66 protein-coding genes and 1 tRNA gene (2 of these 67 running past the window's edge) are annotated in these 56,914 nt (G+C 48.0%); 2 read left to right on the top strand and 65 right to left on the bottom strand.

The features are described 5' to 3' along the window. The 12 genes from dinG to FB479_RS11860 form a co-directional block, all read right to left on the bottom strand. Window positions 1–2,551: the 5' portion of an ATP-dependent DNA helicase DinG gene (gene dinG / locus FB479_RS11915; RefSeq protein ID WP_142065238.1), read on the bottom strand. 353 nt of this gene lie to the left of the window's left edge; 2,551 of the gene's 2,904 nt are visible here — the first part of the coding sequence; it begins with the start codon at window positions 2,549–2,551; its stop codon lies beyond the left edge, outside the window. A gap of 90 nt (window positions 2,552–2,641) precedes the next feature. Next, the gene (locus tag FB479_RS11910) at window positions 2,642–4,096 is read right to left on the bottom strand and encodes a tetratricopeptide repeat protein (protein WP_142065235.1); all 1,455 of its coding nucleotides are present in this window, start codon (window positions 4,094–4,096) and stop codon (window positions 2,642–2,644) included. Between the two features lie 82 nt (window positions 4,097–4,178). Continuing rightward, window positions 4,179–4,562, bottom strand: coding sequence for an aspartate 1-decarboxylase (panD, locus tag FB479_RS11905; protein ID WP_007723146.1), 384 nt, complete (start codon window positions 4,560–4,562; stop codon window positions 4,179–4,181). Window positions 4,563–4,582: 20 nt separating this feature from the next. Further along, the gene (panC, locus tag FB479_RS11900; RefSeq protein WP_142065233.1) at window positions 4,583–5,449 is read right to left on the bottom strand and encodes a pantoate--beta-alanine ligase; all 867 of its coding nucleotides are present in this window, start codon (window positions 5,447–5,449) and stop codon (window positions 4,583–4,585) included. Then, the gene (gene panB, locus FB479_RS11895; protein ID WP_106653054.1) at window positions 5,446–6,309 is read right to left on the bottom strand and encodes a 3-methyl-2-oxobutanoate hydroxymethyltransferase; all 864 of its coding nucleotides are present in this window, start codon (window positions 6,307–6,309) and stop codon (window positions 5,446–5,448) included. Before panB ends, panC begins: the two co-directional genes overlap by 4 nt. Before the next feature lie 261 nt (window positions 6,310–6,570). Further along, window positions 6,571–7,554, bottom strand: coding sequence for a biotin--[acetyl-CoA-carboxylase] ligase (locus tag FB479_RS11890; protein WP_142065231.1), 984 nt, complete (start codon window positions 7,552–7,554; stop codon window positions 6,571–6,573). Continuing rightward, the gene (locus FB479_RS11885) at window positions 7,544–8,767 is read right to left on the bottom strand and encodes a CCA tRNA nucleotidyltransferase (protein ID WP_142065229.1); all 1,224 of its coding nucleotides are present in this window, start codon (window positions 8,765–8,767) and stop codon (window positions 7,544–7,546) included. Before FB479_RS11885 ends, FB479_RS11890 begins: the two co-directional genes overlap by 11 nt. Before the next feature lie 129 nt (window positions 8,768–8,896). Next, window positions 8,897–10,039, bottom strand: a complete 1,143-nt coding sequence (gene bshA / locus FB479_RS11880; protein WP_142065227.1) for an N-acetyl-alpha-D-glucosaminyl L-malate synthase BshA — start codon at window positions 10,037–10,039, stop codon at window positions 8,897–8,899. A gap of 16 nt (window positions 10,040–10,055) precedes the next feature. Next, window positions 10,056–10,751, bottom strand: a complete 696-nt coding sequence (gene bshB1, locus FB479_RS11875) for a bacillithiol biosynthesis deacetylase BshB1 (protein ID WP_106653050.1) — start codon at window positions 10,749–10,751, stop codon at window positions 10,056–10,058. Next, the gene (locus FB479_RS11870; protein ID WP_047069014.1) at window positions 10,748–11,158 is read right to left on the bottom strand and encodes a methylglyoxal synthase; all 411 of its coding nucleotides are present in this window, start codon (window positions 11,156–11,158) and stop codon (window positions 10,748–10,750) included. The genes bshB1 and FB479_RS11870 overlap by 4 nt, the downstream gene beginning before the upstream one ends. A 50-nt stretch (window positions 11,159–11,208) precedes the next feature. Further along, window positions 11,209–11,961 carry a 4-hydroxy-tetrahydrodipicolinate reductase gene (gene dapB / locus FB479_RS11865; protein WP_142065225.1) on the bottom strand — a complete coding sequence of 251 codons (753 nt, stop codon included), beginning with the start codon at window positions 11,959–11,961 and terminating at the stop codon, window positions 11,209–11,211. Then, the gene (locus FB479_RS11860) at window positions 11,954–12,301 is read right to left on the bottom strand and encodes a nucleotide pyrophosphohydrolase (protein WP_016740047.1); all 348 of its coding nucleotides are present in this window, start codon (window positions 12,299–12,301) and stop codon (window positions 11,954–11,956) included. Before FB479_RS11860 ends, dapB begins: the two co-directional genes overlap by 8 nt. A gap of 216 nt (window positions 12,302–12,517) precedes the next feature. Here FB479_RS11860 and FB479_RS11855 point away from each other — a divergent pair, with 216 nt between their 5' ends. Next, entirely contained in the window at window positions 12,518–13,375 is an 858-nt protein-coding gene (locus FB479_RS11855) for a YitT family protein (RefSeq protein WP_106653048.1), read from the top strand. Between the two features lie 57 nt (window positions 13,376–13,432). Here the strand turns inward: FB479_RS11855 and FB479_RS11850 are convergent, their stop codons facing one another. The 44 genes from FB479_RS11850 to FB479_RS11640 all read right to left on the bottom strand — a co-directional run bounded on the left by FB479_RS11850 (window position 13,433) and on the right by FB479_RS11640 (window position 49,026). Continuing rightward, the gene (locus FB479_RS11850; protein ID WP_106653047.1) at window positions 13,433–14,248 is read right to left on the bottom strand and encodes a sporulation protein YpjB; all 816 of its coding nucleotides are present in this window, start codon (window positions 14,246–14,248) and stop codon (window positions 13,433–13,435) included. A 48-nt stretch (window positions 14,249–14,296) separates the two neighbouring features. Next, entirely contained in the window at window positions 14,297–14,896 is a 600-nt protein-coding gene (locus tag FB479_RS11845) for a DUF1405 domain-containing protein (protein WP_017248137.1), read from the bottom strand. Between the two features lie 76 nt (window positions 14,897–14,972). Next, window positions 14,973–15,764 (bottom strand): menaquinol-cytochrome c reductase cytochrome b/c subunit, encoded by a 792-nt coding sequence (locus FB479_RS11840; protein WP_106653046.1) that lies wholly within the window; start codon window positions 15,762–15,764, stop codon window positions 14,973–14,975. A gap of 28 nt (window positions 15,765–15,792) precedes the next feature. Next, window positions 15,793–16,464: a menaquinol-cytochrome c reductase cytochrome b subunit gene (qcrB, locus tag FB479_RS11835; RefSeq protein WP_106653045.1), complete on the bottom strand. Its 672-nt coding sequence runs from the start codon at window positions 16,462–16,464 to the stop codon at window positions 15,793–15,795. Window position 16,465: 1 nt separating this feature from the next. Then, window positions 16,466–16,984, bottom strand: coding sequence for a Rieske (2Fe-2S) protein (locus tag FB479_RS11830; protein WP_106653044.1), 519 nt, complete (start codon window positions 16,982–16,984; stop codon window positions 16,466–16,468). A gap of 252 nt (window positions 16,985–17,236) precedes the next feature. Then, a complete protein-coding gene (locus tag FB479_RS11825) occupies window positions 17,237–17,659 on the bottom strand; it encodes a DUF2487 family protein (RefSeq protein WP_142065223.1) in 423 nt (140 codons plus the stop codon). An 89-nt stretch (window positions 17,660–17,748) separates the two neighbouring features. After that, a complete protein-coding gene (locus FB479_RS11820; RefSeq protein WP_106653042.1) occupies window positions 17,749–17,964 on the bottom strand; it encodes an IDEAL domain-containing protein in 216 nt (71 codons plus the stop codon). A 9-nt stretch (window positions 17,965–17,973) separates the two neighbouring features. Further along, on the bottom strand, window positions 17,974–19,092 hold the full coding sequence (locus FB479_RS11815; protein ID WP_106653041.1) for a hypothetical protein: 1,119 nt from the start codon (window positions 19,090–19,092) through the stop codon (window positions 17,974–17,976). A gap of 106 nt (window positions 19,093–19,198) precedes the next feature. Further along, window positions 19,199–20,143, bottom strand: coding sequence for a tetratricopeptide repeat protein (locus tag FB479_RS11810; RefSeq protein WP_142065221.1), 945 nt, complete (start codon window positions 20,141–20,143; stop codon window positions 19,199–19,201). A gap of 128 nt (window positions 20,144–20,271) precedes the next feature. Further along, window positions 20,272–20,922, bottom strand: coding sequence for a zf-HC2 domain-containing protein (locus FB479_RS11805; protein WP_088907242.1), 651 nt, complete (start codon window positions 20,920–20,922; stop codon window positions 20,272–20,274). Beyond that, window positions 20,919–21,509 carry an RNA polymerase sigma factor gene (locus FB479_RS11800; protein WP_007716581.1) on the bottom strand — a complete coding sequence of 197 codons (591 nt, stop codon included), beginning with the start codon at window positions 21,507–21,509 and terminating at the stop codon, window positions 20,919–20,921. The genes FB479_RS11805 and FB479_RS11800 overlap by 4 nt, the downstream gene beginning before the upstream one ends. Before the next feature lie 148 nt (window positions 21,510–21,657). Then, window positions 21,658–22,779, bottom strand: a complete 1,122-nt coding sequence (locus FB479_RS11795) for an amidohydrolase family protein (RefSeq protein ID WP_142065219.1) — start codon at window positions 22,777–22,779, stop codon at window positions 21,658–21,660. A gap of 318 nt (window positions 22,780–23,097) precedes the next feature. Next, window positions 23,098–24,381, bottom strand: coding sequence for a 3-phosphoshikimate 1-carboxyvinyltransferase (gene aroA, locus FB479_RS11790; RefSeq protein WP_142065217.1), 1,284 nt, complete (start codon window positions 24,379–24,381; stop codon window positions 23,098–23,100). A gap of 91 nt (window positions 24,382–24,472) precedes the next feature. After that, window positions 24,473–25,576 (bottom strand): prephenate dehydrogenase, encoded by a 1,104-nt coding sequence (locus tag FB479_RS11785; RefSeq protein WP_142065684.1) that lies wholly within the window; start codon window positions 25,574–25,576, stop codon window positions 24,473–24,475. Between the two features lie 69 nt (window positions 25,577–25,645). Next, window positions 25,646–26,740 (bottom strand): histidinol-phosphate transaminase, encoded by a 1,095-nt coding sequence (gene hisC, locus FB479_RS11780; protein ID WP_106653037.1) that lies wholly within the window; start codon window positions 26,738–26,740, stop codon window positions 25,646–25,648. Between the two features lie 29 nt (window positions 26,741–26,769). Continuing rightward, a complete protein-coding gene (gene trpA, locus FB479_RS11775; RefSeq protein WP_142065215.1) occupies window positions 26,770–27,588 on the bottom strand; it encodes a tryptophan synthase subunit alpha in 819 nt (272 codons plus the stop codon). A 2-nt stretch (window positions 27,589–27,590) separates the two neighbouring features. Next, entirely contained in the window at window positions 27,591–28,811 is a 1,221-nt protein-coding gene (trpB, locus tag FB479_RS11770; protein ID WP_106653035.1) for a tryptophan synthase subunit beta, read from the bottom strand. Continuing rightward, a complete protein-coding gene (locus FB479_RS11765) occupies window positions 28,774–29,442 on the bottom strand; it encodes a phosphoribosylanthranilate isomerase (protein WP_142065213.1) in 669 nt (222 codons plus the stop codon). The genes trpB and FB479_RS11765 overlap by 38 nt, the downstream gene beginning before the upstream one ends. Then, window positions 29,439–30,239, bottom strand: coding sequence for an indole-3-glycerol phosphate synthase TrpC (gene trpC / locus FB479_RS11760; RefSeq protein ID WP_142065211.1), 801 nt, complete (start codon window positions 30,237–30,239; stop codon window positions 29,439–29,441). Before trpC ends, FB479_RS11765 begins: the two co-directional genes overlap by 4 nt. Beyond that, window positions 30,229–31,254, bottom strand: coding sequence for an anthranilate phosphoribosyltransferase (gene trpD / locus FB479_RS11755; RefSeq protein ID WP_142065209.1), 1,026 nt, complete (start codon window positions 31,252–31,254; stop codon window positions 30,229–30,231). Before trpD ends, trpC begins: the two co-directional genes overlap by 11 nt. Next, on the bottom strand, window positions 31,248–32,762 hold the full coding sequence (gene trpE, locus FB479_RS11750) for an anthranilate synthase component I (protein ID WP_142065207.1): 1,515 nt from the start codon (window positions 32,760–32,762) through the stop codon (window positions 31,248–31,250). Before trpE ends, trpD begins: the two co-directional genes overlap by 7 nt. 287 nt (window positions 32,763–33,049) lie before the next feature. Continuing rightward, window positions 33,050–33,427, bottom strand: coding sequence for a chorismate mutase (gene aroH, locus FB479_RS11745; RefSeq protein ID WP_047068990.1), 378 nt, complete (start codon window positions 33,425–33,427; stop codon window positions 33,050–33,052). 2 nt (window positions 33,428–33,429) lie between these two features. Continuing rightward, window positions 33,430–34,530, bottom strand: a complete 1,101-nt coding sequence (gene aroB, locus FB479_RS11740) for a 3-dehydroquinate synthase (protein WP_142065205.1) — start codon at window positions 34,528–34,530, stop codon at window positions 33,430–33,432. Beyond that, entirely contained in the window at window positions 34,530–35,693 is a 1,164-nt protein-coding gene (gene aroC / locus FB479_RS11735; RefSeq protein ID WP_047068988.1) for a chorismate synthase, read from the bottom strand. Before aroC ends, aroB begins: the two co-directional genes overlap by 1 nt. A gap of 228 nt (window positions 35,694–35,921) precedes the next feature. After that, window positions 35,922–36,080 carry a hypothetical protein gene (locus FB479_RS30480; protein ID WP_007716564.1) on the bottom strand — a complete coding sequence of 53 codons (159 nt, stop codon included), beginning with the start codon at window positions 36,078–36,080 and terminating at the stop codon, window positions 35,922–35,924. 76 nt (window positions 36,081–36,156) lie between these two features. Continuing rightward, window positions 36,157–36,930 carry a CheR family methyltransferase gene (locus FB479_RS11730; protein WP_048032639.1) on the bottom strand — a complete coding sequence of 258 codons (774 nt, stop codon included), beginning with the start codon at window positions 36,928–36,930 and terminating at the stop codon, window positions 36,157–36,159. Window positions 36,931–37,058: 128 nt separating this feature from the next. Further along, the gene (gene ndk / locus FB479_RS11725; protein WP_007716560.1) at window positions 37,059–37,502 is read right to left on the bottom strand and encodes a nucleoside-diphosphate kinase; all 444 of its coding nucleotides are present in this window, start codon (window positions 37,500–37,502) and stop codon (window positions 37,059–37,061) included. Between the two features lie 104 nt (window positions 37,503–37,606). Continuing rightward, window positions 37,607–38,572: a polyprenyl synthetase family protein gene (locus FB479_RS11720; RefSeq protein ID WP_142065203.1), complete on the bottom strand. Its 966-nt coding sequence runs from the start codon at window positions 38,570–38,572 to the stop codon at window positions 37,607–37,609. A gap of 9 nt (window positions 38,573–38,581) precedes the next feature. Further along, window positions 38,582–39,445 carry a menaquinone biosynthesis protein gene (locus FB479_RS11715; protein WP_106653028.1) on the bottom strand — a complete coding sequence of 288 codons (864 nt, stop codon included), beginning with the start codon at window positions 39,443–39,445 and terminating at the stop codon, window positions 38,582–38,584. 4 nt (window positions 39,446–39,449) lie between these two features. Next, window positions 39,450–40,046 (bottom strand): UbiX family flavin prenyltransferase, encoded by a 597-nt coding sequence (locus FB479_RS11710; protein ID WP_017248115.1) that lies wholly within the window; start codon window positions 40,044–40,046, stop codon window positions 39,450–39,452. Next, window positions 40,043–40,912: a UbiA-like polyprenyltransferase gene (locus FB479_RS11705; protein WP_142065201.1), complete on the bottom strand. Its 870-nt coding sequence runs from the start codon at window positions 40,910–40,912 to the stop codon at window positions 40,043–40,045. Before FB479_RS11705 ends, FB479_RS11710 begins: the two co-directional genes overlap by 4 nt. Window positions 40,913–40,959: 47 nt before the next feature. Continuing rightward, window positions 40,960–41,679, bottom strand: a complete 720-nt coding sequence (locus FB479_RS11700; RefSeq protein WP_017248113.1) for a demethylmenaquinone methyltransferase — start codon at window positions 41,677–41,679, stop codon at window positions 40,960–40,962. A gap of 4 nt (window positions 41,680–41,683) precedes the next feature. Then, window positions 41,684–42,520 carry a heptaprenyl diphosphate synthase component 1 gene (locus tag FB479_RS11695; protein ID WP_142065199.1) on the bottom strand — a complete coding sequence of 279 codons (837 nt, stop codon included), beginning with the start codon at window positions 42,518–42,520 and terminating at the stop codon, window positions 41,684–41,686. A 125-nt stretch (window positions 42,521–42,645) separates the two neighbouring features. Beyond that, window positions 42,646–43,161 carry a hypothetical protein gene (locus FB479_RS11690; protein ID WP_142065197.1) on the bottom strand — a complete coding sequence of 172 codons (516 nt, stop codon included), beginning with the start codon at window positions 43,159–43,161 and terminating at the stop codon, window positions 42,646–42,648. Between the two features lie 77 nt (window positions 43,162–43,238). Then, window positions 43,239–43,469: a trp RNA-binding attenuation protein MtrB gene (gene mtrB / locus FB479_RS11685; protein ID WP_047068979.1), complete on the bottom strand. Its 231-nt coding sequence runs from the start codon at window positions 43,467–43,469 to the stop codon at window positions 43,239–43,241. A 37-nt stretch (window positions 43,470–43,506) separates the two neighbouring features. Beyond that, complete coding sequence (locus tag FB479_RS11680) at window positions 43,507–44,217, bottom strand: lytic transglycosylase domain-containing protein (protein ID WP_142065195.1); 711 nt, start codon at window positions 44,215–44,217, stop codon at window positions 43,507–43,509. A 111-nt stretch (window positions 44,218–44,328) separates the two neighbouring features. Continuing rightward, window positions 44,329–44,405: transfer RNA gene (locus FB479_RS11675), tRNA-Pro, on the bottom strand. A 66-nt stretch (window positions 44,406–44,471) separates the two neighbouring features. Continuing rightward, on the bottom strand, window positions 44,472–45,038 hold the full coding sequence (gene folE / locus FB479_RS11670; protein WP_174769427.1) for a GTP cyclohydrolase I FolE: 567 nt from the start codon (window positions 45,036–45,038) through the stop codon (window positions 44,472–44,474). A 236-nt stretch (window positions 45,039–45,274) separates the two neighbouring features. After that, a complete protein-coding gene (locus tag FB479_RS11665; RefSeq protein ID WP_005831316.1) occupies window positions 45,275–45,547 on the bottom strand; it encodes an HU family DNA-binding protein in 273 nt (90 codons plus the stop codon). Between the two features lie 237 nt (window positions 45,548–45,784). Then, window positions 45,785–47,263, bottom strand: a complete 1,479-nt coding sequence (gene spoIVA / locus FB479_RS11660; RefSeq protein ID WP_039960052.1) for a stage IV sporulation protein A — start codon at window positions 47,261–47,263, stop codon at window positions 45,785–45,787. 180 nt (window positions 47,264–47,443) lie between these two features. After that, entirely contained in the window at window positions 47,444–48,172 is a 729-nt protein-coding gene (locus FB479_RS11655) for a hypothetical protein (protein WP_142065193.1), read from the bottom strand. Window positions 48,173–48,188: 16 nt separating this feature from the next. Then, window positions 48,189–48,536: a 2Fe-2S iron-sulfur cluster-binding protein gene (locus FB479_RS11650; RefSeq protein WP_106653021.1), complete on the bottom strand. Its 348-nt coding sequence runs from the start codon at window positions 48,534–48,536 to the stop codon at window positions 48,189–48,191. 16 nt (window positions 48,537–48,552) lie between these two features. Continuing rightward, on the bottom strand, window positions 48,553–48,849 hold the full coding sequence (locus FB479_RS11645; protein WP_142065190.1) for a 2Fe-2S iron-sulfur cluster-binding protein: 297 nt from the start codon (window positions 48,847–48,849) through the stop codon (window positions 48,553–48,555). 12 nt (window positions 48,850–48,861) lie between these two features. Beyond that, a complete protein-coding gene (locus FB479_RS11640; protein WP_255438389.1) occupies window positions 48,862–49,026 on the bottom strand; it encodes a DUF2768 family protein in 165 nt (54 codons plus the stop codon). Between the two features lie 158 nt (window positions 49,027–49,184). Here FB479_RS11640 and FB479_RS11635 point away from each other — a divergent pair, with 158 nt between their 5' ends. Then, window positions 49,185–49,658, top strand: coding sequence for a hypothetical protein (locus FB479_RS11635; RefSeq protein WP_106653018.1), 474 nt, complete (start codon window positions 49,185–49,187; stop codon window positions 49,656–49,658). A gap of 120 nt (window positions 49,659–49,778) precedes the next feature. Here FB479_RS11635 and FB479_RS11630 read toward each other — a convergent pair whose 3' ends face one another. The 9 genes from FB479_RS11630 to rpsA form a co-directional block, all read right to left on the bottom strand. After that, window positions 49,779–50,045, bottom strand: a complete 267-nt coding sequence (locus FB479_RS11630) for a stage VI sporulation protein F (RefSeq protein ID WP_106653017.1) — start codon at window positions 50,043–50,045, stop codon at window positions 49,779–49,781. 78 nt (window positions 50,046–50,123) lie between these two features. After that, on the bottom strand, window positions 50,124–51,176 hold the full coding sequence (locus tag FB479_RS11625) for an NAD(P)H-dependent glycerol-3-phosphate dehydrogenase (RefSeq protein ID WP_106653016.1): 1,053 nt from the start codon (window positions 51,174–51,176) through the stop codon (window positions 50,124–50,126). A 13-nt stretch (window positions 51,177–51,189) separates the two neighbouring features. Further along, window positions 51,190–51,792 (bottom strand): glycerol-3-phosphate 1-O-acyltransferase PlsY, encoded by a 603-nt coding sequence (gene plsY, locus FB479_RS11620; RefSeq protein ID WP_106653015.1) that lies wholly within the window; start codon window positions 51,790–51,792, stop codon window positions 51,190–51,192. A gap of 15 nt (window positions 51,793–51,807) precedes the next feature. Beyond that, on the bottom strand, window positions 51,808–53,121 hold the full coding sequence (gene der / locus FB479_RS11615; protein WP_047069483.1) for a ribosome biogenesis GTPase Der: 1,314 nt from the start codon (window positions 53,119–53,121) through the stop codon (window positions 51,808–51,810). A gap of 53 nt (window positions 53,122–53,174) precedes the next feature. Then, entirely contained in the window at window positions 53,175–53,357 is a 183-nt protein-coding gene (locus FB479_RS11610) for a capping complex subunit for YIEGIA (RefSeq protein ID WP_106653014.1), read from the bottom strand. Between the two features lie 3 nt (window positions 53,358–53,360). Continuing rightward, window positions 53,361–54,266, bottom strand: a complete 906-nt coding sequence (locus FB479_RS11605) for a YIEGIA family protein (protein ID WP_142065187.1) — start codon at window positions 54,264–54,266, stop codon at window positions 53,361–53,363. 7 nt (window positions 54,267–54,273) lie between these two features. After that, window positions 54,274–54,909, bottom strand: a complete 636-nt coding sequence (locus tag FB479_RS11600; RefSeq protein ID WP_106653012.1) for a YphA family membrane protein — start codon at window positions 54,907–54,909, stop codon at window positions 54,274–54,276. Between the two features lie 85 nt (window positions 54,910–54,994). After that, a complete protein-coding gene (gene fni, locus FB479_RS11595) occupies window positions 54,995–56,047 on the bottom strand; it encodes a type 2 isopentenyl-diphosphate Delta-isomerase (RefSeq protein ID WP_142065184.1) in 1,053 nt (350 codons plus the stop codon). Between the two features lie 75 nt (window positions 56,048–56,122). Beyond that, on the bottom strand, window positions 56,123–56,914 hold the 3' portion of the coding sequence (gene rpsA, locus FB479_RS11590) for a 30S ribosomal protein S1 (protein ID WP_088907210.1). The gene runs 381 nt beyond the window's last position; 792 of the gene's 1,173 nt are visible here — the last part of the coding sequence; its start codon lies beyond the right edge, outside the window; the stop codon is at window positions 56,123–56,125.

Here is a 56,914-nt window from a genome sequence, read left to right as displayed (position 1 = left end):
TATCGACACCTTCCCAGAAGCTGCTCGTCCCAAGCAGAACACTTCTCTCCATGCTTCGGAACAGACGCACCAGCTTGCTCCGATTGTTACTATCAATCCCGTGACCGAATAACGTATACGGTTCTGGGGCCTCCGTAAGCCGTTCCTTCATCGCTTGGTAAACAAGTCGAAGCATCGAATGGGAGGTAAACAGGATCAGCGTCCTTCCTTTCGAAGCCAGTACGACATCAACGCACCCTTGAATGACCGCCTCCAAATACGTGTGGTCACTCTCTTTGCCTGGTGCGGGGAAATCAGATGGAATCAACAGCAACCCCTGCTCTTCATAATGAAACGGCGATGGCAGTGACAAGGTACGCACTCGTTCCTCGGGCAGTTGGTCGAGACCAAACTGGCTTTTGATGTAGGAGAAGCTGTTTTTGACCGTCAGAGTGGCTGATGTCAAGATCAGACTCCGCTTCTGCGCGAAAAGCGGTTCTGCCAGTGAGTCGGCAACCTTCAAAAGTGCTGCTGACAATTGAACCTGCTTACGAGCTGTACGGGACTCTACCTCCATCCAATAAACATACTCAGCATCCTGCTCAAGTAAAAAGAAGTGAAGCAGCTCCACGGCGTTTTGCCAGTCTTTGATGAGACCGAATAAATCTGTCAATAGACTGCGTACGGCAAAAGGAGGCTTTTCCTCTTGCGGAGTGGTTCGCAAAAGCTGCTCGATGCCTGCTGCGTATGCGGTCATCCCTTCAATCAGCTTTTTGGTTACTTTGCGTATCTTCTCGTGTTTGCCTACAAAGGATTCGATCCGATAACGTACCGTCTCACGTCCGGCGTCCGTCGTCTCCTCCGCACGATCTGATGCCCATGCATACAAGAGCTGTGTCCATTGCTGCGCTTTCTCACGCAAGGCAGCGGACTGTTTTCTTAGCTCCAGAAGCTTTGAGGCTACATCTTCTTGTACTGCAGGCATCCAGCTTTGCAGCTCTTCTGCGAAGCGGGCAATTGCCCCACTCTCTTCCACCGATGCACGATCTAACAAGAAAAGAAGCTGCGTGGTTGAAAACTGCTTGCCTAAATGCTGTGTCGCCGCATCCTCCAAATGATGGGCCTCATCGACGATGGCAACTTCATACGATGGGAGGATTCTGTTTTCCGCTTGCAAGTCGCTGATAAAAAGGGCGTGATTGACGATGAGTACATCGACATCGCGAGCCCGTTCCTTCGCCTGAAAATAGTAGCAGCGACTAAACCAGGGACAAGCCCGATTCAAACAAGAGCTCGTATCACTTTTTACCTGTTGCCACAGCAGTTGGCCACTCGGAGGCATGCTCAGCTCTTCCACGTCACCGGTAACGGTTTGCGTGAGCCATGTCAGCATCTGTCCTTTGACCAAGCGCATTTCTTGGCTGCTTCCTTCTACAGGCTCGTCCACGGCTTGTTCAAATTTACGCAAGCATAAGTAGTTTCCTCTGCCTTTCAGCGTCGAAGCAGTAAAAGAAAACGGCAACGACTCCTGCAAGGTAGCGATTTCCTTATGGAATAGCTGTTCCTGCAATTGAATGGTATTAGTACTGACCACCAGCTGCTGCTGATTGTGATGAGCCCAAATGATCCCCGGCAAGAGATAGGCTAATGATTTTCCCGTACCTGTCCCTGCCTCTACCAATAAATGGGCACCATCCTCCATTGCCTCATAGACGGCATGCATCATCGCTTCCTGAGCATCCCGACGTTGATACCCCGACATTTTCGCCTGCATGTGCCCGTTTTCGCCCAAAACATCCTCGAGCTGATCAGCAAACGCTTTGGTTACTGTCGCATCGACATGAGGACGCTTCAGAGACGCTGCTAATTTTTCTTCGCGCTTCCGTAGGGCCAATTGGCGGTAAATATCCCACATGTCTGAGGAATCCGTTTTGGTTGGCGTTCCATCCAGCTCTGGCAGCTCTATGAGCTTTTCCATCTCGATCTGACGTAAAAGAACTTCGATATCAGAGCGAAACGAAGAGACAAGCATTTGCAGGCGCTGGATCGTCACGAGCGGCAGTCTCTTTAAAATATCCAGCAAGTGGAGAAACAGCTGCGCCGTTGCAAGTGCATCGCTGTCTGCTTGATGGGGATTATCGTGCTCGATTTCCAGCTCAGACGCCAGTTCTCCGAGTCTGTAGCTATTTTGCATCGGCAAAAGAACGCGGGATAGCTCCACCGTATCAAGCACGTAGCCGTCAAACGCATAATAGCCCTGGCTCAGCAGGGCTTCTTGTAAAAATTGGAGATCAAAGCTTGCATTATGTGCAACAAAAGCTCGTCCGTCCAATAAACGCAAGAAATCTGGAAACACTTCTTCCAAGGAAGGAGCATCTGCAACCATCTCATTGGTAATCCCTGTTAATTGGGTAATAAATGGGGGAATATCCTGGCCCGGATGAATCAGGGTGGAAAAACTCTCGGTAATCTGCCCGTCATCGATTGCGACGGCACCAATCTGAATGATGCTGTCACCTTGGCGCGGATGGCTTCCCGTCGTCTCAAAATCTACAACTAGTAATCGATTCAAACGTTGTCACCTCGTAACCTGGGCGGAACATTCAATCCGCACCCATTCACATTCGGCAACGATGGGAAATATTCCTGCTCTCCCGTACATTTAAGGCTGTACGAGCTCAGTCTGCATTTCTGATTGACCGAGCTTGCTTGCACACAATTGCATATAGATGGGGATTTCCCATAACTGTTCTGCGAATGGCAATGCCCGTTGAAAATATTGTTCAGCTAGGCGCCAATTTTCTTCCACAACCGCGATTCTTCCCAGATGAAAATACCCTAACGAACGTACATATGGCTCAGCGTCTTCCAGGAAATACTTTGCCAACCGTTTTGCTTCTTGTGTATCCCCCAGCTTTTCGTATGCGGAAATCATCCCGGATTGTCCGAGGCGATTGTCTCTGTTTTTCTCCAGCATAATCCGAAACGCTTTGATCGCTTCCTCTACCCTTCCGTCAAACAACAGCATCCATCCATAACTAAAAAGAAAGTCGTCATTTTCGGGTGCAAGACTGATCGCTTTTTTGACGAGCGTCAATGCGCGTTTCGTACCCGCAATGAGCCAAGTATTCCAGGCCAAGCCATGCCATGTCCACCCATCTTTTGGGGAACGCTCCGTCAAAAAGTGATAGCAAATTTGTGCCCGGTGGTAATTGCCCACTGTTTCGTATAAAGAGGCCATTTCCTGAAGAGTATCGCTGTCCAAATCGCGTGTCGGCAGCTGCAAGCCTTTCGGCGGGCTCCATTCCACTGTCTGGTCCATCGTATGCAGTAATTTGGCAGCACGCAGCCATAGCATCTGCGCTTCCCAATCGTGCTCGTTTTTTTCTAGATACGGTTCCAATTCGTCCAAAGCTTCCTGTGCATCGCCATCTCTTAAATAGCAGAGCGCGAGGTTGTATTTGGCTTCTTCCTGTTCTGGCTTGATCTCGAGAGACGTCTTAAAAGCTTGCGCCGCTTCTAGCCATTGCTCCTCTTCCGCAAGTATGCACCCGATGGCATTAAAGCTGATAGCGACAATCGTGGGTGAGCTTGCTGTCCTGCCGAGAAGACGGAACTCCCGAAAGGCTAATTCTTTCTCCTCACACAAAAGGAGACTGTAGGCGTAGTACAGGCGTCCACTTTCCCAGTCTGGCGATTTTTGGACTAATTCTCCAAAACACTTTTTCGCGTCTTGGAACATGCGCAAATGATAAAAGCCTTCCCCACGACGAAATATCGGCTCGTATGGATTCGTTTCCGGTGAATGATCTTTCTTTTTTCCGTCTGTTGTTTTTTTCGTTTCAACGGCCTTTGGTGATTCTGTGTTCACCTTTGAGTGATCCGGCTTTTTCTCTTCCGCTGGAAGCTGTCCTTCCATTTCCTTGATGCTACGAATCGCATTCGATAATTTTTCTTCGAATTGCAGCCACAGGTCTACGACTGTATCACTTACTTGGCGCAATTGAAACAATTGTTCCGCGAGCTGAAGACGTTCTTGTTCAGAAGCCCCCTGCCACTTCTCTTCAATCGTCTGTGCTTTGTTCCGAAGCGTATGAAACCAGTCCTCGATTTTCACAAGAAAAGCCACCCCCTATGAGGCATGAGTACTTTCATTGTCTCACAAGGCAGGTGGCTCTATGCAGCAACAGACAGATCGCTTACAGAATCGTCGCGTGTACTTCTTCTGCGATCAATTCTTTGATCTGATTTTTTTCATCCATGATGGCGACACGTGGCTTATAAGTTCTTGCCTCTTCATCCGTCATCATCGCATAGGCAATAATAATGACGATATCGCCCTCTTGTACGAGACGTGCAGCTGCTCCGTTCAAGCAAATAACGCCACTGCCTGGAGCACCTTCGATTACATATGTTTCCAGACGCGCTCCGTTGTTGTTATTGACGATTTGTACTTTTTCATTTGGCAAAATATCCAGTGCATCCAACAAATTTTTATCGATGGTAATACTGCCAACATAGTTCAAGTTTGCTTCAGTTACCGTTGCGCGATGGATTTTTGCTTTCATCATGGTACGGAACACTAAGAATTCCTCCCTTTTCTCTACTTGATTGATGTAATCGTATTGTCGATCAGGCGTGTTTTGCCAAAACGAACAGCTAACGCGATGATGATCGTCTGACCAGCGGTTTCCTGCTCAATTGGTGCAAGCGCCGGATAGCTTAAAATTTCCACATAATCAATATCAGCCAGCGGCTTCTCGGAAATCATTTGCGTGATACGATCCTTGATTTCAGAAAGAGCCATGCCCTCACCCAGCCATTCATCTGCTTGCTTCAGGCTCTGTGATAGCACGAGTGCTTGTGCTCGCTCATCCGCTGACAAGTAGACATTCCGAGAGCTCATCGCCAGTCCATCCGCTTCGCGTACGATCGGGCATGGAACGATTTGCACCGGCATCGACAAGTCATGAACCATTTGCGTCACAACAGCTACCTGCTGGGCATCCTTTTGTCCAAAAAAAGCGTAATCGGGCTGGACAATTTGAAACAATTTATTGACGACGGTCGATACGCCATCAAAATGACCCGGACGCGAAGCTCCGCACAATGGAGTCGTCACATTTGCCACTGAAATATTGGTCAGCATCGGTGTCGGATACATCTCGCTGACTTCCGGAGTAAACAGGAGGTCCACTCCCGCTTCTTCCGCCATTTTACTATCCCGTTCGATATCACGCGGATAGCGTTCAAAGTCCTCATTCGGTCCGAATTGTAGCGGGTTTACGAAAATGCTCATCACAACCAAATCGCATACTTCACGGGCAGCTTTCACCAAGCTGAGATGTCCTTCATGCAGAAAGCCCATGGTCGGTACCATCCCGATCGTTTTGCCTTGTCGATGTGCTTCTTTTATATGAACGCGCATCTCTGCAATGGTGGAGACTTGCTGCATCATTGTTTGCATCATGACTGCTTCACTCCTTCCCCGTACAATTCCTTGATGGTTTCTTCCGAAGCATGGAAGACATGCTCTGGCCCTGGGAAGCTTCTTGCTTCGACTTCTTTGTTATAAGTCTCAACTGCTTCACGGATTGTTTCACCGATGTTTGCGTAGCGCTTCACGAATTTCGGTGTGATATCCGATGCGTAGCCGACCATATCATGGAACACCAGCACTTGCCCATCACAAGTCGCACCCGCTCCGATTCCAATCACAGCGATGTCCAGCTTGTCTGCAATCATGCCAGCGACCTCTTCCGGAACACATTCCAGAACAATAGCGAATGCACCCGCTTCTTGAATAGCAAGAGCTTCGTCCAGCAATTTTTTAGCTGCCTCCAGATCTCTTCCTTGTACTTTGTAACCGCCTAATTGATGTACCGATTGAGGGGTAAGTCCGATATGTCCAACGACAGGGATGCCTGCTTGTACACAGCGTGTAATGATTGGGGCGAGTTCACGGCCCCCTTCCATTTTGACCGCCTTGGCCAGCCCTTCTTGCATTAGTCTGCCCGCGTTTTTCACCGCTTCCTCAACTGTCCCGTGATAGCTGAGGAAAGGTAGGTCCGCCACGACAAATGCACGCTTGGCCCCTCTCGTTACTGCTTTCGTATGATGTAGCATGTCCTCCATCGTAACAGGGATAGTGGAGTCATAACCGAGTACGACCATTCCCAAGGAATCACCGACCAGAATCATATCAGCGCCTGCTTCATCCACTAATTTGGCTGACGGATAGTCATAGGCGGTCACCATGGTAATCGGGGTTCGCGTTTCTTTTTTCTTGCGGATACTCGAAGTCGTAATAGGTCTGTCGTTTGTTGCCATTTTTCATTTCTCCTCTTTCGCTTCAAGCCCGTGGATCGTGTGAGGAATAAAAAAACCTTCTCGCGTCAATCGGGAGAAGGTTGTCCATGTCAAAAAGACATTTTGCGTTTAGCGGATTCCTTCTGTCTCGGTCCACACAGGCTCTGAGCAGATTTTTGTCCTTACACGTATTGCTTTTAGATTACACGATCTATACAAAAATACTCCGGGAGTACCGTTCACGTAGTGATACAGCCTCCAAATTGGAGTATAGCAAATGATTTAATCATTTGCACGATAATTGACATCAGCCGAATAAACTTTGTGAATCTGTCCAGTCTGATCCTCGACCTTGAGTACGCCTTCCTCATCCAAGCCAACGGCTCGACCTTCCAGCTGTTGTGAAATCGTCTGGAGGCTCACCCATTTGCCAATGGTGTACGAATGATCCTCCCACTCTTGTTTTACACGCTCAAAGCCAGCTTGCAAATAGTGGTCGTACTCTTCTTCAAAGATTCGGCAGAGACGTTGGATAAACGAAACGCGCTTGAGTGGCTCGCCAGATTCAATACGAAGTGAAGTCGCAATCTGTGCCAGTTCTGACGGGAAATCAGACTCGACACTGTTGGCATTGAGCCCTATTCCGATGACTAAATAATTGACCCGATCAGATTCAGCATTGAGTTCTGTCAAAATCCCGCATACTTTTTTGTCTCCGATAAAAATATCGTTCGGCCATTTGATTTTGACAGGCAACCCAGTCTCTTCCCGGATCGTTTTCGCTACTGCAACTGCCGTTAACAACGTCATCTGAGGTGTCTTCGGTAACGGAATCGCAGGACGGATGATCAAGCTCATCCAAATCCCCGTTCCTTTCGGAGAATGCCATGGTCGTCCGAGTCTGCCTTTCCCGCCTGTTTGCAGCTCTGCCAGCACAATCGTACCTTCTACTGCCCCTTTTGCCGCAGCCTCGTGTGCGAGTGGCTGTGTAGATACCACCTCATCGTAAGCGATGACATTTTGTCCGATCCGATCCGTTTCCAGTCCAGCCATGATTTCTGCTGCTGACAAGCGATCAGGGGCAACCAGCAGGCGATACCCCGATTTGCGTACCGCCTCTACCTCGTAGCCATCTCGGCGCAGCTCTTCGATATGTTTCCAGACTGCCGTCCTTGAGCAACCGCATGTTTGGCTTAATTCTTCACCAGAGATGAAACTGCCCGGCTGGTCACGGAATGCTTGAAGGATGACTTGCTTAATGTTCATCTTGTGCAACCTCTTTCTTTGCAACTTCGACGAGTGCTTCTGGTGTATTTGGTAAACCGTGCAGAGCCGTTTGTCTAAGCAACGATTCCAAGACGCGGACAATCCACTCGCCTGGCTTTTTCTGTAGGGCTACTTGCAGGTCAAGCCCCGTGATCGCCAAATCCTTGATGGTTCTGACAGGCATGTTTTCGTATTGATCGAGGAGTACTTGCATCGAAAACGATTGCCTCTCGTTCCACCAACACGCTTGCAATAAAAGGAAGAACTCGTTGCACGTGTCCCAGCCGACTTCAAGCAGCAGTGGCCCCCACTCGATCGATTGAGGGATATCCCATTGCGGCTGTAATCGCGTCAGGAGTTCAACCAAGCAAAAAATTGCTTCTGTTTCGCGTTTGGACATTTTGAGGAATTGGCATACTTCACGCGATTGCACAGGTGAATAATTCGCCGCAAACAGCAGCAACGCCCACTTTTGAGTCATACTTTGCAAATGATGCAGCCGCCAAACATGCTCATTTGAGAGGACGAACAGCTTTTCTACATCAGGCGCATAAGCCATGAGCCTCGTTTCATTCAACAACTGACAACCTACCTCTGGGGCTCTGCTATCGAGCGTTTTATTCAGCTCTTCCCTAATGCGCTCCACAGCAATATGAGCTAACAAAGGCGCAGTCTGTTTCATGGCAAGCATGGTTTGGTCTTCAATAGCAAAACCTAACTGGGAAGCAAATCGCACTCCTCGTAAAAGCCGAAGGGCATCCTCCTGAAATCTCTCTAGCGGAATGCCTACAGCCCGAACCAGCCGATGCTCCATATCCTCTCGTCCACCGAACGGGTCGTGCAATACTTGATGACGATCCATCGCCATTGCATTCATCGTAAAATCTCGTCGCTCCAGATCGAGCCGAAGTTCTGAAACGAACTGAACTTCAGCGGGTCGACGGTAATCTTCATATTTTCCTTCCGTCCGAAACGTGGTTACTTCGAACATCTGCCCCTCGACTTTTACAGACACAGTACCGTGTTTCAGACCAGTCGGGACATGATCGGGAAACAATCGGATGACGTCGCCGGGATGGGCATTCGTACATATATCTATATCATGAACAGGTCGTTGTAAAAGCCAGTCGCGGACGCAACCACCCACGTAGTAAGCTTCGAAGCCGTGTTCCTCCAATCTGTCGAGAACACGCTTTGCCAATTCTATCGCCAATCCAATTCCCCCCCTTTCTGGTTTGCTCCGCCTGATCTACACAAGGAGGCGTTTTTTATGAGAGTTTTGTATGGATTGTTCATTTTTATATCCAAGGTACATCAGCTAGCCAAAAGCTCGATCTTACGTTCAAAAGCTTAGTTTTTCTTCGGGTTTGCTTGCCAATAGGTTGGCGTAAAGTGCTTCATACTGAGAGGCAATCGTTTCGTGACAAAACGTCTTGCAGGATCGCTCAATGCTATTCGCGGAGAATTCGCGGTATAGCTCTTCGTTTTGCAAGAGACGTATCGTTTCTTTCGCCATGCCTTCCACATCCCCAATTGGACGCAAGAAGCCGTTCACACCATCCAGGACGACTTCGGGCAAGCCTCCTGCCACTGTAGCGACGACAGGCACACCGCAAGCCATTGCTTCCAATGCGACGAGTCCGAAGCTTTCCTTTTCTGATGGAAGCAGCATGATGTCTGCCATCGACAATACCTCCGCGACGTCCTCCTGCTTGCCGAGGAAGCAAACATCGTCGTTCAGACCGAGCTCAGCGATCATCTTGCGGACCAGGCCCATTTCGGGACCTTCACCAATGAGGATCAGTCTGGAAGGCATTTCTTCACGTACGCGCGAAAATATTTCAATCACATCCGGCACTCGTTTGACAGGACGGAAATTAGATATGTGCATAAGAATTTTTTCACCATTCGGTGCAAATACCTTTTTCAGCTTCGTAACCTCTTTCGGGTAGTAACGTCGCTTGTCTACGAAGTTGTACACAGGGATAATCTCTTTTTCAGTATGCAGCAGCTCTTTCGTCTGTCTGATCAAATCATTGGATACCGCTGTGACCAAATCACTTCGCTCAATGCCGAATCGGATCATGTCACTCAAATTCGAGTCGTAACCCAAAACAGTAATATCCGTCCCGTGCAAGGTGGTTACAATTTTCAAATGATCGCCTACCATTTGCTTGGCGAGGAACGCACACAACGCATGTGGCACAGCATAATGCACATGTAATAAGTCCAAGTTTTCATTTTTCGCCACTTGCGCCATTCGGTTCGCCAAGGTCAGATCATAGGGTGGATATTTAAAAACATCATAGTTGTTCACTTCTACTTCATGATAAAAAATGTTCGGGTGAAACGCGCCTAAGCGAAATGGCATTCCACCTGTGATGAAATGGACTTGATGTCCTCGCTCGGCTAATAGCTTGCCCAGCTCTGTGGCTACAACCCCCGATCCGCCCAATGACGGATAGCAAGTAATCCCGATCTTCATACAGTGTCACTCCTTTTCACAAGCTCTTTAATACATACGGAGCTGCACTGACAAATCCTTCTGCGTAGGCTACACCAGCCTGCTGACCAAACAGTCGCTCTCGATACTCGACAGACTCTAGATACCCGTTGGTAAGCGGTGTTTGAACGCTGCCTTCTTCCAGCTCAAACTGACTGCGGTAGCAGCGCAGCGCCTCCATTTTTTGCGGATAGACAGCGGTGATATCCACGACAACCTGAGGCGTGACAGTGGAATTGATAAAATAGTAAAGGAATTGCGAAGGTCGATAGGCAGGCAAAGAAGGCTCCGGCAAATACTTGCGGATGCCTGCATTAAACACCGCCTCTCGAACGATCCGACTTACGCTCTCGTGATCTGGATGACGATCCGCGTAATAAGGCGCAAGCACAATGGCTGGACGAGTTTCGCGGATGAGCTTTACAACACGTTCAATCGCACTTTCTCTGACTGCTTCCAAGCCGCGATCAGGCAAACCGAAATTATAGCGAGCAGCTACTCCCATCACTTGGTCAGCTGCAGCCGCTTCTTGCTGCCTTCTTTCCACTGTTCCATTCGAAGACAACTCGGCGTATGTCAAGTCGAGAATCCCAACGCGCTTCCCCTCTTTGGCTGCCAAGATTAGACTGCCTGCCGCGCCGATCTCGACATCGTCAGGATGAGCGCCGATCGCCAAAATATCGAGTGAACTCATGCTTCATTCTCCTTATGCACCACTTCGCGCCAATCCAGTTGTCCCAGCTCCAAAGCCTTCAGCATGATTTCTGCCGAACCGAGATTGGTGGCAAACGGTATCTTGTGCACATCACACAGTCGAAGCAGTGCGATAATATCAGGCTCATGTGGTTGAGAGGTAAGCGGATCACGCAAAAAGATAATCAAGTCCATCTCATTGCGGGCGATCATCGCACCGATTTGTTGATCGCCTCCTAATGGCCCTGACAGAAACCGGGTTAGGGACAGCGACGTAGCTTCCATGATTCGGGACCCAGTTGTTCCTGTGGCATACAGGTCATGTTTTGCCAAAATGGATTCATAGGCCATCGCTAGTTGCACAATCTGTTCTTTCATTCGATCATGGGCAATCAATGCAATTTTCAAGAAAACCTCTCCCTTTATGGCTGGGTATCGTGTGTATGTTAATCAATCGTTTAATCAATCAGATGTTCCAATCCGTAAATCAATCCGTTCATATTCATTACGGCTTTAATGGCCATATTTACCCCTGGCATGAATGATTCCCGGTTAATCGAATCATGGCGAATGGACAGCGTTTGGCCTGTTGCCCCAAACAAAACCTCTTGATGAGCAACCATGCCTGGCAGACGGACACTGTGAATCCGGAAGCCTTCATACTCTGCTCCGCGAGCGCCTGGAATTGTTTCTACTTCTTCAGGATGCCCTTGCTTGAGCTCTTCCCGAACAGCCGCGATCATCTCCGCGGTCTTCAAAGCAGTTCCGCTTGGCGCATCCAGCTTGCGGTCATGATGCAACTCGATAATTTCCACATGTGGCATATATTTTGCTGCCATTGCGGAAAACTTCATACATAGAATCGCGCCGATCGCAAAATTCGGGGCAATAATGGCACCCAGTCCCGCTTCTTTATAGCGCTCAGTCATTTCTTGCAGCTGCTCTGTTGTCAGTCCCGTTGTTCCGACGACCGGTCTCACACCACGAGCCAGACAGAGCTCCATATGACGATACACCGTATGCGGTGTCGTAAAGTCTACCAGAACATCCGGCTTCATTTCGTCCAATTGTTGATTGATTTCCTCTTCGCTCACCCGCGTGTCCAGATTGCCTGTAAAGACGAGCGCGGTATCCTGCGCCAGCATTTTCACTACTTCTTGCCCCATTCGACCATTTGCACCTGCAACTGCTACACGAATTTGTTTAGTCATGCTGCTCGTTCTCCTCTATTCTTGTCCAGCGATCTTTATCGCGAGTATTAAACTTGTGCATAATACGATCAAATGCTTCCTGCAAATCGATTCCGAGTGAGTTTGCGAAACAAATCACGATGAAGAGTACGTCACCCAGCTCTTCCTCTACTGTTTTTTCGCCTTCGTCCTTTTTCTTCGGTTTTTCTCCATAAAAATGGTTAATCTCTCTGGCTAATTCTCCTACTTCTTCTGTCATTCTAGCCAGCATCGATAGCGGAGAAAAATAGCCTTCTTTAAATTGCGATATGTATTGATCAACTTCTTGCTGCATCTCTTGCATAGTCTTTTGCCGTTCCATCCGCCCACTCCTTTTTTCACAGTCTTCTCTCTTTCACCTATCGTACTAAAAAAGGCTTCGTTTGCCAAATCACAATACTTCGTCTTTCCAGCATATGGACAATCAAACGAGCGTTCATTTATAATGGCTTTCGGATAGCCCTCAGGTAACCCAAGTATTACCTGCACATCATGTCCGGGGGGAAGCCTTTTCCTGGTCCGGCGAACAGGAGGAAATATGAAAATTCGTCTTGACAGTATCATTGCCATTATCATCGGTTCTGCCATTATGGGATTCGGTATTAACGCGTTCAACATTCCCAATCATCTAGCTGAGGGCGGTATCACTGGTATCAGTATTTTGATCAAGCTGTTAGTTCCTGTTGTGGATCAGGGAATCGTCTTCTTTGTCCTGAACGTACCGTTATTTTTCTTGGGCTGGAAAATTCTTGGACGAACTTCTTTTTTCTACACGATTTTGGGAACGGTTTCTCTCTCCGTCTTTTTATCCGTATTTGATGGTGTTCTTCCGTTGCCAATGAAAGATCGCTTGCTTGCTTCCCTGTATGCCGGGGTAGCTGTTGGTGTCGGTTTAGGGATTATTTTCCGTTACGGCGGGACGACCGGCGGTGTGGACATCATTGCCAGACTCCTTCAGAAATACATGGGTATCAGTATGGGGAGGACGTTGTTTTTCGGAGACATTTTGGTCATTGGGGCGTCCCTTGTCTATTTGAATCTGGAAAGCGCTATGTATACCCTTGTTGTCGTCTTTATCGCAGCACGAGTCATCGACTTTTTCCAGGATGGCGCCTATGCAGGAAAAGCTTTAACGATCATCTCCAACGAAGCAGATAGCATCGCCAAGCAAATTCTCGATGTAGGTCGTGGTGTGACACTCTTAGCCGGTAAAGGTGCGTACTCTGGCGAGGAAAAGAAAGTCATCTATGTCGTTGTCAGCCGAAACGAAGTCATGCGTTTTAAAACCATTGTGCAAGAAATTGATCCGCATGCTTTTGTCATCGTTAATGATGTACATGAAGTTCTCGGAGAAGGGTTCACCCTTGATGAAAATAAGAAACCGCTTCACGACTAGCACGAAGCAGCACAGAAAAACCCTTGCCTTTTTGACAGGCAAGGGTTTTTGCATCTATTAGGTCGAACGGATTTCTCCGTCATATTTCTTCCACGCCACATAAGACAAGGCCATAATCAATGCTATCGAGATCGAGGCGAGAATAACAATAGGTGAATCTGGCCGCATCATTAAACGAGCAAACGTACTCTTCTCTTCGCCCACAAAAGCCACTTGAAAAGAGCTGTTCAATTCTCGCAATGCCTCTCGAACCAGCTGCCAATCTACTTGGGTGTTTCGCATCTCTTTGGATATAATATCGTACGCAACCGTAATCGAGGACATTTGCTCCTCTGGAAGCTGAATGCTCATCCCCGGCTTAATGGCCAAAAATAATCGGTAGTTCTCATCGAACTGTTCGCGAAACTGGCTGAAATTCCGCTCAACAGCCGATAGCTGCAAATTTTGGACCTGTGTTACGAGAGAAGAATAGTAGCTGCGCCACATCGGCTGGTGATCATGCGTCAATGCGTCTATGGCAATTCGGACACGCGTGGCATGCCACAGCAATTGCTGTTCACTTGCATTTGCGGAAGCAAAGCTTTGCTTGGCTGCCAGTATGGACTGGGTCACTGCATTCAGACTCTCAATTCGTATCGGATTGGGCAAATGCTGATTTGGGAATCGTTCTGCTAGCTGTACGATGCGCTGCTCTGCCCCTTCAAGATCTCCCTTTTTTGCATACGTGAGTAACTCATGCGCAATTTGATCTAATGCTGCCAACTGCTTTTGTTCTATCGGTTGATTCAGCTTCGAGTACAAATTATGAATGGGCCACGACAAGAACAACCCGATCATGAGAAAGAATAATAAAAACCGGATGTTTTTCTTCAACGCAAATAACCTCCTTCCCTAGTACAGCCTATGGAAAGGAGGACAAGATTAGACCTTATTTGTCGTATACTTCATATTCACCCACCAGATCACCGAGATCGAGATCAGACTGAGAAGAACCGTAAACAAACCGACGAAGCCCTCATACGGATCCAGCACACTCGGCAGCCACGGATGGATGTCCATGACGTAATCGAGAAAATCATTATTCAGTGTCCACAGCGCAGCGATTCCCACCGGCAGAAGACTTAGCTTGTAAAAACGCGCATACAAAACAGATTCCACAGCCATGCCGGTGTGGGAAATGATCAGCATCACGTCTGTCCAACGCACTTCATTGCCCATCATCCAACCAGCCACGATAATGCAGACGGCCCAGACACCGTACTTAAAATTGGTGATGCCAGCCAAAGCTTCCAGTACAGGAATGTGGCGACCCAACAAATAGGTAAGGAGTACAAGCGAAAAAAGTCCGCTACCTGTCGGGCTGTCAGGGACAAAAGGTATCAAGTATGCTGGTGTCTCAGCCAATTGGTTACCATACCAGATGAATCCATATATGGTTCCCAAAAAGTTGACGACGAACAGCGTCCAAAGAAACCACCTTTTGCCCAAAGATTGCCGAAACCACTCCCATATCCAGATCATGTATAATCGTCTCCCGCTGTGTACGCCGCTAACGAAAAAGCTGACCGCATTACCAGCCAGCTTTTCCCCTATTAGCTTATTTCAAGCCAGCCATGTATTCAGCTAGCTTTGCGATTTCTGCATCATCTTTGATCAAACCGGCTGGCATTGCGCCTTTACCGTTCTTGATGACATCAGTAATCTTGGCTGCATCCAAAGTTGCACCGATTTTTTGGAGGTTAGGACCCATGCCACCCTCCATGTTTTTACCATGGCATCCCATACAGCTTGTTTGCGCTTTCCAAAGCGCATCCGCTGTAAAGCTGGTATCAGCAGGAGCAGGTGCAGTTGCACTAGATCCCTCTTTGCCACCAGTTCCTTTACCTTTATCTGGGTGAGCCAGATGATATTCATGGTTTGCCGCCCAAGTCAGGTAGAAAATGCCAACGAGTGCAGTCAGCATCAAGCCTGTAGCAACTGGACGCTTGCTAGGACGACGCTCTTTGCTGGTATCCAACCAAGGCGCCAACATCAGTGCACCAAATGCGATACCTGGAACGACAACGGTACCGAGTACGACCCAATCCCCTGCTGCCCAAGGATATTTCAGCATTTGATACAGGAACAAGAAGTACCAGTCTGGCAACGGAATGAATGACGTATCATTCGGGTTTGCTTTGTCAGTTAACGGCGACGGATGTGAAACCGTTAACACAAGGAAACCAACCAAGCAAACGGCTGCCACCATCCACTCTTTCAACAGGAAGTTTGGCCAAAACGGCTCGTTTTTCCCTGGAAAGTCGGAGTAGGATGGAGAAATGTTTGGGATACGCTTCGCCGATACTCGGGAATCTCCGACGAAGGTAGCATCTTTATCTTGTTTTGCCATGCTATTTCCTCCTTTTTTCGAAGACCGATTATAGTGGACCCGAAATACCTTGCGAACGGATCATAACAAAGTGAGCTCCCAACAGACCAAGCAGTGCGCCTGGCAGGAAGAACACGTGAATCGCGAAGAAACGAGTAAGCGTTTGCGCCCCTAGAATGTCTCCGCCTGTGAGCAATGTTTTTACATATGGACCGATGAAAGGTACAGAGTCAGCGATCTGCACACCTACTTTGGTCGCAAAGTATGCGGTGTTATCCCAAGGCAAGAGATAACCTGTGAAACCGAGGCCCAGCATAACGAAGAAAATCAGTACGCCGACTACCCAGTTCAATTCACGCGGCTTTTTGTATGAACCTGTAAAGAATACACGCAGAGTATGTAGGAACATCATCACGATTACCAAGCTGGCACCCCAGTGATGCATACCGCGCACGATTACCCCGAACGCTACTTCGTTCTGGAGGTACTTAACGGATTCGTAAGCATTGATAACGTCTGGTACATAGTACATCGTCAAGAACATACCAGACAAGATTTGAATAACGGTAATAAAGAACGTAAGTCCACCAAAGCAGTAAACAAAAGCGGAAAAATGATGTGCCGGGTTCACGTGCTCAGGTACTTCGTGGTCAGCCAAGTCACGCCACATCGGAGTGATGTTTAAGCGTTCGTCGACCCAATCATACATTTTTTGCATCATTTTAGCCGTTCACCCCCGGACGAGGATTTGCTTTTACTTTACCTAAATACAATTTTCCGTCTTTGACTTCTGTCTCATACTCATCAAGAGAGGCCGTCGGTGGCGTTCCCAAAATGTGCTCGCCATTGATCGTATAACGACCCATGTGGCAAGGACAGAAGTACTCATTTGGTTGTCCAGGGCCAGTTCCCCAGTCAACCGTACACCCTAAGTGCTTACAGATCGGGGACAGAGCAAGAATCTCACCCTTGTCGTTCTTGGTAACCCATGCAGTAAGTGTAGATTCTGATTCATACCAACCGTCCTTGGTATGGACCTTGAATTCAACGCGTTTTGGCACGGCACTAAACTCATCCGGACTGCCGACAGCTACTTTATCTCCACCTGCATGTCCTTGCAGAAGGGGGTCTACCGCAAAGCGAATCATTGGGGTGATCATTCCCGCAGCAAGGAATCCGCCAGTTCCCATCAGGGCGTAGTTCAAAAATGTACGCCTGGAAATTTCGCGTTTGTCTCCCATATCTTTTTTCCCTCCTTATCCTGTAAAATAGCGCTACGATGGCATTTTCATACATATACACTAGGTCAATCCCAATCATAGCTAACGCCTATAAAGATGTCAAGAATGTCCAGTGGACATGTCTTTACCCAAACGATGTGTGACAGGATATTGTTGCCAGATTGTCAAATTTAAGACCTTGCCCCACCCATTTTTCTGTAGTATTGCCGGAAACCGCTTTCTCTATTGCGTCTCTTTTATACGTCAGAGCGTTTATCCCCGCCCGTTTTGCCACAACTTGATGACCTCTTTGTACAGCACATCCACGGTCACTTCAAAACGCAAAGAAGATTCCAGATCTTCATCCCCTACCAATAAAGTCAACACGCCTTCTTCCGCTCGTTCCTGTAATTCAATCTGTTCTCCGCGAAAATGCAGCACTACTTTATAGGGGAATTCCGCCGGAGTTCTTTGTTCCAGCTGTTCTTCTCCTATTTGATAGCTTAACGGAAATAGCAGTACGCGTCCCTTCAGTCGCTGCTCAATCCCGGCCGCTACATTTAATAAGTAGTTCATGCGTACAACATGCTCTTCTACTTTTCTCTCCGAGCTGTACAAATAAAGAGGGAGCAGTGCGGTATCCACAAAGGACCGCAACTCCTCCCAGTTTTCAAAATCGTTCAAGTTCCACTGCATAGAGCCGTCTCCTCATTTCCTTGTTCATTTCTGGAAACAAGCGTACCATGAATGGTTGGAGACTCGCAATAACGCATACGATTATGTATTTAGGCTTTCTCGTAAGCCATGATTTCTTTTAATTCGTCTGTTAAGCGCAAAAACAGCTCTTTGTTTTTCGATGCAAGTGCCTCATCAATCTCCTGAATTAGCGTACGCTTGCGATATTGACGCATCTGCTCGTCGATCACCATTTCAGATAGCAAACCGGAAACCATTTGATTGTTCGTTCCGTACGCGTTGGAATAGAAATTCGGCCACTCCATACCCATCCCTCACTTCAATAAAATAGTCGTTTCGGTAAAACCATTGTATTTTCGAAGCCAAGTCTGGCTCGCATACGTTGCGGTGTATAACCACTGTTCCTGTTCGTCTTGACCGACGCGCAACAATCCAAGGTGCACCATCATCTTGCATACCCGATTCACCAAGATATCTGTAGGTGAATCGTAGTAAAACTCTTTCATCCAATGGAGCAGCGTGTCCATCAGCGATTGCTGACTTACCCATCCACCCGATGCGATCAACGGAATGAGCTGAACCAGCATCGGCAAGTTCGGGACAGCCCGCTTGTACAGCCTCATCCAGAAGCGAATGACATCATGGTACAATTGATCGGTATACGTTTGCTCCAGTCGCTCCCTCCCCGCTTCCGTTACTGCTACCTTGCCGTCCACTTCTACAATCCATCGGTGATAGTAGCAGAAATCGTAGAGCAAGGAAAAACGGTCAGGGTATAAATCAAAGTGCAGACCGTACCCAAAACGCCATTTTTGCGGCAATAGCGGCTCTTCTTTTACGTGCAAAAATTGAAAAAGCTGCTGCTGATGACGCTTGTACATGCCACCTTCTGCGGTTAGCGGCACTGGCTCCTGCTGGAGAAATTGTAAAAATTGCATGATATCATCGCATAGTGCTGTTCCTTCATCCCTGTAAGCTTGCGGCCCCGGATGAAGGAATGCGTTTGACTCACGCCACGTTGTCAACCACGCTTGCAAGTACGGCTCACGGATGTCCAGCGGAATTTGATACTGCCCTACGGTTTTACTTTTCGCCGGAAAAATCCATCCTCGCTTCATTGCAGCTGCGACAAACTTTCGTCCTTCCTCCTGCTTTTTTTCCTTTTCACACGCCAGTGCCACCCCGGCCTTCGCCAACAAATCCTCAAGCGACATAACCGTACGCTTGTCCAGGAACAATTGGAGCAAAAAATGGGTTTCCGCACTGCTCAGCTGCTCAACTTCTTGAGAGATTGTCAACCTGTGCCTCAAGCTAGACAACAGTGACGTAATCAATTCGTTTTTGGAATGAGGGTTGCATTCGCATCCGTAATGGTTGGCAATCTGATGGAGCTGCCGGATATCGGTGTACACCAAGATCTCAGCCAAGTTCATCTGTGCATCCCTTCTTTACGATGGCTTACTTGTCTCTCATTCTTGCCAAAATGCGGAAAAATAAACAGGAAGCCACCGAAGTGACTTCCTGTTTGGCGATTTTTTATTATTCCTCTTCAGATTCATGGTCCCACAGGTCGTGAAGCTGTTGGTATTCTTTCGCTTCCTCATAGCGCCCTGCTTGAGTCAAAAGGGCAATCAGCCTGCGGATCTGATCCAAATCGAAACCTGACAACGATACATATTGCTTTAGAGCCTCAATAGCCGCTTCTGTTTTCCCCATCGAAAGATTCACATCTGCAGCTAATGGGTAAGCAGCCACATACTCATCGTCAACCGCTTGCAAACTGCTGACCAATTCTGCCGCTTCATCCAGTCGTCCAACGTAGAATGCCATCAGTGCACATCCGTAGAGGACTTCTGGGGAACGATCCATGACCAGCGCCTGACGGAATACTTGGTAAGCCTGTTCGAATTGACCGCTTTGTGCGTACGAGCGCCCCTTCGTCAAAAGCATGGACAGACTTTCATCCCCGGCTTGTTCCAGGAGCTTCATTGCTTTCTCGTCTTCTCCAATGCGGAAATACAAGTTACCTAGCGCTGCCATAATATCCTGGTTATCTGGCTCCTTCAGTCTCGCTTGCTCCAAATACTTGACCGCTACTTCATCTAAATCTTGGAGTGAATACAGATCTGCTAGCAACAAGTCAAGCTGAATGCTTTCGAAGCCAGATTCTTTGCATTCATAGAGAAGATGTTGCGCCGTCTCAAAATCACTGGAATCCAAAGCAATCTCCGCTAACAGCAGCTGGCATTCTCTGCGCAAAGAGGAATCCATTTGCGGATTTTTGGCCATGACATCTGTCAGCAATTGACTCGCCTCTTCCAAATGACCGAGTCGATACCAGACCTCTGCCAAATACATCATGACATCCGGCAAATCTTTTCCATGCTCCTGAACCTTTTGCAGAGCGGTCAACCCCAACTCTACTTCATCGTTTTCGATCCGCTTGATCGCTTCGTCTATGACATACAGCCACTTTTTCGGCATTTCTTTCACCTCATATGTATTTTGCGTGGCCTTGTTGCTCTACGCGTTTGTTGAACAACTACTCTAATAAAATAGCCACAAAAGACCGTCCGAAGACGGTCTTTTCTTTTACTCTTGATCATATACCATTATGCTCGCGTTAGCCAGCTCATTGTAAGAACAGTAATAAGGATTCCAAAAATACTAAGCACGATACTGTAATTCGGCTTGGCTAAATCAGTAGAAGTTGGCTTCCCATCGAGCGGTACGATCGAAGCAGTGGCATGTTCCAGTGAATCTCCTTGCGACGTATATGGCTGTGCTTCTACCACGTATGTACCATCGTCTGTTTGCATGGAAGAAGAAATGACTTGCGCTTTTGGCGTATTAATCTCCATGACTTCACCGTTAATAACGAGAGAATTCGCATGCTCCGTGGTACTTGTATTCACATATAAAGTGAACGAAAAGACCATGAGCAACAAAACAGCTACACTTGCAGCCATGCGTCGCATTCTCGCTGTCACACTGAAAATTTTTCTGCCTATTGGGATCGCCCACTGCTCTTCCGATAAAATACGGGCCATCACCGCATCTACAATGGAACGTGATGGAGTTACAGAATGGTATTCTTCTTTATCCATCTCCATCCACTCACCACTGTCCGACCAAATCTCATAGTCGGAACGACAGGCATAGCATGCCGCCATATGGTGATCAACCCGGCGTTGGGTCACCTCAGGCAACAGATTTTCGGCGTATTCAGGCAGTATTTCCTGAACTTCTTCACATCTCATCATCGATTCATCCCTTCAGCTTCATCCAAATGAGGGTCCAGGATGTAGTTTTCCAACTGTCCACGAATACTTTGCCGCGCTCGAAACAGTAAAGATTTCACAGAGCTCACTGTTAAATCCAGAATCGTAGCGATTTCTGTGTAATCCATTTGTTCGTACTCGCGTAATATCAATGCTGAGCGTTGCTTCTCTGGCAAGCTGTTAATTGCCAGTCTTACCATGCTCTCCCGTTCATTCCGGAGCAAAACTTGCTCAGGCAGTGTCTTGGGAGATGCCATAGGCACTTGCAACGTATCATCCAGATACACGTCAGAATTGCGGCTCTTTCGCAATTCACTGAGTACGGAGTTGCGTGCAATCGTATAGAGCCAGGTGGAGAATGTAGCTTCTACATCTCGGAAAGAATGAATGCTCTTATACGCCTTGTAAAACGTCTCCTGACATATATCCTCCGCTATATGCTCTAAATGTGCCTGACGCAAAAGATGAGTGACAAATGAGAGGATCTTTTTTTCATATCGACGAATCAGTTCAGCATAGCATTCCAGATTACCTTCTTTAATCTCTCGGATAAGCTGGGAATCGGTCATGATCAGAGATTACCTCCTTGCGATTCCGATCCCTCAGCGGCCTTTTGCATAATTAGACTGCTGGGGATGTAAAAAGTTGCGCGACCTTACGATTCTTTTTCTCGTCTGTCTGCTGGAAACCATTCACGAAAAAACCCCCAAACCGGGGTTATATGACATAAGCGTAGGGCTTCGTGTCGAATAAACACTTACCCATACCAATCAAAGGGATAAATCGCATATTTCGATATATCCATTTACCGTTCGACATAACAGATGTTGGAAGATGCATTTCACTAAAATTGAGAATAGTGGAAAGATCATACTTTGTCAACCAGTTTTCCTTTTTCAGGAAAACGATATCAGCGTCTGCGCCAGTTGTCAAGCTTCCTTTTCGCGGATACAGTCCAATTGCTTTTGCAACATTTGTCGAAGTGAGCCTGACCAGCAAGCAAAGCAATTCTTCAGGCGTACACCAGCTCTTTCGTGTATCAATCCGCACATCGTGAATTGGAGACGCTACTTGCCAGCTTCCAAACCATTGTCGATGCAATTGACGAAGACCTTGATCCGTCACTTCAGCAGGCAAACGAAAGATATGCAGGTACGGGTCATTTTCATCAAAATGAAAGGCCGCTTGAGAATCAGTGATGACTGTTCGCAACCGCCAATAACGGGTAGCCTCCAGCCAAATCTGTCGAATGTATTCCCGCTGTTCTTTTTTGAAGAACGGATCTTTTTGCACCTGCATGTGCAGGATCGTATGTTTAGACGTATGAAGTTGCAAAAGCGTTTCCCATTTTATTGTGGAAATTTCTTCTGGATTTCGAATCGTGACATGAAACGAAGAATAGCCATGGTTCATCCACTCCGCTAAGCGGTCACCGTGAAGATCGGCGACATCGATTTCCACGTGCCAAACATAATCCAGCAAACTGTTGAAATGCTGGGTTTGTTGATAGTGGATTTGCGGTCTGCTCATCCAACGCTCTGGCCGGAAGACGTCCACCAGGCTTGTACAACCCGAGCTAATGAGATTTCGCATAGCTTCTATATAAACATCCACCTCTTTGATTTTATACAACGAATGTGTCGGGAGTGCGACGAAACCAGGCAAAAGATACATATCGGTAGCATCTATTTCTTCATATAAATCGTTGAAGGGGTTTTTCGTTAAGGTATCTTTAGCAATTCGGACAATTTTCCCATGACGGATCCAAATATCTGCTTCTTTCATTCCTCGTGCTGTGACAATCGTTCCCCCGCGTATGACCATCCCTTGCTCCAGCATAGCTCGTCCCCCTCCCGCTTCTCATGCACACACTACCCTTGTACGAGCATATGCACAGAAAGGGGAAAAAGTACTAATTCGAGCCAAACCGATTTTTAAACAAAAAAAGACCGCCGTTGATGTAAGCGCATTCAAACGACGGTAGCACACACGTGCTTTCTTATATTGGATAGGAGTGGAGAGAAACCATACTGTACTTTTATAATAAACGGAATGTAAGCGCTTGTCAAATCATTTTTGCTAAAATTCGGAACGCTTTGTCTTCGCACCAATAAAAGAAGCCTGCTCCCCTAAGGGCACAAGCTTCTCTTTCATTCTTTATGCTTGGCTGATTTTCACAAGCAAGTCATGAAAGCCAGGGAAAGAAACATCAATCGCATCATCATTTCCGATCGTCGTTTCACCCTCGGCAACGAGACCTGCGATCGCCATCGCCATGCCAATTCGGTGATCCCCCATGCTATCGATGACAGCCCCTGTCAATCCTGTCTTTCCTTCGATGATCATTCCGTCATCTGTAGGTGTCACCCTAGCACCGAATTTGGACAGTTGACTAACCACCGTAGCAATACGGTCCGTCTCCTTTACTTTCAGCTCTTCGGCATCACGGATTACGGTTTGTCCCTTGGCCTGTGTTGCCATGACCGCAATCACCGGAATTTCGTCAATCAGCCGTGGAATGATATCTCCGGCAATTTCAATACCGTGCAGCTCTGAATGAGTCACGAGGAGGTCTGCAACCGGCTCTTCATTTACGACTCGCTCATTCAAAAGCTCCAGGCTTCCCCCCATCGCCTTGACAACATCAATGATACCGGTGCGGCTTGGGTTGATTCCGACATTTTCAATCAGAAGAGAGCTGCATGGTACGACCATTACGGCTGCAATCAAAAAGGCAGCGGAAGAAATGTCACCAGGAACAGAAATGGCACGGCCCTTCAGCTTTTGTCCGCCTTCTACTGAAACGGTCAAGCCATCACGCACAACTTGTACACCAAATGCTTGCAGCATACGCTCCGTATGATCGCGGGATAAATGAGGCTCTGTTACACTCGTCACGCCTTTTGCCTGCAACCCTGCCAGCATAATCGCTGATTTCACTTGTGCACTCGCAACCGGAGATTGATACGCAATCCCTTGAAGCTCCCCGCCTCGAATGGATAACGGTGTGTATTCGCCGTCTTTTCTTCCATCGATTTTGGCTCCCATTTGACGGAGTGGTCCGATCACACGGCGCATGGGTCTTTTTGCGATAGACTCATCGCCTTCCATCACCACGTGGAAAGGCTGTGTCGCCATGATCCCTGCCATTAAGCGAATGGTCGTACCGGAGTTCCCTACATCCAAATGTTGAGACGGCTCCTGCAAGCCGTACCAGCCTTTTCCTTGTACAGTCACGGCATCTCCTTGTTGTTCAATCTCGATCCCCATCCGACGAAAGCAGCTAATCGTGCTCAAGCAATCGGCACCCGGCAAAAAGCCTTCAATGGTTGTGGTTCCTTCTGCTAGAGCTCCAAACATGACGGCACGATGGGAAATGGACTTATCTCCTGGCACGCGAACGGTACCTTTGATTTGTTTGGCTTGTTGTACGCGAAGCATTTCTTCCACTCCTTTTCTCTCTCACGCTCTCCCAGATCATCAGTCGCACTGTGAAGCGTCTTCGTTGTAAAGTGTGTTTGCATAAAAAAACTTATGTGCGCTTGTATACATTGTAATCGAAAAAGCGAAGAACTTCCTCTCCCTTTTCCAACTCTTGTTGCGAATGGAACGTAATACGTAGCACCCCATAAATGTCTTCTCGTGTCTCTCTGATTTGAAGATTCGTGATGTTGATATCTCTTGCTCCCAATAGTGTCGTAATTCGTCCGATTTCGCCTGGGTTGTCGGGGATATCGATATACAAATCGTTCAAAGGAGGCAATGCACCCGTTTTGCGCTCAGGCAAGCTGTCTCGAAATTCTCGTGCCGTTTTGAAAAAATGCTCGATTCCCTCTGGATCTCCCTGTTCTACAAGGTGAACGACATCTTCCAGTGCGTTTGCCCAATCTTTTGCGATTTTCAGGATCGGATCACGGTTTTGCAGCAAGATGTCACGCCACATCTGCGGGTTGCTCGATGCAATGCGCGTAATGTCACGAAAGCCACCAGCAGCAAGCGTTGCATGCCAAGCATTTTCCTCGTCGTACCCTGCCACCAGATTCACCAGAGCAGAAGCGAGAATGTGCGGGAAATGGCTGACTGCACCCACGACCTGATCATGCGAAGCCGCGTCCATTTGCACGACTTTTGCGCGAGTCAGTGTAAGTAGTTCAGACAATTGCTTTACTTTTTCTTCAGATGTTCCCGGCGCTGGTGTCAAAACATAGTAGGCGTTTTCCATCAGACGGTCAGAAGCAGCTTCCACGCCGGATTTATGCGAGCCAGCCATCGGATGTCCACCAATAAATGTAACATGATTGGGAATAACATCCACCGCTTGTCTGACAATACCTGCTTTTGTACTGCCCACATCCGTAATGATCACACCCGGCTGCAGCTCCATTTCCACTAACGAGCGAATGGTTGCAACAATTTGCTCTACTGGTGATGCGAGGAAAATGACATTTGCTTCTCGAACTGCGGTCTGCAAATCAGTTGTGCCAGCATGAATGACACCAAGAGTCAGTGCTTTATCCAAACAATCCTGACGTAAATCGTAGCCGACTACCCGAATATTCGGATCACGTCGCATAGACAGCGCGATTGAGCCGCCGATCAACCCGACGCCGATTACAGTAATGGTGGTTTTTTTCATCTCCACTCTCTATCCTTCCTTCATCTCTCTTAGACAAAGATGCCGAGGCATGCCCGGCATCTTCGTCCTCTATTTCAATGCTCCAGTCACGATTTCTTGTAAGACAGAAAGAATCTTATCATTTTGCTCTTTGGTCCCGATGGTAATACGTTGAAAGCCTGGGAAGCCTAATGCATTACCAGAGCGAACGATGATGCCTTGAGAGAGCAGCTTCTTGAATACTTCATCAGAATCCCTTTTCAGATCAACCAAGATAAAGTTGGTCTGAGATGGATAGTAGGAGAGTCCCCACTCGTCAAAGGAATCGGTAAACTGCTTCATGCCTTCACGGTTACGATCGCGGCATGCTTTCACAAATTCCTGGTCTTGCAACGCCGCACGTGCTGCTACTTGGCCAAGTGTGCCTGTATTGAACGGCTCACGCACATGTTCCAGAGAGGAAATAAGCTCTTCTGACGCGATACCGTAACCGATACGAAGAGCAGCCAGACCGTAGATTTTGGAGAACGTACGCAAAATAATCAGGTTTGGATACTCAGCGAGCATCGGTACTGTTTGTGGATATTCTGGATCAACCACATACTCGTAGTAAGCCTCATCCAAAACGACCAGCACGTTTTTGGGAACCTTTTTCAGAAAAGCTTCCAACTCGGATGTTGTTACAATCGTGCCAGACGGATTGTTCGGGTTACATATCCATACGACCTTCGTTTGTTCGTTGACGGCAGCCGCCATCGCTTCGAGATCGTGAACGCCATCTTTCAACGGCACCTCAATCAAGTCAGCTCCTTCAATAATCCCATTTGAGCGATATTGCGAGAACGTTTGCGTCGCCATGACTGCGTTTGTTCCTTCGCCCAAAAAAGCACGAGAGATCATCAACAGAATTTCATCAGACCCGTTTCCGAAAAACAATTGGCCTGGTTTGACCCCGAGGAAGTCAGCAAGATCCCAGCGCAGATTAAGGCTTGCACCGTCTGGATAAAGGGCCAAATTGTCCAACTGTTCCGCAATGGCAGCTTTCGCCTTCGGTGAGGAACCAAAAGGATTTTCGTTGGACGCCAGCTTGATGACTTCGGTCAAACCAAATTCACGTTTCACGTCATCAATGGGCTTGCCAGGTTGATATACCGGGGCATTGAGTATGCGTTGTTTCGGTTGCATCCACGTTCACTCCAGTCACATTTTTCCCACTATTGTAGCGCACTGGCTAACTGATGTACAAAGGTTTTTATTTTTTCTACAGCTTGCGGCATCTGTTTCGGGTCTTTCAGCTGCTCAGCATGCTCCTCGATTTGCTGTACAATGGCACTTCCCACAATCACACCATTCGTATGGGGTGCTACTGCTCGTACCTGATCCGGCGTGGATATTCCGAAGCCTACCGCAGTAGGAACCGATGTACTGGCCTTTACTCGTTCCAGAAAATCTGCCAAATCCTCTCGCAGCTCGGTACGGGCACCCGTCACACCGAGCGACGATACACAATAAAGAAATCCGGTTGCTTGCGCGCCAATCGTATTGATTCTGGAACTGGAAGTTGGTGCCACCAGCGAAATGACATGAATGCCATGCTGTTTTGCAGCAGTTACTGCTGGACCGTTTTCCTCAATCGGCAAATCAGGAATGACAACACCGTCCGCACCATAGGCAGCGAGATCGGCAAAAAAGCGCTCGATGCCATATTGTAAAACTGGATTAAAGTAGGTGAACAGGACGATGGAAGCCTCCATACCTGATTCGCGGAGCCTTTTGACCAAATGCAAAGCATCCCCGATCGTCACGCCATTTTTCAGCGCACGCTCTGAAGCCCGTTGTATCGTTGGGCCGTCTGCCAAAGGATCGGAGTAAGGGACACCGAGCTCGATGAGATCAGCGCCTGCTTCGACCATCGCTTTTACAAGATGAAAGGTTGCTTCTATGGAAGGATCGCCTACCGTTAGAAACGGGATGAATCGTTTGCGATCACGATCCGCGAATAATTGATCGATTCTGTTAAGAGCTGTCGCCATGATTACTCTCCCCCTTCTGCTGTCAGGGCTTCTTGAATAGTCAGTACGTCCTTGTCGCCTCGACCGGACAAACAGATTACTAATATTTTGTCTGAAGACATCTCTTTCGCACGTTTTATCGCTTCAGCTATCGCATGTGCGCTCTCCAACGCTGGAATGATGCCTTCCGTTTGACAAAGTACTTGTACTGCCTCGAGTGCTTCCGCATCTGTTACCGATGTATAGGTCACTCTTCCAGTGTCTTTGAGATAGGCGTGCTCAGGTCCTACGCCCGGATAATCCAAGCCAGCCGAAATCGAATGCGCTTCTTGCACTTGGCCGCATTCATCCTGCAACAAGTAGGTCAAGGAACCGTGGATGACTCCTGGGCGTCCAAGTGTTAGTGTTGCCGCATGCTTTTCGGTATCGATTCCTTTTCCTGCCGCTTCTACCCCTCTGAGCGCAACAGACTCATCTTGAATGAACGGATAAAACATGCCAATCGCATTACTGCCTCCCCCAACGCAAGCAACGACCTCGTCTGGAAGCCTTCTGAGCATTTGCAGGACTTGACTGCGCGTCTCTTCACCGATAATTTTTTGGAATTCGCGAACCATGTACGGGTATGGATGTGGACCAACGACAGATCCGATGACATAAAACGTTTCATCGACATGGGAAACCCAATGGCGGATCGCTTCGTTTGTCGCATCCTTAAGTGTACGTGAGCCGGAAACCGCAGGGATAACTTCGGCTCCAAGCAGCTTCATCCGAAAAACATTCAACGACTGGCGACGAATATCTTCTTCCCCCATGAACACCTTGCAGGAGAGTCCGAGCTTTGCCGCAACGGTTGCACTTGCCACTCCATGCTGACCAGCGCCCGTTTCAGCAATAATTGATTTTTTGCCCATGCGCTTCGCAAGCAATGCTTGGCCCAATGCATTGTTCAATTTATGTGCACCTGTATGGTTGAGATCTTCTCGTTTTAAATAGATTTGGGCGCCGCCGACCGCTTTCGTCAAACGCTCTGCATAGGTGAGCGGGGTTGGGCGTCCAGCATACTCACTGAGAAGTCCATTCAATTCTTGAACAAATGCCGGATCACGACGTGCTTCTTCAAAAGCAATCTCGAGCTCTGTCACTGCATTCATCAAGGTTTCCGGAATAAACTTGCCTCCGAAGGCACCAAATCGTCCGTTTTCGTCAGGCACGACTCGTGTAGTTGTTTGAATGTTGTTCATGCGCCTTCACCCTCTCCACCAATGTTTTTATTTTTTCGGCGTCTTTTTCGCCATCCGTCTCTACTCCACTGGACACATCGACTATCCCTGCTTGATACTGTCCCATTAATTCTCCGACATTCTCCGCATGAATCCCTCCAGCAATGATGCAGTCTGCTTCCTCGCATGCTGCTTGCAACGTAGGGATTTGCTCCCACGAAAACTTTTTCCCTGTGCCACCTGCTTGACTTGGGTCATACGTATCAAACAAAAAGGCACTGACAATGCCTCGATAGGATTGGATTGCTTGCGCAGCATCCGCTTCTCCGCCCACTGCCAACGCCTTCCATACCGGAATGGCGAACCGCTCCCGAACTTGCTGGCAAAATTGTGGCGTCTCCTGTCCATGCAATTGGATCACGGCTAACGGTGCCTTGCTTAGCACTTCCTCCAGCTCCTCCATCGTCGGATTCACGAACACACCAACAGCAGGAGGATGGCCCGGAACGGCTGCAAGCAAATGTCCAGCAGTCTGAGCATCAACTTTTCGCTTACTTGGGGCAAAAACAAGGCCTACATAATCGACTTCCAGCTCTTTTAACTGTGCAAGTGTTTCCGCTCGTTTAATCCCACATATTTTCAAACGAGTCATACACTCACCCCCGGTGCTGCTTCTCCCACGAGATCAATAACTGCGCGCTCTACGTCTGTTTGGCGCATGAAATGCTCTCCAACCAGCACAGCCCGGGCACCTGCACTTCGTACATTCTCTATATCCGCTGGTGTCGAAATTCCACTCTCGCTCACGATTGTCAATGACGCAGGCAGTTCTGCAATCAACTCATGCGTAACGGCCAGGTCAGTTTGAAACGTATTTAAGTTTCGATTGTTGATCCCGAGCAATTTCGGTTCCATTGCTTGAAAAACAAGCTCGCATTCGCGTTTGTCATGGACCTCAACCAGTACATCCATGCCCAGCTCCTCGGCCGTTTGGTTCAGGTGGCGAAGCGTATCCCGATCGAGAATGGCTGCAATAAGCAATACACAATCAGCGCCTGCTGCTCTTGCTTCCACGACTTGAATTTCATCCAGTAGAAAGTCTTTTCTGAGTAACGGGCGATCAATTGCCTCGTGAATTTGTCGTAGATAGCTCAAGCTCCCTTGAAAAAAGGACTCGTCTGTCAAAACAGACAAGCATTCTGCCCGAGCCGCCTGATAAGCCTTCGCGATGCTCACTGCCTGGAAATCAGGTCGGATCAATCCTTTGGACGGGGATGCTTTTTTTACTTCGGCAATTACGCTTACAGGCCGTACACTCGTCTCCAGTGCTTGACGAAATCCGCGTGGACGTTGAACTTCCTTCGCTGCAAAAAGCAATGCTGCAACTGTTGTATCTGTATAAAGACGTGCAATCTCTTCGCGTTTCTTCTCTACGATTTTACGAAGCATGAATCATACCTCCTGCGATGTGACGAACGTGCTCGAGCTTGCGCATGACCAGTCCGCCGTCGATCAGTTCCGCTGCACGTATCACTCCTGTTTCAATCGAGCTAACTCGATCTGCGAGATAGAGGATCGCTCCCGCATTCAGCAATACGATGTCGCGGGCTGCCCCACGTGCACCGGCAAACACGTCGTGAATGATCTTGGCATTCTCATTGGCATCACCGCCGCGCAAAGCATCCTTTTCATGTCTGCGCAGACCGCACTGCTCTGGCTCGATTTCATAAGTCAAAATACGCCCATCCCGCAACTCGGCAATGTGGCTCGTTCCCGTAACGGTCAATTCATCCAGACCATCCGAGCCGGCAACAACGAGCGCTCTGTTTACATCGAGCTCGTGTAAGACTGCGGCTACATTTGGAAGCAGCTTGGCATCATAAACGCCCATCAGCTGATGGCTGGCACCTGCTGGATTCGTCAATGGTCCCAGCAAGTTAAACACCGTACGAATCGCCAATTCTTTTCGCGGACCAGCCGCATGCTTCATCGCTTGGTGGTACAGGGGAGCGAAGAGGAAGCAGAGATTGGTTGCACGCAGGCAGTCTGCGGCGTCCTTTGGGGATAAATTGACGGGCACTCCCAACGCTTCCAACACATCAGCACTGCCGCTTTTGCTGGAAACCGCACGATTCCCATGCTTGGCGATGCGTACACCGTCAGCTGCTGCGACAATTGCACTCGCCGTCGAAATGTTAAAGGTATGACTTCCGTCTCCGCCTGTTCCGCAAGTGTCTACCAGACCTGGCAGATCGATCGGAAAACTCATCGCCCGTGCTCTCATGGCTTTAGCAAAACCGATAATCTCTTCCACTTGCTCGCCTTTCAAGCGAAGACTCGCTAAAAATGCACCAATTTGAGCTGGAGTTGCCTTTCCGTCCATAATCTCGCCCATGGCCTCTTCTGCCACCGTCCGTGTTAAGTGCTTCCCAAGCAGAATTTGTTCCAGCGCGTATGTTAGCATGACAGCTCCACCTTTCTGACAAACATCTGTTCAGCTTTTTCTAACGCAGAGAGCATCGCTGCTGCTTTGTTCACCGTCTCTTGATATTCACTCGCAGGGACCGAGTCGGCTACGATGCCTGCTCCTGCCTGTACATGTGCGTAACCATCCTGAATGAACAACGTTCGAATCGTAATACAGCTATCGAGTGAACCATCAAACGAAATGTAGCCAATTGCTCCCGCATACAGATGGCGTGCGTCAGGTTCAAGCTCTGCAATAATTTCCATCGCCCGCAGCTTGGGAGAACCAGATACTGTCCCAGCCGGAAAAGCACTCAGCAATGCATCGAATGCGTGCAGTCCCTCCCGAAGCTTGCCGGTCACATGCGAAACCATATGCATCACATGGGAGTAGTTCTCAATAACCAATGCTTCTTCCACTTCCACGCTTCCATAAGCAGAGACCTTTCCTACATCGTTGCGCCCTAGATCCAGCAGCATGTAGTGCTCGGCTCTCTCCTTTTTATCTGCCAAAAGATCAGCCGCCAACGCAGCATCTTCTTGTGGAGTCGCCCCTCTTTTTCGCGTTCCTGCAATCGGCCGCATCTCTACCTTTTCATCTTCTACACGCACGAGCAGCTCTGGTGAAGTCCCGACGACTGTCTCGCCCTCGTATTCGAGATAGTACATGTACGGTGAAGGATTCAGTGTTCGCAGCAATCGATACACCGCAAAAGGATCGACATCTGTCTTTACAGAAAAACGTTGGGACAACACGACTTGAAAAATGTCGCCGGCTGCGATGTATTCTTTCGCCTGCACGACTAGTTGCTCGTATTGCTCACGCGTCATATTTGGCTGTACGGTCAATGGCGCTGGTGTATCCGCCGCAACCTGAATGCGTTGATCCATTTCAAGCGGAGTCGAAACTTTGCTAGCCAGCTCCTCGATTCGTTCGCAGACTTGCTTGTATTTTTCGCCAATAGTGTCTGCGGTGTCACCCGGCTCGACATGGAGATTCACAATCAATTGAATTTCCTGCTTCAAATGATCAAAGGCGATCATCTCATCGACAAACAGAAAACGCATATCTGGCACTCGTACAGCTTCCTTGCGATGTGCCGGTAAATTTTCGAAATAGCGCAGCGTATTGTAGCCGAAAAAGCCCACCGCACCACCACTGAGACGAGGCAGCCCGGGTAACTTTGGGCTTTTGTAGCGATCGGTTTCTTCACGCAAAAAGGACACGGGATTACCAGTCTGGACAAGCTTTTCACCAGTTCGATAGGAAACGGTGATTTCTTCACCTTTTGCTTCCACGATCTGAAAAGGATTCATGCCTATGAACGAAAAACGTGCCCAACGCGCACCACCTTCTACGCTCTCCAGCAAAAAGGAATCACTCTTGCGAATCTTCTGATACAAGCGAATCGGTGTCTCCTGATCCGCTAACAGTTTCATGCTTACAGGGATAAGGGAATACGACGCCGAGAGGGTCTGAACCTCGGCTAGGGAAGGGAAATACATGGGCTCTCATCTCCTCAATTAGTGGGAGAGAAAAGGGAATAAGCATCCACCTTTTCTACACCCGCTTCCTAGAGCGAGAGGTAGGGGGAGAAATTTTTGTATACAAAAAAATCCAGACAAAGAGACCTGGATTGGGTGTCAATATGTACCCAGCCTTCTCTTCTCTCCTCAGCCTAACTCATCTCAACTCTGCTCAACTCATTCTCTGCTCTCAGCCGGCTTTTGCTTATTACCGGAAAAACGAGACGCTCTCGTTTCACTTATGGTAAAAGAGAGCGCCCTAATTGTCAACCGCGATTTGTCAAATCCGGGCGCAGCTTGACTGCTTCACGCAAAAAGACGTGATGAATGTCTTTTGCTGTCTTGTCTGTATTCACATGCATCATGACACGAATACACAGCGGCAAGCCACCCGGCACCGGGATTTCTCTTGCGCACATAAGCGGCACATATTGCCAAGCTTCTCCTTCAAGCAGGCGGGCCGCTTGAGCAGGGAAGGTCGCACAGAGGTCCTCTGTCGTCGTGATAATAATGCTGCCAATGTCTTCGGGGTTTACTTCATTGCGGCTTACCATTTCCTCCAACAACCATTTTGTAGAGGAGACAATCTCTTCGCGCGTATCGGCTTCCACCGTAACAGCGCCTCTGATTCCTCTCATTCCCATCCTTATCCCTCCACTTCTTCTCTCATGACTCCCAGTATGAGTTCTTCTTCTATATTTTTGACGACTTCAACCTGCCCGATTGCCCTAGGCAACACCAAGGCCAGCTTTCCGCCTACCGTCTTTTTGTCTCGTTTCATGGCTTCTAGCACAGCTTCCGGCGAGAGATTGCCCGGCCACGCCGTTGGCAGATGGAACAATTCCAGCATCCGTTTCGTGTGATTGTATACACCTGTCTCGGCAAAACCAATCCGTTCTGCTACCTTGGCTGCCAAGCACATCCCAATTGAGATGGCTTCCCCATGATTTAGGGTGGAGTAAGCAGACAGCGCTTCAAACGCATGACCAAACGTATGACCCAAATTAAGCAATGCACGCTGCCCTTGCTCCGTCTCGTCTTGAGAGACGATAGCCGCTTTGATTGCACAACCTTTTTCAATGGCTTTCCCTAATAATTCTGAATCGAGTTGCCATAGCAAATCAGCGTTGTCTTCCAGCCAATCGACAAAGGCAGCATCGGCGATGAGTCCGTGCTTCACAACCTCTGCAAAACCTGCTGCGACTTCACGCTTCGGTAAGCTATGCAATGCTTTCGTGTCGTAAATGACAACTTTGGGCTGATGGAAAGCACCAATGAGATTTTTTCCGAGCGGATGATTGATCGCTACTTTTCCACCAACCGAGCTATCATGTGCGAGCAAGGTAGTCGGCAATTGAACGAAATCAATGCCGCGCATGTACGTAGCAGCCACAAATCCAGCCAAGTCTCCGACGACTCCACCACCGAGAGCCAATACAGCGGACTTCCTGTCCAGCCCTGCATCAATTGCCTCTGTCATCAAACGTTCGTAGACAGCCAGGCTCTTCGATTGTTCTCCAGCAGCGATGACAGCTGAGTGGACCTGGTACCCATGCTGCCGCAAAACATCGAGCAAAGGCTCTACGTAATGAACGGCTACATTCTCATCTGTAACAATCATCAGCTTGCTAGTAGAAGCAATTCCTGCCTCTACTAGCAACGCTGCTGCCTGGTGCAAAAGGCCGTCGCCTATCACAATCTGGTAGGAACGCTCCCCCAGCTCAACAGTCAGCTTCTCTACACCCATTAGAATTTCTCCGTGTACGCACGGTATTGACGTACGTTTTCTTCCATGTCGTCAAGAGAATCAGACGGGAATTTTTCGCACATGGCACTCGCGATCTCCCATGCTACCACTGCCTCCGCAACCACACTTGCCGCTGGAACAGCACAACTGTCGGAACGTTCAATGCTCGCTGAGAATGGTTCTCTCGAGTCAATATCCACACTCATCAACGGTTTGTACAAGGTAGGGATCGGCTTCATGACTCCACGAACAACTACAGGCATTCCTGTCGTCATTCCGCCTTCGAGTCCACCTGCACGATTCGTTTTACGGCTGTAGCCGGTTTCTTCGTTCCAAATGATCTCGTCATGAACTTGCGAGCCTTTCAGACCGGCTGCCTCGAATCCGATACCGATTTCGACACCTTTGAAAGCCTGAATACTCATAATTGCTTGTGCAAGACGTCCATCCAGCTTGCGGTCCCATTGCACATGACTGCCCAAACCAATCGGAACGCCTTCTACGATCACTTCTACCGTACCACCGAGGGAATCACCGTCTTCTTTTGCTTTGTCAATCGCTGCCATCATCAGTGGCTCTGCTTCTTTATCCAAGCAGCGTACTGGCGACTCTTCGGTGCGAGCAATCAGCTCGTCCAGACTAACTTCTTGTCGCTTCGCCACGATCTCATTGATCTGGAGTACCTGTCCTCCAATACGGATACCAAATTGAGCCAGCAATTGGCGGGCTACTGCACCAACAGCTACGCGGACAGTAGTCTCACGGGCGCTGGAACGTTCCAGAATATTGCGCATATCGCGTTGATGATACTTAATCGCCCCGTTTAAATCAGCATGTCCAGGGCGTGGACGGGAAACACGACGCTTTTCTTCAGCGCCTTCCTCTACAGGCTCAGCACTCATGATTCCTTGCCAATGCGTCCAATCCTTATTTTCAACGACCAGTGTGATAGGAGCTCCGGTTGTATATCCATGACGGACACCAGAAAGAATTTTCACCTGATCCTTTTCAATCTGCATTCTTCTGCCGCGACCATGGCCTTTCTGACGACGTGCCAACTGCTCATTAATTTCCTCAATGGAAATCGGCAAGTTGCTCGGTACGCCCTCGATGATAGCTGTTAATTGCGGCCCGTGGGATTCCCCTGCTGTCAAGTAACGCATCTCTATCCTTCCTCCATCCTCCAGGCAGCCTGTATCCCCTAAAGGCACTCTTTTCGGGGTGCTGTCCTTTATCACTTTTAAGCGCTATAATATCATACCTAGTACGCCGTGGAAATACAAAAGTGGCAAACATCTGCGAAAAACCTTTTCTCCTTACAGGAAAACGCCCCTCCGTATAAGGAGAAGCGCTCTCTTTACGCTAACGCGAATGAATCAGGATTGACATACCTACACATTAAAAAAAGGATTGGGGCTCAGCGGTTTGCGAGTGTGATCCACGCGTATCAAATCATCTAGTTGTGTCCTCTCCGCCCCTAAAATCTGACCACATTCCTGCAGCGTGATCAGCCCTCGACGGTATGCTTCGATGACCTTGTGTTTATCCATCTGCTGCCTCCTCTTGCAAAGTAGGTATTCCTAGTCTTGGGAAAAAACAGCAGAGATATACCAAGGCCAACTTGAATCAACCCATTTTTCGATAGAAGAACGTATCCTCTGTCTCCAGTTGGTATTGTTGCGGCTGAAAAATTTGCTCAGTGCTGCCTACAAAGAGTACCCCGCCAGGTTTCAGTGCCCGACTAAACTTATGATACAGCTCATGCTTTGCTTCCTCGGTAAAGTAAATCATGACATTCCGGCAAATAATCAAATCAAATTGGGAATCGAATGAGTCCGCCAGCAAATTATGTTTTTTGAACGTCACTTTTCTCTTCACTTCGTCCGTGATGCGATAGCTGAGCGTATCCTTTTCAAAATACTTTGCCACGAGGTCTTTCGGACAATCTTGCAGGGAGCGGTCCGTGTATACCCCTTGCTTCGCTTTTGCCAATGCTCCTTCGTCAATATCGGAAGCGAGCACAGTTGCATCCATCTTCTTGCGTAGCAAAATCAGTGAGAGTGTGTACGGCTCCTCCCCTGTCGAGCATGCCGCACTCCAGCATTTCACCCGCGGCGATTGCTTTGCCAACCGTGGCAAAATTTTATTCTCGAGAACTTCCCACCGGCCTGGATTGCGGAAAAATTCCGATACGTTGATGGTCATCCTGTCGAGGAACTCATAGAAAAGCTCCTTGTCTTTCGCGATGGCATCGAAATACTGGGCAAATGTGTTGTACCCCCGCTTTTGTCTCAACGAGGTTAGACGGCGCTTCATCTGTGCTTCCTTGTAGAGGGCAAGATCAATTCCAGTCATTTTCTTCACACTAGCAATAAATTGGAGAAAGTCCTTATCTTCCATGCTGAATCGTACCCCCTTTGCAAACTCCCTAACTTCATTCGCTATATTTCGTCATTATCCTATCTGTTTTGACAAAGATTTTGACAAAAAAAAGAAAACCCCAATAAATGGGGTCTTCTCGATCAGTCTTAGATCCAGCGTTGGATGGTTTTCTCGAAGGAGAGAACTTCTTCAGCGGAGAACCACAGGCCGATTTCACGCTCAGCGCTCTCAGGAGAGTCAGAACCGTGGATGATGTTCATGCCAACGGAAGTAGCGAAATCGCCACGGATCGTACCGGAAGCAGCGTCTACTGGGTTTGTTTTGCCCATCATAGCGCGAGCAGTTGTGATTACGTTGTTACCTTGCCATACCATAGCGAATACTGGTCCGGAAGTGATGAAGTCTACCAGTTCACCGAAGAATGGGCGCTCTTTGTGCTCTGCATAGTGTTCCTCAGCCAGTTCGCGGCTTACTGTCATCAGCTTAGCACCTACGAGTTGGTAGCCTTTTTTCTCAAAACGGGATACGATTTCCCCGATCAGGTTGCGTTGTACGCCATCTGGTTTTACCATAAGGAATGTTTTTTCCATTGTAAGTATGCCTCCATTAGAGCTATGTATTGGTGTATAGGACACCAACGAAAATTTTATCAAAACTAGAGTGGTCAAGCAACAGGCAGACCGTCAAAATATCATTAAAATTTGCGATCGATAATATAATTGGCGATACCTGTCAAGGATGTCTTAGCTTGGTTGTTCGGCAAATCTGCAAGAATGGCATGCGCACGGGCGATATAGCGTTCAGCGAGGCGCTGCGAAAAGGCAATGCCCTCATCTTCTCGCACCATACGAACCGCTTCATCCGTATGATCCCAAAACGTATTTTGCGCGATCCATTCCTGAAATTGCGCACGTGCTTTTCCATGATGAGCCGAATAAAGCGCAGGCAACGTGATGTTTCCATGCACCAAGTCGCTTCCAGCAGGCTTCCCTAACTGCTTCTCAGTCCCTGTAAAGTCCAAAATGTCGTCGGTAATTTGAAAAGCCATCCCGACATTGTAGCCGTACCAGTACATTTTACGAATCATGTCATCTGTCGCTCCGCTTGCCACTGCTCCTAATTGACAGCTAATCGCAATTAAAAGCGCAGTCTTTCGTTTGATTCTGCGCAAATACGTACGGAAGCTTTGGTCCCAGTTATTCAAATCCTTTACTTGCTCAATCTCTCCCTTGCAAACCTCGACGATTGCATTCGAGAGAATTTGGTGCAATTGCGGGATCGGGAGCTGAGAGGCGATGGCCAATGCACGCGCAAAAATATAGTCGCCGGCGTACATGGCCACTTTGTTATCCCACTTCATCCGAACTGTATCTTTCCCGCGACGCTTATCTGCATCATCAATCACATCATCATGCACCAGGGAAGCCATGTGGATCAGTTCGAGAGGAACCGCTACATGCTTCAGTTTTTTGACGTCGTAATTGCCCCACTTCCCGCCAAGTAAAACAAAAACCGGACGAATCCGCTTTCCTCCTGCCTTGAGCAAGTGAGTCGAAGATAGATACAGCTCTCGAACTGGCGTATCAATTGCTTTTTCCAGTTCATCTTCTATGTATTGGACATCTTTTTTCATCTTGAAGTAAATATCGACTAGATTCATCCGTTCCACCTATCTCGTCAACGTAGTATTGGTCTGTCGGCCGCCAGCCTGCCACAGATCGACGGTTGCAGGTGCCGATAGAAGTCCCAGCTCCGCTGCGCATCGGTAATAGTACTCCAGTCCAATCCGCTGAACGTCACCGAAATCGTGCTGTAATCCTTGGAAATAGTGGATCCATTGCTCTTTCTCTCCACCGAAATGTGTGTGAACGTAGTCAATCAATGGGGCAGTATTCGCTCTTGTCTTCCTTTTGCTCTCTAAAAAAGAGGCATGGACTTCCGCGATCAACTCATGATGATCGGCAATAACCGCTCGACGAAGAGCCCAAATGGCAAAGGTCATGGAATAACCCGTAAATTGATGCCACAGCTCTCCTAAGTCATAGACATGCAGGTCTTTGGCCGTACGCTCAGCGGAAATGGCGTCATCCCCGATCAAGAGCGCTGCATCAGCATCCTCCAGCATTTCTTGCAAAATGGGTTCCTGTGTAACGTAGGAAATCTCATAATCGTAAAACTTATGGAGAATGATCTTTAATAGATTCACTGTGGTAGCCGATGTGTTGGTCAAGGCTATTTTGGCACCGTTTAATTGTTCAATCGGCTTTTTGCTGAACAAGAAAAGGGAGCCTACTCTCCCCATGGCACTGACAGACAGATCTGCCAATGCCACGTATTCGGAGGCATGCTCTGCATAGCTAAACGAAGAAATCGGTCCCATGTCAATCTCGCCATTCGCCATTGCGGTGTTCAACTGGGCAGGAACTTGGCGGATGAATTCGATTCGGTCTTCGAATTTTGCCTGATCAAAATAGAAGTAAACCGGCAATACATTGGTATACAAAATTTGTCCAACACGCAAAGACTTTTGCATGCGTTTATTCCCCCCAACGCCGGAACAGCGAATGTGGTACATCAATTGCATCCAAAGTTTTCCCTACCACAAAATTGATCAGATCATCCATGGTTTGCGGTTTCTGATAGTAGCCTGGCATGGCAGGCAAAATCTTGACACCCAGACGGCTTAATTTGAGCATATTCTCGAGCTGAATCGCATTGAGTGGCGTCTCTCTCGGAACGATGACCAACCGCCGCCCTTCCTTGATCATGACATCAGCAACGCGCTCCAGTAAATTACCTGACGCGCCATGTGCGATGCCAGAAACAGTCCCCATCGAGCACGGTACTACGATCATACCGTCACAGCGATAGGAACCACTGGCTGCGGGACAATTAAAATCTCGCAGTCCCCAATAATGTAGCTCACCCGAAAAGTCTTGTTGCAGCTTCTCCTGCAACAGAGCTTCTCTGTCATCTGTGTGCCAATCCAGTTCATCACGAAATACTTGCCAGCCTGCTTCTGTAATCATTAAGTGAACGATATGTCCAGCACGCAAAAGCTCCTGGACGACTCGAACACCATAGATAGCACCACTTGCACCCGTTATCCCGACAGCCCACTTTTGCTTGTTCATGCAATCACCAAATCAATCATCGTAAAGGTAAACATCACGACACTCAAGATGCCGTTCATATTGAAGAATGCCATATCCAGCTTGGTCAGGTCTGTCGGCTTCACCAGCGTGTGTTCATAGATCAAAATCGCACCAGAAATGAGCACACCTACCAAGAACCAGATAGACAAGTCCGCAACCACATACAACGACATCAGACCAACGAAAGTAAGAACGTGGCATACGCGGGCAATCAGCAGCGCATTGGCAATTCCAAAGCGGCTCGGCATGGAATAAAGTCCTTCTTTTCGGTCAAAATCGGCGTCCTGGCACGCATAAATGATATCAAATCCTGCTGTCCAGAACATAACGGATGCAAACAATAGAAGGCCAATGCCATCTACTTGACCCGTTGTCGCTACCCAGCCACCCAACGGACCAAACCCGATGGCAACCCCGAGAACAAAGTGGCAAAGCCAAGTAAAGCGTTTCGTATAAGAATAAAGCACAAGGACAAACACAGCGAGCGGCAACAATTTCACAGCCAAATCATTTAACTGGAATGCAGCAATGAACAACACTGCAAAGGACACCATGATAAACAAAATGACTTCCACAATCGAAATAAGGCCAGCAGGAATCGCTCGTGTGACCGTCCGAGGATTTTTCGCATCAATCACCCGGTCGATGACACGGTTTAAGGACATCGCTGCACTGCGAGCGCCCACCATCGCTACCGTCACCCAAAAAATTTCCGACCAGGTAGGCCATGCATTCTCTACCACAATGCTTCCCAAAACAGCTCCCATAAAAGCAAAAGGCAAGGCAAAAAGGGAGTGCTCGAATTTAATCATTTCCAAGATGATTTTCAATTTACGTAGACCCATCTATGACACTTCCTATCTAGTGAAGAAATACCGGTTTACTCCCCATATTATGGCTTTGTGCCAATATGCAAGGCTGATACGCCGCCCATAAACAATTTGACCTGAACCGGGTCCAAGCCTGCTTTCTGAAACATGCTTGCCAGTTCGCGACTGTCCGGGAAATTGGTCAGGGATTGTGGCAGCCATGCATATTCTTCGTACTTGTTGACTGTCAGCTTCGCAATAAATGGCAAGATTTTGTAGAAATATAAGTAAAATAGCTTTCGGTAAGGAATGAATGGGGGCTTGGACACTTCCAGAGAAACGACTTTACCGCCTGGCTTCACAACACGCGCCATTTCATTCAAGACCTGCTGAACATCCGGTACATTCCGCAGGGCAAACCCGATTGTCACAAAGTCGAATGTATGATCCTCGTAGGGCAGATTCATTGCATCTGCGTTCACTAGCTTTACGTTGTTGCCAACACCTGCGTTCGCCACTTTATATGCCCCTACATCCAGCATATTCTGACTGAAATCAAGGCCAACAACACTGCCTTCTTTTCCAACAGCCTTGGCCAATGCAATGGTCCAGTCTGCGGTACCACAAGCAACATCCAACGCCGTATGCCCTGGCTGGATATTCATCTGCTTCATCGTGTAATTACGCCAAGCAATATGACTGCCAAAGCTGATTACATTATTCATTTTATCGTAATCGTTTGCAATGCTCTCGAAAACGGAGTGAACGTACTCTGCTTTCTCATTCATCTGTGTCTGGTTCACTTGGCTACATCTCCTCAATTACCTTCTTCAAGCGACTGATCCGATGGGAGTACCGTGCCGTAATGGATGCAAGAATGTTCCGCGTCTCTGCAGGATGCAGCGTACGCACCATTTGCTCACACAAACCGATTAATTCGATGGCTTTCCCCTCAACGCCAGACAAAACTTGCGCGAGTGTAGCCCCGGGTTTTTGCAGCAAAAAACGGGCAAAACCAAAAGGGACTTGTTCTTGCCATTTGAGCTGCTCCCACTCTCCGATCACACTCTCTACCTTGGCTGTTTCCTTCATCAGATCGCTCCAGAAACGACGGCGATCAACTGAATCGGCATACTCCTCTACAACAGCCACGTATAAGCCCGTATCAATCGTATTTCGCAGTTCCCAGTACTCTTCATCTGATAAAATCTTGCTATCTCGCCCAGCGATGTAGAGTCTCATTTTCGCTTCGTTCACTCGCTGAATGGCTGCCGACAACACTTGAATCGCTTGGATTTCACCTGCTGAAGCCAGAAGGTGATAATAGCGACTGCTGTAATAATCACCCGCAAGTACGGTCAGCTGTCGGTTTCGCTCCGCGCTCTGTGAGGAGTCGTACTCATTTTTTACGAGCTCATGCGTGTCCAGTCCCAATTGGACAAGCCCTGTTGCTGTACATAGCACCGAAGCCTTTTCCTTCGGCATACCTTGTTCCAGCAAAAAAAGGTACAACAGCTCTAGACGATTTTCCGCCATGGAAGGAACGTCAACATATTGTTCTACATAGGAATGGGTGATTCTCTTGTAGATTTGTTCGATAATGGACCGAACCTCTTCTACATTCGGGGAAAGTTCTTTGCTCATGCGTCCTCCTCCACAAGCTGCACAACCTAAAGATGTCTGCCTGTTCCGTACTGTTCCTTACTCTTCGGTCTTCCTCTGCCGTCCGGTCAAAAGGCCGTCTCTACTATCATACCATACTTCTTCCATCAGGGACTAATTCGCTCATAAAAATACGACTCGATTCGAATAGGAAATGTACTGCTTACAAAGGTCTGGATATCCGAAGGGTCGGTCAAAGGTTTGTCATGTCCTGCGAGATTTCCAGTTGTCGATTGTATGGCAATCAATAATCTCGATTCTTTTGGTGGATCCGTCTCCTCCAACAAGCGATAGTACACGGGCCCGACATTGTCTGCATAGGTACGCAAGTCGTATGTCAAACGGTAAAAATCTTGATAGACGTTGTTTAACTCTACTTTTTCGGCAGGTTTCACCACAAAATCGACATAGATCGATGGGCTTTCCCATTTTATACGCTTAATATTATAATGTGTCGACATCCTTGTAAATAAATCAAGGGCATTTTGCTCGCTTAAGTGAATGGCACGTGCTGACTGAAATGTCGGTATATCCGATTGCAGCCACTGATTCGTAGGAACGAGTGACAGCATGAGAGCCAAGAAAGTGGAAACAGCAATCGCCATCAGCAATTGGCGCGGCATAGACATCCCTCCTCTCCTCCATTGTACAAACAAAAAAAGCAGGCTATGCCTGCTTCTTAGCAAAACGACTTGCTCTTTTATTCGGTCGTATCTACGACGCCATGCTGCGAGTAAATCACTGCTTTTCCTCGCACCTTAATCGCAGAGGTGTGCTCCGTAAATTGAAAAATCATGACTTCGCCTTTATCGAGCTTCTCTGTATGATGAAAACGCGTATCAGAGCCTCTTGTTAAACCGATCACATGAACGCCATTTTCCTTCGCTTTGACTACGAAATAATCCTGATTAAATCCCGATGGTTGTGCCAATATGTTTCCTCCTGACCAATACGGTATGCGCGTACGTCTAGTATGATGCCCCTTCTGACTCCAGTCGGCTCATGATCTTGTCTACATAGCGCTGTGTCTCTTGCGGCAATTGGTCAAACTTCGCTTCTAGCTCGTCATCAGTGCTGATTCCCAGACGACTCATCCGGCCTGGACCAGCATTATAAGCAGCAAGTGCTACTTTCACATCCCCATCATAACGATCCAACAGCGACTTCAAATATTTTGTTCCACCTGCAAGGTTTTCATCAGGGTCGTATACATTGCGGACTTGCATGGCTTTTGCCGTATTGTCCATCAGCTGCATCAAGCCCTTCGCCCCTGCGTGAGATTCTACGTTCGGATTGAAATTGGATTCGGCCCTGACGACCTCTCTCATCAGATCAGCGTCCACTCCGATCGCTTTCGCTGTCTGATCAATCTTGTCCAAGATTTCCGGGGTAGGAACAGATGGTCCTTTTGCAAAAGACAGGGACTGTTCATTTTGAATATGGGTAGGAATCTTCCAGTTTCTAGAACCATCTAACTTGGCCAAAATCTCCTGCGAACTAATAACCCGCTGGCCGGTTGTTGCTAACTGGGACTGCAGGATGTCCGAGAAGAGCCCCTCGTCTCCATTCGAAAGCGAAGAGGCGTCATAGGTTTGCGGCAATGTTTGCAAATATGGTTGAAGTGATACAGGCACCTTCATAGCATTGAACAACCCTTCCCTAGCTTGTCTACCTATCATTATAAAAAAGAAAGATCAGGAAGCCAATAGCAAAATGGTACTACTTGGGAGAGTAGCCATTTTACATAAAAAAGAAGCCTTTGCTCAAGGCTTCTGATCGTTATATGCAGATGGTCGGAATGCAGGGATTCGAACCCTGGACCTCACCCACCCCAAGGGTGCGCGCTACCGGGCTGCGCCACATCCCGACTGTACATCCGTACTATACAATATTTTACCTATAGAGTCAATATAATTTCCTTATTTTTGCATTCTTATGAGCGAATCAAGCTAAATACTTCTGCACGGGCAGCCGCATCTTTCTCAAACATCCCGCGAACAGCAGAAGTGATCGTTTTCGAGCCTGGCTTTTTCACACCACGCATCGTCATGCACATATGCTCTGCTTCTACAACCACGACCACACCATGTGGATCGAGCTTGCGCATAATTGCATCAGCTACTGTTGCTGTGATTCGTTCTTGGAGCTGCGGACGTTTTGCCACGGTATCAACCGCACGTGCCAGCTTGCTCAGTCCTACTACACGCCCCCCGCGTGGTACGTAAGCGACATGCGCTTTTCCGAAGAAGGGAACCAAGTGATGCTCACACATGGAGTAAAAGGGAATGTCCTTCACCAAAACCATTTCCTCATGATCTTCGCTAAAGACAGTCTCGAAATACTGCTCTTCGTCTATATGCATGCCCTCAAATACTTCGGCGTACATTTTCGCAACTCGCTTAGGGGTATCCAGCACTCCTTCACGATCAGGATCGTCCCCCACTGCTTCTAAGATCATGCGAACAGCTTGCTGTATTTTATCTAAGTCGACGTTCATCATTGTACCTCCTATGTAACGGCATACGCCTTGTTTCTCATCACTAAGGACTGTTTGCTCCATATCAGCGTCAGACTTAGTGCCTGCTCGCGATCAAAGCCAATCTTACCATATCGTTTAAAAAAAGACAAAAAGATATACCAGTATTTTCATAGGCAAACTGTATGTATACAGAAAAAAACCCACATTTTATCAATGTGGATTTTTTTATGTAAGTGCTTCGTTCTCAAAAGAAACAACTACTTGATGGAGTCTTTGAGTTGTTTACCTGGTTTAAACGCAGGTACTTTGCTGGAAGCGATTTCGATCTCTTCACCAGTTTGTGGGTTACGACCTTTACGAGCCGCACGTTCACGAACTTCGAAGTTACCAAAGCCGATCAGTTGGACTTTATCACCAGTTTTCAATGCATCTGCAATTGCGTCAAGAACTGCATCAACTGCTTTTGTTGCATCTTTCTTGGTGAGCTCTGTGGTTTCAGCCACTTTTGCAATCAGTTCTGTTTTGTTCATTTTATTCACCTCCCCTCAAAGAACACCAAGTCCTAGCTATTATTTTTCTTAACCGAAACGAAGCGTTTTATACACGAATGGTTGTTTTTACCGATCTGACAAGCTTATAGTAATACACCGATTTCTTAAATTCAAGCCCCTCCTGTCGAAATTGAACGAAATACAAGAAAAAAAGGCATCTCGTCATGTCAGATGCCTTCCCTATATTTATTGTTTATAGGACTTTAGAACTATTTATTAGAGTATGATCGCAATCAGGCCACCCGATCCCTCGTTGATGATTCGACCCAATGTCTCCTGCAATTTGTATCTGGCGTTGTCTGGCATCATGGTAATTTTTGCCTGAATGCCTTCTCTTACGATGGAATGGAGCGAGCGCCCAAAAATATCGGAGTTCCAGATGGATAGCGGATCTTTGTCAAAATCTTGCATGAGATAGCGGACAAGCTCCTCACTCTGCTTCTCGGTTCCGATAATCGGAGCGAATTCAGACTCGACATCCACCCGAATCATGTGAATAGACGGTGCTGTTGCTTTGAGTCTGACTCCAAAGCGCGGTCCCTGGCGGATCAATTCAGGTTCGTCCAAGGTCATTTCATGCAACGACGGGGCTGCTATACCGTAGCCCGTACTTCGGACCATGTGCAACGCTTCCGCTACCTGATCAAACTCGCGCTTGGCATGTGCGAATTCCTGCATGATTTTCAGCAAGTGATCCTTGCCATTTATCTCTACACCGACAATTTCCATCAAGATGCGGTCATACAGCTCATCTGGCGCGTAGAGGTCAATCTCTGCGATCCCTTGCCCCATGTGCATACCAGCAAGGGAGGCTTTCTCTACGAAGTCATAATCATTGAAGAAGCCGACGACACGGTCCACATCGCGTAACCGGCGGATGTCCTGCACGGTCTCACGTACAGCTTCCTCGTAGTTCTGACGCAGCCAGTGCCCGTTCTCCAGCACCATTACCCAGCTCGGCAGATTGACATTTACTTCATGAACTGGGAATTCAAACAGGACTTCTCTCATGAGAAGCAAGATTTCCTGCTCTGTCATATGATCAACCGACAAGGCCACGACTGGTACATCGTATTTTTCCTGGAGCTGTACGCGAAGGTTTTGTGCTTCGTCGGAGCGCGGACGCGTCGAGTTCACAACAATCACGAACGGTTTTCCGACTTCCTTCAGTTCGTTTACAACCCGCTCCTCTGCATCGATGTATCCTACACGCGGTATTTCCGCGATGCTGCCATCCGTTGTCACAACGATCCCGATGGTTGAGTGCTCCTGGATAACCTTGCGTGTCCCGACTTCGGCCGCTTCCTCAAATGGTACAGGCTCTTCATACCAAGGTGTATTTACCATTCGTGGGCCATTGTCGTCTTCAAAGCCTTTTGCCCCTTGCACCGTATAACCAACGCAGTCAACGAGGCGGACATTGATGCTGAGTCCTTCTGTCACATGTACGTTAACGGCTTGATTCGGAACAAATTTGGGTTCGGTTGTCATGATTGTTCGTCCTGAAGCGCTCTGCGGCAACTCGTCTGTCGCTCGTATCCGCTCCGCTTCAGAGTTGATATTCGGGATTACAACTTGCTCCATAAACCGCTTGATAAAGGTAGACTTTCCCGTACGAACAGGGCCTACCACTCCGAGGTAGATGTCTCCGCCCGTCCGTTCGGCAATGTCTTTAAAGATGTCGACTCGTTCCACCATCGATGACCTCCTTCTATTTGTCTATTTTTACACTATGACCGATTTTCCGAATTATCCCTGACCGCCAGTATTTTCGTAGGGAATCTCGTACTAGTTTTGTGGACAGTACAAATATATGTATTTTTGCGTTAACTAGAACAAAAAAAACGACCCTGAGCAGAGTCGTTTTTCGCGAAGTTAATTTAGTTTGAGAAGCCTCGGTTCACCATCGACCATTTCATATGGAAATGATTTCGCGGGTACGAACATGGAATTGCGTGCAAGCACGTACCTCGGGTCTGTTTTTTCCGGCACGGTTACTTTTGTATCCCGAAGCAATTGCGCGATATCCGCAGCATAATCAATCCCGACTTGTCCTTCAGCGTTCATGACCAGTGGCAATAAGTAAGTGCCCATCGTAGACGGCACCTGCCACGCTTTTAACCCGAGCCGGTCATGATCGATGGAATAGTATCCATTCCCCAAGTCAGCCAGTACAGGCAGCTTTTCGAAATGTCCCTTGTAACGGTCTACTTCGCTCTGTACATCCGCTACTGTACTGACAGCGGTCAAATGAATGAGCTTCACTGTCGGCTTTGTATCCACGTCAATCAGTACGTACTTGTATACGCCGCCTTTTTCAAATGCGTTTCCAGGTACATCCGGCATGTATTTGGGGATCATCTTGCGGAAATCAATCTCGTATTTTTCAAAAATAGGAGTATCGAGGGATTTCGTTACGATTGGCAACACTGCTGTGTCTTTTTGGAATTGCTCAATCGCTTTTTGTGTTGCTTCTACAAAAAAGGTACTGGGAATTTGGTTCTCTGCTCTGCGCTCATCCGGATATAAGCATCCGGATAAAAGGGAAGACAGAATCGTCAAACTGATCACAAGCTTGAACGATTTTCGCCACGATTGCCACATCTTATGTACACACCTCTTACATTCCATCTTCATTTTCTTTACGTTGACGCTCGAGTGCAGCCGCTACCACTGATTTCAGCTTGCTTTCTGGAATCCTGACCGTACAATCCTTTTCCGTCGTTTTAGCCTGACAGGCCAAACGAATCCCATTCGCGAGATCCTTTTCTGGCAGCTTGCGCTTTTCTAGCACCGTTGGCGGGCACAAGAGGCCATTCTCAACGACCACGCGACACATCAGACAAGATGCGTGCCCTCCGCATCTCTGCGGGATTACGACGCGAGCTGACGAAGCGATACCGACCAAGGTTTGCCCAGTACGCGCCTTCACACTCTTCTTGCTCGGGAGAAAGGTTACTTTCCCCATTCCGTCACTTCCTTTACTAATACGGCCGATGAGCTACCTTGACTGTTCCTGATGAAACAATCTTCGTCTGGCAGCCTAATCTGTAGCCTTCTGCTCTTTCTGCTTTGCGCAATCGCAATTTTTCTTCTGGTGTCACTTCGTTTAAGAACTCTGCCCCTTCCAAAACATGCGTACGGCATTGTGCACATACCCCTCTTTGGCAAGCATGGCCCCACACGACGTTGTTCTTTTTCGCAAGAGCAACAATCGATTGATTCAACTCGATCGAGACTTCATGACTACCTGCACGAGTAAGTAGTGTGATCGTCGACATCGATAATCCTCCCTAGACAAAAATCACAATCAATATCATGACAAGCACGACGAGTAATAGTAAGAATGCGAAGGCCTTCACAAGGAACCGCAAAAACCCATTGGTTATTTTTCTGGCAAAGATCATAACTAAATTGCAGACGAACATGAGCCCAATGGCGATTAAGGAAATGTTCATCTTTGTCATAGGATCAATATACATCGGGACTGCAGCATCCTTTGCATTTTTTGCTTTATTATACCATAAATCCCCCTCTTCGTCTGACGCTTGCGAACCTAATACTAGACATTCGCATAGACTATCGTGATGAATTCGCCCATTGGAGGGATGAAACGTTGAGTAATAAAGTAAATAATCGAAAATGGCGGAATCCATACGCGCCTATACCCAGCAAAAAATTAAGCGACCAAGTCGAAAATGTCTCCCTTTCCATCACACCAAAAAGAATCCTGCCCGCGGTTGATTTGCGCACCTCTGTTTCGAAAATGCGCCATAACATCAAAGGGATCGGCAGCACGATTCGGCAGGTAGAAGACACGATGGATTCGTTGTACGGGGCGATGGAGATGATTGAGAACCTCGGAAAACGCACGCCTGAGCCTGAAGTCGTTGCCGAAAAGCCTGCAGGCAAACGCAAAGCTGCTCCAGAGCCGCAAAAGGCAGCAGAAACACCGCAGGAATCAGGCTTAGGCAACCTTTTAGCCAATATAGATATCGGGCAATTACTGGGTCTCCTGCAATCCCCTTTGGTCCAGAACCTAATTACACAGGTAAGCAGCAACTCCAAGGAAAGAAAAAAAGAGGGATAAGATCCCTCTTTTTTTCTTGCAATCTGTAGGTCAGCCATGTCCCTGTAGAGCCATGATTGTTCCTAGTCTTACTGTATGACGGTTTTGGTTGCAGGTAACGGGCATAATCGCCCATTTCTCTTATTTGAGCAGCTTGGTCAAAGAGGACATGTCACCCAGATTGATTTCCTGATTGCGAAACATTTCAATGACCTTATCCTCCTTTTCAGGAGTTAATTGCTTGCCACTAAGGGTAGCGAGCGTGCGAATGATTTGACGCAGCTTGGTTTCGTCTTCAAAATCACTGCGCTTGACCTGACCGGCTAATGAGCGAAGCTTTTCTTCATCGACATTTTCCGTTGCTTTCCCTTGCAAGCGATCAAAAAGTCGTTTCGACATATTATTCATATGAAATCTCCTCCTGCACATGGGCTTTCACCCTATCGTATGTGCAGAAGCCTAAATCGGTGATACTTCATTCATGACTTATTCCGCATCGGGATTGAGGTACGCCATCTCAAAGGTTTTTCCGCGCCCCATCAGTTCTTCCACGCCTTGACGCGCTTCTTTTCCTTCAAACAGCATACCATACAGGACAGAAGTGATTGGCATTTCAACTTGCTCGCGTTGCGATAAGGAAAAGGCTGCATTTGTCGTGCGAACACCTTCAACGACCATACCCATCTGTGCGAGTACGTCATCGAGTTTTTTTCCTTGTCCGAGCATATAGCCTGCACGCCAGTTTCGGCTGTGTTTACTCGTACATGTGGCAATCAAATCGCCAACACCAGCCAAGCCTGAGAACGTAAGCGGCTTAGCACCAAGCTTGATGCCCAGACGGCTAATTTCCGCCAAACCACGGGTCAACAAGGCTGCTTTGGCGTTGTCTCCATACCCTAAGCCATCAGACATGCCTGCACCAAGTGCAATGATGTTCTTCAACGCTCCGGCGATCTCAGCGCCAATCAAATCCGGGTTGGTATACACACGAAAATTCGTATTCATCAGCAAATCCTGCGAGCGCAGCATGCTTTCTTCCGATTCAGACGCCATCACAATTGTCGTTGGTTGCCGTTTGACTACTTCCTCGGCATGGCTTGGTCCTGACAACACAGCCAATCTGGACGCAATCTCACCTGGCACCTCTTCTGCAATGACTTCTGACATTCGCTTCAGACTTTCCAGTTCAAAGCCTTTTGTCGCATGAATCAAAAGGACATCCGGTTCTAGGTATGGAGCCAGTTGCTGACAAATTTGGCGCATGGCATGGGAAGGAACGACCAGCAGAACAATGCGCTTGCCTACTACAGCCTCTTGAATGTTGGCCGTCGCCACAATGTTAGCTGAAAGCTTTTCACCCGGCAGGTATTTTTCATTCACATGCTTGCTGTTTATTTCTTCTGCCAGCTTGGTATCCCGAACCCAAAGCGTAACCTGATGCCCGTTGTCCGCCAAAACTGTAGCAAGTGCCGTTCCCCAGCTTCCGGCCCCAATCACCGTAACATTTTGAATCAATACGTCCCCCTCCACTTTTCTCATGTCCGTTCGTACATTATCCCAGCTTCCGGTTGGACTTATCTCCTAGTTTCCGTTCGTTTCCTGAAAGAAGATTGCGGATATTATTATAATGACGAATGTAAGCAAAGATTGCGATCGCCAAGCTCGCCCAAATAAAGGAAACAGGTTTGTCCAACAAGTAAAGGGTAAATGGAATAACCGTTACGATAACCAATGATCCTAATGAAACAAATCGAGTGATCGCAATGACGATGACAGCCAACACGGCAGCGATCAAAAATGCCAAGGGAGAAAACCCTAACACGACACCCAGCGTGGTCGCAATGCCTTTTCCCCCCCGGAATCCAAAAAAGATCGGCCAATTGTGACCGGCGATAACAAACAAGCCTGCCACTGCATACGCTGCCGGGTCCCCTGTCATCAGGTGAGTCAGTCCCATCGCAGCTATTCCTTTTAATGCATCAAGAAGGAGAACGGCAATGCCGGGGCCTTTTCCTAACACCCTTAGGGTATTGGTTGCACCGGCATTTCCGCTGCCATGAGAACGTATGTCAATTCCTGCGACTTTTTTGGCGATAAGATAGCTAAAGCTAATAGAACCGATTAAATAGCTAAGCACCCAGGATAATAACACCATGGCGTTTTTCTCTCCCTACGTTTTTTTCCGTGTCCAGATTCTAACTGGTGTGCCTTCAAATACAAAGGCTTCACGGATCTTGTTCTCTATGTAACGTTCATAGGAGAAGTGCATAAGTTCCGGATCGTTCACAAACAGAATGAACGTCGGTGGTTTCACTGTTGCCTGTGTCGCATAGTTGATCTTCAAGCGTTTGCCGCGATCAGATGGTGGAGGTGTACGGATCGTCGCATCTGTTACCAGATCATTGAGAACCGCGGTAGGAATGCGCATCGCATGTGCTTGAGCTACTTCATTGACCTTCGGTAGAATTGTATGGACACGTTGCTTCGATTTTGCAGACACATACATGATCGGAGCGTAATCCAGGTATTTAAATTCTTCGCGGATCAACTCTGTGAAGCGTTGCATCGTTTTGTCGTCTTTTTCAATAGCATCCCATTTGTTCACGATAATAATGACCCCACGGCCAGCCTCATGTGCATAACCTGCGATCTTCTTATCCTGCTCGATAATGCCCTCTTCCCCGTTAATGACAACAAGAACGACATCGGAATCTTCAATGGAACGCATCGCACGCATCACACTGTATTTTTCCGTTGTTTCATACACTTTTCCACGCTTGCGCATACCTGCCGTATCTACGAGAACGTAGCTTTGGCCATCACGCTCAAATGGCGTGTCGATCGCATCACGGGTCGTTCCGGCAACATCACTGACAATGACTCGCTCTTCACCGAGAATCGCATTCGTCAAGGAAGACTTCCCGACGTTTGGACGACCGATGATGGATACACGAATAACATCGTCTCTTTTCTCTTCGTCATCCTCTGCTGGGAAATGCTGAACCACTTCCTCCAGCATATCGCCCAGGCCAAGGCCATGGCTACCAGAAACAGGGAATGGCTCGCCCAGACCCAAGGAATAAAAATCGTAAATATCCGCACGCATTTCCGGATTATCCGCTTTGTTCACCGCGAGTACGACAGGTTTTCCTGTCCGATTCAGCATCCGTGACAGTTCAACGTCCGCATCTGTCACACCTGTGCGGCTATCTGCAATCATAATGATGACATCTGCTTCGTCAATCGCGAGCTCTGCCTGGTAACGCATCTGTGTAAGAATCTCGTCGGTCTCGCCAAACTCAATTCCACCGGTATCAATCACATGGAAAGTATGCGTTAACCATTCACCTTTCCCGTACAGGCGGTCACGGGTTACTCCCGGCATATCCTCCACGATCGCGACTCGTTCGCCAATCAATCTGTTAAAAATCGTGGACTTCCCCACGTTGGGTCTCCCCACAATGGCTACCACTGGTAATCCCATAATCAACAACACTCTCTCTCATTTACGTTTTGACTAGCTAATCATACCATACACTACTTATGCCGAACAATGATAAGGGTATCATCGCTCACTTCATGCACCATCGCGTCCAGTATCTTTTCCAGCGTGAAAGCTGTTTGTTGCATCTTCTCCGTAGTAGACTCGATAAAAATCGGGACACCACCCGCAATCCTGTCTTTGTTCGTCGTAATCACCGCCAAGATGGATCCTGTCATGGCCTACAGCTCCTTTTTCACGATTCTAGTCTTCGTTGGCATTCGGAAGACGCTTTCGAGAATCGGGACTGCACGAATGACGGACGTTGCGCGTTCCAAATTTTTTTCTTGCGGCAATAAAAATACACCTAGTCTCCCTGACTGTATATCACGTTTTACCAGCGGTGTTAGCGATGGCTCTCCCGTATCTGTATATACGCCAAGCTGCGTCGCGACATCGTGCAAAATCGCTTGCCGCTGTCCTGGGTGGGCAATTGTGACTTTGGCATTGGCATCCCTCGGCGTCAAAATAAAGCCCACACCTTGTTCGCGTATGATCTCTTGGGCATCTGCCAACCCGACGTTCATGATGTAAATGTCGTTGACATACAAGTCTTTTCCATCTACTCTCACTTCGCCCGGCTCAATCTCTGCAATCAGCGACAGCGTTTTTCCAGAGCGCAGCTTGCGAGAGATCATCAGGGCGATGACACCCGCAATGACACCCCCCCACCAATGAAAAAGGATGGTAGCCGTCGTTGTCACCAAAGAGGTAAACATGACCATGTAATTGCGTCCCTCAAACACCATTGCGATTCCTTCGATATAGGGACCACCACGGGGCACCAGCTCTTGCTTATCAATCTCCGTGAGCGTAGTGCGTTCCATGTTCCTGACATCGCGAAATTGTTGAGCAGCCACCGTCAAAAATGTCACTGCCGTGTAATTCTCCTTGAGCAGCGCAGGAATCGCTAACGCTCCGAGACCGGATGCGATAACCCCAAGTGAAACGTGAATAATTTTTCCGTGAGGATAGGTTGGATATTGTCGATAATCTGTTCGCAAAAGATGAATCCGGCACATAATGCCGAATAGGAAGCCCAGAACTAAAGGAAAAACATATTCATAAGCTAGCAATTCCTTCAACACCCTAGCGTCACCTGCCCGTATCGGAATGGGAAGACTCTGTTTCTGTTCTGCCAAGGATACGACGAATCGCAGACCAGACTAAGCTGACGAGAGCCCATAGTGATAGGCTACTCCACAGCAGATCTTGTGCATACTCCGATCCCCAATGACAGGAACCCGACATTTTCCAAAAATACAGCGAATGAATCGCATCTGCGAGCGGCATGGAGAGCGTGAGCTGAAACAGCTGTCCCAGATAGGTTCTGCTCATCAAAAAAATCGTACTGACTCCAACAGCGGGTACGATGATCCTCTCATCCCAAAACAGCAAGATCGGATCGGTAAAAAACAGCCAGCGCAGCCAAAATAGCAAAAGGGCCGTTGCCAGCGCACTCAGCAAGTACAATCTGCGTATTTTGGACGTGAGCTTAGTGTAAAGGATGATGCTTGCGATCAGTGGCAATATCGTTCCACTTAGACTAACTTGAATCGGGGCAAAATAGATTTCCCAGCTAACAAACGTACAAATTAAAAATGCGCTGATCACTGCGAGCACTCGTCTGCGTTCCATCTTCATGTTTCGCAGCTGCAAGTCAAAGCTTCCCATCCAGACAAGACAAAGCAAAGACCACTGGATAAGGATCGCAACGGTTCCCTCGTTCATGTTCATCTCCTCAAAATGATGGTTGTCTCCCCCAAAAGTATGCCTCAACCAAGGAAATTTCATGAATCGAATGCTCGTCCACTACCTAACGTTGCGCCAGTCTCTCCAATTGCATGTGACGAAGCCTGGCTCTCTCTGCTGTTTTTCCCGTGATCATAATAGGAGTACAAACGGCGTCATCCAACCCTTTCATTCCTAGCGCCGTCATCGCCACACGAATTTGATGATGCCATCTGTCGACGGTAGACAAGCATTCTTCCAGAGATTCGCGTTGAACCAGACGCAGCATTGCCCCTGCCATCCCGACAGCGGAGGCGCCTAAAGAAGCGGCTTTGACTACATCTAGTCCATGACGAACACCGCCTGTTGCTATATACGACATTCCCGGATGACCGACAGCATTCGCTTCCAGCAAGCTCTCCACCGTCGTGAATCCCCAATCCTCGAACATGACGTGAGGATGATCACTTCGCATATTTTCGACTTGAGCAAAATTTGTTCCGCCTCTCCCACCCACATCGATTGTTCTGATCCCGATTTCTATGAGCTTCTCGATCGATTCCTTCGCCATGCCAAAACCGACTTCTTTGACAATAACCGGCACATCCACGCTCTCCCTGATCGCTTGAATCCGATCGAGATAGCCGCGAAAATCCCGATCCCCCTCAGGCATCAACAGCTCTTGCATGACATTCAGATGGATTTGCAGTCCGTTCGCTTCTATCATCTCCACAGCTGCTATTGCCTGCTCCACTGTCGCCTCCGCCCCCACATTTGCAAACAAAATCCCCTGTGGATGTTCCCTTCTGACAATCCGATAGCTATCCGTAACATCTGGATCACGCAGAGCGGCCATTTGGGAGCCGACAGCCATAGCCAGATTGCGTTCCCTCGCAATGATCGCCAGTTTTTGATTGATCTGCGTAGTCCCACCAGCCCCACCTGTCATCGCATTAATCATGATCGGTGAGGAGAGTCGCAAGGATGCGATCTCGGTGTCCAGTAAGGTTTCAGCAAACGCTGCATTCGGCAAGCTGTTCGGAACAAAGCTGACATCATCAAAGCTATTCGCACCGTCTTCCCCAGTGACAAGGGCATTTCGAATATGGTCCAGTTTTCTAATCGAACGACGATCCATTGTACCCCTCCTAGACTTTCACTCCCAGAAAAAAGGGATACGCCAGAGCGTATCCCCATGAATCCTACTTTTCTCTTACTTGAACTTGTCTTTCAGATCACCGAACAACTCGCCCAATGTCACACCCATTGGTTGGTTGTTTTCTTGTGTGAATTGTTGCTGTTCACGCTTGCTCGCACGTTCTGCCTGCTCCACACGATCTTCTTCTACTGCACGGATGCTGAGGCTAATGCGCTGTTCTTGCGGAACAACATCCAAAACTTTCACCTGTACTTCTTGGCCCTCTTTCAACACCTCACTCGGTGTATTCACCCGGCGGTTTGCAATTTGGGAGATGTGTACGAGGCCTTCGATTCCAGGAGCCAGCTCAATAAATGCACCGAAGGACACCAAACGTTTTACCGTTCCATTCAAAATAGAGCCCGCTTTGAAATCTTCTGCAACGTTCGCCCAAGGTCCTGCTTGCGTTTCCTTGATGCTAAGGCCAATGCGTTCGTTTTCACGGTCAATTTTGAGGACCTTCACTTGTACTTTGTCGCCTTCTTTCACGACATCGGACGGCTTATCTACACGGTTCCAAGCAAGTTCAGATACGTGAACCAATCCATCAACACCACCGATATCCACGAATACGCCAAAATCGGTCATGCGCTGAACCGTTCCTTCCAATACTTGACCCACTTGGATCTTATCCATAATGGATTGCTTTTGCACTTTTGCTTCGTCTTCCAAAACCGCTTTGTGGGAAAGGATGACTTTATTCTTTTCCTTATCCATTTCTACTACTTTCAAAGCCAACGTCTTGCCTTTGTAATCGGAGAAATCTTCAACGAAATGACGCTCTACCATGGAAGCCGGAATGAAGCC

The sequence above is a fragment of the Brevibacillus sp. AG162 genome, assembly GCF_006715575.1.
GTDB lineage: Bacteria > Bacillota > Bacilli > Brevibacillales > Brevibacillaceae > Brevibacillus > Brevibacillus brevis.
Note: the sequence above shows the minus strand (reverse complement) of the source record. Positions and strands in the feature narration are given on the sequence as shown.

Bases quoted from the DNA above. Each gene is read 5' to 3' on its own strand.
- panC (WP_142065233.1), bottom strand. From the start codon at position 5,449: ATGATGCAAACAATGATGCAGCAAGTCTCCACCATTGCAGAGATGCGC.
- panB (WP_106653054.1), bottom strand. From the start codon at position 6,309: ATGGCAACAAACGACAGACCTATTACGACTTCGAGTATCCGCAAGAAA.
- FB479_RS11890 (WP_142065231.1), bottom strand. From the start codon at position 7,554: ATGAACATTAAGCAAGTCATCCTTCAAGCATTCCGTGACCAGCCGGGC.
- bshA (WP_142065227.1), bottom strand. From the start codon at position 10,039: ATGAAGATCGGGATTACTTGCTATCCGTCATTGGGCGGATCGGGGGTT.
- bshB1 (WP_106653050.1), bottom strand. From the start codon at position 10,751: ATGAGTTCACTCGATATTTTGGCGATCGGCGCTCATCCTGACGATGTC.
- dapB (WP_142065225.1), bottom strand. From the start codon at position 11,961: ATGACTAAACAAATTCGTGTAGCAGTTGCAGGTGCAAATGGTCGAATG.
- FB479_RS11860 (WP_016740047.1), bottom strand. From the start codon at position 12,301: ATGGAACGGCAAAAGACTATGCAAGAGATGCAGCAAGAAGTTGATCAA.
- FB479_RS11855 (WP_106653048.1), top strand. From the start codon at position 12,518: ATGAAAATTCGTCTTGACAGTATCATTGCCATTATCATCGGTTCTGCC.
- FB479_RS11845 (WP_017248137.1), bottom strand. From the start codon at position 14,896: ATGATCTGGATATGGGAGTGGTTTCGGCAATCTTTGGGCAAAAGGTGG.
- FB479_RS11840 (WP_106653046.1), bottom strand. From the start codon at position 15,764: ATGGCAAAACAAGATAAAGATGCTACCTTCGTCGGAGATTCCCGAGTA.
- qcrB (WP_106653045.1), bottom strand. From the start codon at position 16,464: ATGATGCAAAAAATGTATGATTGGGTCGACGAACGCTTAAACATCACT.
- FB479_RS11830 (WP_106653044.1), bottom strand. From the start codon at position 16,984: ATGGGAGACAAACGCGAAATTTCCAGGCGTACATTTTTGAACTACGCC.
- FB479_RS11825 (WP_142065223.1), bottom strand. From the start codon at position 17,659: ATGCAGTGGAACTTGAACGATTTTGAAAACTGGGAGGAGTTGCGGTCC.
- FB479_RS11820 (WP_106653042.1), bottom strand. From the start codon at position 17,964: ATGGAGTGGCCGAATTTCTATTCCAACGCGTACGGAACGAACAATCAA.
- FB479_RS11815 (WP_106653041.1), bottom strand. From the start codon at position 19,092: ATGAACTTGGCTGAGATCTTGGTGTACACCGATATCCGGCAGCTCCAT.
- FB479_RS11810 (WP_142065221.1), bottom strand. From the start codon at position 20,143: ATGCCGAAAAAGTGGCTGTATGTCATAGACGAAGCGATCAAGCGGATC.
- FB479_RS11805 (WP_088907242.1), bottom strand. From the start codon at position 20,922: ATGATGAGATGTGAAGAAGTTCAGGAAATACTGCCTGAATACGCCGAA.
- FB479_RS11800 (WP_007716581.1), bottom strand. From the start codon at position 21,509: ATGACCGATTCCCAGCTTATCCGAGAGATTAAAGAAGGTAATCTGGAA.
- FB479_RS11795 (WP_142065219.1), bottom strand. From the start codon at position 22,779: ATGCTGGAGCAAGGGATGGTCATACGCGGGGGAACGATTGTCACAGCA.
- aroA (WP_142065217.1), bottom strand. From the start codon at position 24,381: ATGCTTCGCGTACAACAAGCCAAACAAATCAAAGGTACCGTTCGCGTG.
- FB479_RS11785 (WP_142065684.1), bottom strand. From the start codon at position 25,576: ATGAAAAAAACCACCATTACTGTAATCGGCGTCGGGTTGATCGGCGGC.
- hisC (WP_106653037.1), bottom strand. From the start codon at position 26,740: ATGCAACCGAAACAACGCATACTCAATGCCCCGGTATATCAACCTGGC.
- trpA (WP_142065215.1), bottom strand. From the start codon at position 27,588: ATGGCGACAGCTCTTAACAGAATCGATCAATTATTCGCGGATCGTGAT.
- trpB (WP_106653035.1), bottom strand. From the start codon at position 28,811: ATGAACAACATTCAAACAACTACACGAGTCGTGCCTGACGAAAACGGA.
- FB479_RS11765 (WP_142065213.1), bottom strand. From the start codon at position 29,442: ATGACTCGTTTGAAAATATGTGGGATTAAACGAGCGGAAACACTTGCA.
- trpC (WP_142065211.1), bottom strand. From the start codon at position 30,239: ATGCTTCGTAAAATCGTAGAGAAGAAACGCGAAGAGATTGCACGTCTT.
- trpD (WP_142065209.1), bottom strand. From the start codon at position 31,254: ATGCTAACATACGCGCTGGAACAAATTCTGCTTGGGAAGCACTTAACA.
- trpE (WP_142065207.1), bottom strand. From the start codon at position 32,762: ATGTATTTCCCTTCCCTAGCCGAGGTTCAGACCCTCTCGGCGTCGTAT.
- aroH (WP_047068990.1), bottom strand. From the start codon at position 33,427: ATGGGAATGAGAGGAATCAGAGGCGCTGTTACGGTGGAAGCCGATACG.
- aroB (WP_142065205.1), bottom strand. From the start codon at position 34,530: ATGGGTGTAGAGAAGCTGACTGTTGAGCTGGGGGAGCGTTCCTACCAG.
- aroC (WP_047068988.1), bottom strand. From the start codon at position 35,693: ATGCGTTACTTGACAGCAGGGGAATCCCACGGGCCGCAATTAACAGCT.
- FB479_RS30480 (WP_007716564.1), bottom strand. From the start codon at position 36,080: ATGGATAAACACAAGGTCATCGAAGCATACCGTCGAGGGCTGATCACG.
- FB479_RS11730 (WP_048032639.1), bottom strand. From the start codon at position 36,930: ATGGAAGATAAGGACTTTCTCCAATTTATTGCTAGTGTGAAGAAAATG.
- ndk (WP_007716560.1), bottom strand. From the start codon at position 37,502: ATGGAAAAAACATTCCTTATGGTAAAACCAGATGGCGTACAACGCAAC.
- FB479_RS11720 (WP_142065203.1), bottom strand. From the start codon at position 38,572: ATGAATCTAGTCGATATTTACTTCAAGATGAAAAAAGATGTCCAATAC.
- FB479_RS11715 (WP_106653028.1), bottom strand. From the start codon at position 39,445: ATGCAAAAGTCTTTGCGTGTTGGACAAATTTTGTATACCAATGTATTG.
- FB479_RS11710 (WP_017248115.1), bottom strand. From the start codon at position 40,046: ATGAACAAGCAAAAGTGGGCTGTCGGGATAACGGGTGCAAGTGGTGCT.
- FB479_RS11705 (WP_142065201.1), bottom strand. From the start codon at position 40,912: ATGGGTCTACGTAAATTGAAAATCATCTTGGAAATGATTAAATTCGAG.
- FB479_RS11695 (WP_142065199.1), bottom strand. From the start codon at position 42,520: ATGAGCAAAGAACTTTCCCCGAATGTAGAAGAGGTTCGGTCCATTATC.
- FB479_RS11690 (WP_142065197.1), bottom strand. From the start codon at position 43,161: ATGCCGCGCCAATTGCTGATGGCGATTGCTGTTTCCACTTTCTTGGCT.
- FB479_RS11680 (WP_142065195.1), bottom strand. From the start codon at position 44,217: ATGATAGGTAGACAAGCTAGGGAAGGGTTGTTCAATGCTATGAAGGTG.
- folE (WP_174769427.1), bottom strand. From the start codon at position 45,038: ATGATGAACGTCGACTTAGATAAAATACAGCAAGCTGTTCGCATGATC.
- FB479_RS11665 (WP_005831316.1), bottom strand. From the start codon at position 45,547: ATGAACAAAACAGAACTGATTGCAAAAGTGGCTGAAACCACAGAGCTC.
- FB479_RS11655 (WP_142065193.1), bottom strand. From the start codon at position 48,172: ATGTGGCAATCGTGGCGAAAATCGTTCAAGCTTGTGATCAGTTTGACG.
- FB479_RS11650 (WP_106653021.1), bottom strand. From the start codon at position 48,536: ATGGGGAAAGTAACCTTTCTCCCGAGCAAGAAGAGTGTGAAGGCGCGT.
- FB479_RS11645 (WP_142065190.1), bottom strand. From the start codon at position 48,849: ATGTCGACGATCACACTACTTACTCGTGCAGGTAGTCATGAAGTCTCG.
- FB479_RS11640 (WP_255438389.1), bottom strand. From the start codon at position 49,026: ATGAACATTTCCTTAATCGCCATTGGGCTCATGTTCGTCTGCAATTTA.
- FB479_RS11630 (WP_106653017.1), bottom strand. From the start codon at position 50,045: ATGAATAATATGTCGAAACGACTTTTTGATCGCTTGCAAGGGAAAGCA.
- FB479_RS11625 (WP_106653016.1), bottom strand. From the start codon at position 51,176: ATGAGAAAAGTGGAGGGGGACGTATTGATTCAAAATGTTACGGTGATT.
- plsY (WP_106653015.1), bottom strand. From the start codon at position 51,792: ATGGTGTTATTATCCTGGGTGCTTAGCTATTTAATCGGTTCTATTAGC.
- der (WP_047069483.1), bottom strand. From the start codon at position 53,121: ATGGGATTACCAGTGGTAGCCATTGTGGGGAGACCCAACGTGGGGAAG.
- FB479_RS11610 (WP_106653014.1), bottom strand. From the start codon at position 53,357: ATGACAGGATCCATCTTGGCGGTGATTACGACGAACAAAGACAGGATT.
- FB479_RS11600 (WP_106653012.1), bottom strand. From the start codon at position 54,909: ATGAACGAGGGAACCGTTGCGATCCTTATCCAGTGGTCTTTGCTTTGT.
- fni (WP_142065184.1), bottom strand. From the start codon at position 56,047: ATGGATCGTCGTTCGATTAGAAAACTGGACCATATTCGAAATGCCCTT.